29 protein-coding genes are annotated in these 41,547 nt (G+C 55.0%); 15 read left to right on the forward strand and 14 right to left on the reverse strand.

All coding sequences use genetic code 11. The features are described from left to right. The 7 genes from RBR60_RS11880 to RBR60_RS11910 form a co-directional block, all read right to left on the reverse strand. Positions 1-981, reverse strand: a 981-nt coding sequence (locus RBR60_RS11880; protein WP_320357026.1) for a transposase, incomplete at its 3' end; no start/stop codon positions are given. A gap of 3 nt (positions 982-984) precedes the next feature. Beyond that, a complete protein-coding gene (locus tag RBR60_RS11885) occupies positions 985-1,635 on the reverse strand; it encodes an IS607 family transposase (RefSeq protein WP_320357028.1) in 651 nt (216 codons plus the stop codon). Beyond that, positions 1,628-2,452: a chemotaxis protein CheB gene (locus tag RBR60_RS11890; RefSeq protein WP_320357030.1), complete on the reverse strand. Its 825-nt coding sequence runs from the start codon at positions 2,450-2,452 to the stop codon at positions 1,628-1,630. Before RBR60_RS11890 ends, RBR60_RS11885 begins: the two co-directional genes overlap by 8 nt. Positions 2,453-2,481: 29 nt before the next feature. Then, complete coding sequence (locus RBR60_RS11895) at positions 2,482-4,503, reverse strand: methyl-accepting chemotaxis protein (protein WP_320357032.1); 2,022 nt, start codon at positions 4,501-4,503, stop codon at positions 2,482-2,484. Between the two features lie 93 nt (positions 4,504-4,596). Then, positions 4,597-7,476 carry a PAS domain-containing protein gene (locus tag RBR60_RS11900; protein ID WP_320357034.1) on the reverse strand — a complete coding sequence of 960 codons (2,880 nt, stop codon included), beginning with the start codon at positions 7,474-7,476 and terminating at the stop codon, positions 4,597-4,599. Between the two features lie 9 nt (positions 7,477-7,485). After that, positions 7,486-7,860, reverse strand: coding sequence for a response regulator (locus tag RBR60_RS11905; RefSeq protein ID WP_320357036.1), 375 nt, complete (start codon positions 7,858-7,860; stop codon positions 7,486-7,488). Positions 7,861-7,940: 80 nt separating this feature from the next. Continuing rightward, complete coding sequence (locus RBR60_RS11910; RefSeq protein ID WP_320357038.1) at positions 7,941-8,105, reverse strand: helix-turn-helix domain-containing protein; 165 nt, start codon at positions 8,103-8,105, stop codon at positions 7,941-7,943. Positions 8,106-8,270: 165 nt separating this feature from the next. Here RBR60_RS11910 and RBR60_RS11915 point away from each other — a divergent pair, with 165 nt between their 5' ends. From RBR60_RS11915 to RBR60_RS11960, 10 genes are all read left to right on the forward strand, one after another. Further along, positions 8,271-10,682: a PAS domain-containing protein gene (locus RBR60_RS11915; protein ID WP_320357040.1), complete on the forward strand. Its 2,412-nt coding sequence runs from the start codon at positions 8,271-8,273 to the stop codon at positions 10,680-10,682. Between the two features lie 237 nt (positions 10,683-10,919). Continuing rightward, positions 10,920-12,923, forward strand: a complete 2,004-nt coding sequence (locus RBR60_RS11920; protein WP_320357042.1) for a methyl-accepting chemotaxis protein — start codon at positions 10,920-10,922, stop codon at positions 12,921-12,923. Between the two features lie 236 nt (positions 12,924-13,159). Continuing rightward, positions 13,160-15,187, forward strand: a complete 2,028-nt coding sequence (locus RBR60_RS11925) for a methyl-accepting chemotaxis protein (protein WP_320357044.1) — start codon at positions 13,160-13,162, stop codon at positions 15,185-15,187. Positions 15,188-15,318: 131 nt separating this feature from the next. Continuing rightward, a complete protein-coding gene (locus tag RBR60_RS11930; protein WP_320357046.1) occupies positions 15,319-17,325 on the forward strand; it encodes a PAS domain-containing sensor histidine kinase in 2,007 nt (668 codons plus the stop codon). Positions 17,326-17,437: 112 nt separating this feature from the next. Continuing rightward, a complete protein-coding gene (locus RBR60_RS11935; RefSeq protein ID WP_320357048.1) occupies positions 17,438-20,236 on the forward strand; it encodes a transporter substrate-binding domain-containing protein in 2,799 nt (932 codons plus the stop codon). After that, positions 20,233-20,856, forward strand: coding sequence for a response regulator transcription factor (locus RBR60_RS11940; protein WP_320357050.1), 624 nt, complete (start codon positions 20,233-20,235; stop codon positions 20,854-20,856). Before RBR60_RS11935 ends, RBR60_RS11940 begins: the two co-directional genes overlap by 4 nt. 46 nt (positions 20,857-20,902) lie before the next feature. Continuing rightward, on the forward strand, positions 20,903-22,783 hold the full coding sequence (locus tag RBR60_RS11945; RefSeq protein WP_320357052.1) for an aldehyde ferredoxin oxidoreductase family protein: 1,881 nt from the start codon (positions 20,903-20,905) through the stop codon (positions 22,781-22,783). Positions 22,784-22,785: 2 nt separating this feature from the next. Next, on the forward strand, positions 22,786-26,118 hold the full coding sequence (locus RBR60_RS11950) for an ATP-binding protein (RefSeq protein WP_320357054.1): 3,333 nt from the start codon (positions 22,786-22,788) through the stop codon (positions 26,116-26,118). A 14-nt stretch (positions 26,119-26,132) separates the two neighbouring features. Then, positions 26,133-27,263, forward strand: coding sequence for an FIST signal transduction protein (locus RBR60_RS11955; RefSeq protein WP_320357056.1), 1,131 nt, complete (start codon positions 26,133-26,135; stop codon positions 27,261-27,263). Next, complete coding sequence (locus RBR60_RS11960) at positions 27,253-29,361, forward strand: ATP-binding protein (RefSeq protein WP_320357058.1); 2,109 nt, start codon at positions 27,253-27,255, stop codon at positions 29,359-29,361. Before RBR60_RS11955 ends, RBR60_RS11960 begins: the two co-directional genes overlap by 11 nt. Before the next feature lie 95 nt (positions 29,362-29,456). On the opposite strand, the gene RBR60_RS11965 is transcribed toward RBR60_RS11960, so the two are convergent. From RBR60_RS11965 to RBR60_RS11990, 6 genes are all read right to left on the reverse strand, one after another. Then, entirely contained in the window at positions 29,457-30,026 is a 570-nt protein-coding gene (locus RBR60_RS11965) for a class I SAM-dependent methyltransferase (RefSeq protein ID WP_320357060.1), read from the reverse strand. A 195-nt stretch (positions 30,027-30,221) separates the two neighbouring features. Next, positions 30,222-30,857, reverse strand: coding sequence for an HAD family phosphatase (locus RBR60_RS11970; protein WP_320357062.1), 636 nt, complete (start codon positions 30,855-30,857; stop codon positions 30,222-30,224). 17 nt (positions 30,858-30,874) lie between these two features. Continuing rightward, positions 30,875-31,264 (reverse strand): phage holin family protein, encoded by a 390-nt coding sequence (locus RBR60_RS11975; protein ID WP_320357064.1) that lies wholly within the window; start codon positions 31,262-31,264, stop codon positions 30,875-30,877. Between the two features lie 32 nt (positions 31,265-31,296). Beyond that, entirely contained in the window at positions 31,297-31,716 is a 420-nt protein-coding gene (locus RBR60_RS11980; protein WP_320357067.1) for a PilZ domain-containing protein, read from the reverse strand. Next, positions 31,694-32,419 (reverse strand): flagellar motor protein MotB, encoded by a 726-nt coding sequence (locus tag RBR60_RS11985; RefSeq protein WP_320357069.1) that lies wholly within the window; start codon positions 32,417-32,419, stop codon positions 31,694-31,696. Before RBR60_RS11985 ends, RBR60_RS11980 begins: the two co-directional genes overlap by 23 nt. After that, positions 32,416-33,198, reverse strand: a complete 783-nt coding sequence (locus RBR60_RS11990; RefSeq protein ID WP_320357071.1) for a motility protein A — start codon at positions 33,196-33,198, stop codon at positions 32,416-32,418. Before RBR60_RS11990 ends, RBR60_RS11985 begins: the two co-directional genes overlap by 4 nt. Positions 33,199-33,588: 390 nt before the next feature. On the opposite strand from RBR60_RS11990, the gene RBR60_RS11995 reads away from it, so the two are divergent. The 5 genes from RBR60_RS11995 (at position 33,589) to RBR60_RS12015 (ending at position 40,906) form a co-directional block, all read left to right on the forward strand. Next, entirely contained in the window at positions 33,589-35,985 is a 2,397-nt protein-coding gene (locus tag RBR60_RS11995) for a hypothetical protein (protein ID WP_320357073.1), read from the forward strand. Next, positions 35,982-37,019, forward strand: a complete 1,038-nt coding sequence (locus RBR60_RS12000) for a phosphatidylserine decarboxylase (protein ID WP_320357075.1) — start codon at positions 35,982-35,984, stop codon at positions 37,017-37,019. Before RBR60_RS11995 ends, RBR60_RS12000 begins: the two co-directional genes overlap by 4 nt. 25 nt (positions 37,020-37,044) lie before the next feature. After that, a complete protein-coding gene (locus tag RBR60_RS12005) occupies positions 37,045-38,103 on the forward strand; it encodes a prolipoprotein diacylglyceryl transferase family protein (protein WP_320357077.1) in 1,059 nt (352 codons plus the stop codon). Between the two features lie 143 nt (positions 38,104-38,246). Then, on the forward strand, positions 38,247-40,235 hold the full coding sequence (locus RBR60_RS12010) for an RNB domain-containing ribonuclease (RefSeq protein ID WP_320357079.1): 1,989 nt from the start codon (positions 38,247-38,249) through the stop codon (positions 40,233-40,235). A gap of 5 nt (positions 40,236-40,240) precedes the next feature. Next, entirely contained in the window at positions 40,241-40,906 is a 666-nt protein-coding gene (locus tag RBR60_RS12015; protein WP_320357082.1) for a hypothetical protein, read from the forward strand. Between the two features lie 8 nt (positions 40,907-40,914). Here RBR60_RS12015 and RBR60_RS12020 read toward each other — a convergent pair. Beyond that, a partial coding sequence (locus RBR60_RS12020) for a PDC sensor domain-containing protein (protein ID WP_320357084.1) occupies positions 40,915-41,547 on the reverse strand: 633 nt, incomplete at its 5' end.

Consider the following 41,547-nt stretch of genomic DNA (forward strand, 5'->3'; position numbering starts at 1 on the left):
ACCGCAGCCGGAACAGGTTTTGCTGCTGGCAAACCATCGATCCGCAACCTTCACAAGACCGCCCCGCATTTCCGCCTTGTAGGTGATCTGGCGGCGGAACTCGAAAAAACTCATGTCGCTGATGGAACGCGCCAGCTTGTGGTTTTTCATCATGCCCTTCACATTCAGATCCTCCACCCCAAGGGTATCGAACCTGCGGGTGAGGGAAGAGGTAAGCTTGTGCAGGGCATCGTTGCGGATATTGCGGATTCTGGCATGGATACGGCTAAGCTTTCTTCTGGCCTTGTTGCGGTTTGCAGAGCCTTTTTCTTTTTTGCTCAAAGACTTTGAAAAGCGTTGCAGACGTTTCAGAAGGGCGGTGTGAGCCTTGGGGCCTTCAATCTTTTCTCCCGTGGAAAGGCTTGCCAGTGCGGATACGCCAAGATCAACACCCACAGCGCCTTGGTTTTCGGCGGCGGGAAGGTGATCGGGCTTAGAAATATCCACGGTGATGCTGACAAACCACCTGTCCGCCACACGGGAGACGGTGGCGGACATGATTTTTCCGGTGAAGCGGAGTTTTTCCCGCATTCTCACCCAGCCAAGAAGCGGAATGCGGATCTTTTTTCCTTGAACGGTGAACTGATCGTTGGTGATGCTGAAGCGGTCGTTCACGCCCTTTTTGCGGAAAGTCGGATATTGGGTACGACCCGCAAAGAAGTTTTTAAACGCTTCGCCAAGCTGGATAATGGCCATCTGCGGAGCACATTTGGTGACTTCCTTCATCCATGGGAAATCCGTATGCTTGATAGCGTTCAAGTCCCGGCGCAGGGACATCTGGGAGGGTTTGGGAAGGCTTGGGTCTTCTTTCCATGCCGCATACTGTTTGCTCCACTGATCCAAAGCCCAGTTGTAGGCAAAACGGGCCGTACCCGCAGCACGGGCAAAGTAGTTTTCCTGGACATTGTTGGGATCAAGGGCAATCTTATGGGCAATGAGCATGGCTTACTCCACAGCCTTTTTCAGGTTTTCGAGAAGTTTTTTGTTCTTCCGGGATCTGCAGCCATAGAGCCTTGCGGAAAAAACGGTGATGATTTCCAGAACATCCCTGGCAAGATCTTCTTCAAAACTTGTATCCGCATCTTCACCCTGCTGCGCAGGGCTGGCGTCGCTCCGCGAACCCTGGTTGAGAATAACCACCTCCACCTCTTTGGCTTCGCAGATGGCAAAAATCAGTTCTGCGCCAAAGCGGAGCAGACGGTCTTTGTGGGTGAGAACCAAGCGACCCACGCTGCCTTCAAGGATGACCTCGATGAGCTTTTTCAGACCCTTTTTCTGGTAGTTCATGCCGGAGCCAAGGTCGGAAAGAATCTCGAAAGCCCAGCCCTGACGGGCGCAGTACATTTCAAGAACCTGCTTCTGCCTTTCAAGATCCTCCTTTTCGTCATGACTGGACACACGGGCATACGCAAGGGTGCGGCGGGTGTCCGACGGGGCATGAAAAAGTTCAGGCTTCAAGGCCGCAAGATCATAGCGCCGATGCCCGGAACTGGTTCTCTCTGGCGATATGCGGCCTTCAGCTTCCCACCTTCTCAGAGTGGGGATGGATACACCTAAAACTTCTGCGGCTTTGCCGATGGGCACAAGTCTATTCATAGTGATATGAATAGATAAGATTTAATAAGATGTCAAGTGGACAGTTAATAACCCGGTTGATGGAAAGGCGACGCTCTATCCGCCGGAGTACGATGCTGGGTTTGTAGTGAGTAAAATCCACCTTGAACCTGTCCCGCAGCAGGGAAAAAATGCGCGGCAGGGCATCCGCATCATTGGTATCGCCTTCCATGCGCTCGACTTTGGAAACATAGGGATGTTTGACATAGGCCAGGAGACGCTCAGGCATTTCATCGGGCGGAAGAACAAAATCCGCAAGCCCTGTGGAAAGGGCCGCGCGAGGCATGCTGTCAAAACGGGCCGTATCCTCCTTCTGAACCATGACCATGCCGCCGTATTCCTTGATGGTGCGCACCCCGCGCATTCCGTCGCTGCCCGATCCGGACAGAATCACGGCCACGGCCTTTTCTTCCTGATCCTCGGCAAGAGAGCGCAAAAACACATCAATGGGCAGATTGATCAGGCCCTTGATCTGGGCCTGGTCACTCAGAAAAAGCTCACCGTGAAAAATGGTGAGATTCTTCTTCGGAGGAATGAGATAGACCGTGTTCGCCTCCACCCGCATGCCGTCTTCCGCCCGCAGCACATGCATGGCCGTTTTTTTGGAAAGAATTTCCACCATCAGACTTTTGTAATCCGGAGAAAGATGCTGGATGACGATAAAGGCCAGCCCGCTGTCCGGAACCATGCCGGAAAAAAACGCTTCTATGGCTTCAAGCCCCCCTGCGGAAGCACCAATGGCCACATACAGGGCGGGAAGATCGGAAAGTGGTGTTTTTGGATGGGATAGATCCGACATCAAAAGTCTCCTTAAAAAAGGGGGGACTCCTATACAATAAACCGCCCCACCTGCCCGTGAATCACATCTGCAATTCGGGATTGTTCTCCTGTGGTCTGCAAGACCTGGCTGCTCGCATTTCGGATCTGCACCGCAGCCGCACTGACCGAAGCAATTTCCTGGGCGATTTCGCCCGATATGCCGCTCATTTCTCGACTTTGCGTGTTGGCGTCCCCAACGGAAACCGAGGCGCTGGACACATTGGAGGAAACCTCCCGGATGGCAGAAGACTGCTGCTCAATCGCCGCAGCAATGGCACCCACAATCTGATTGACATGGTGGATGGCTTCCACAATCCCGCCCATGTCCGTTTCCGCCTTTTCCGAAGCAGCCTGCATACCTGCAATGCGATCCCGGATATCACTGGTGGCATGGGCCGTCTGCCTGGCCAGTTCTTTGATTTCGTTGGCCACAACGGCAAAACCCTTACCCGCTTCTCCCGCCCTGGCCGCTTCGATGGTGGCGTTCAGCGCAAGGAGATTGGTCTGCTCTGAAATGCCGTTGATAGTTTCCGTTACCTTTCCGATCTCGATGGCGGCAAGTCCCAGTTCCCGCATAATTTGTGCAAAGCCTTCGGCCTCCTGCGCGGCTTTTTCCGTACGCGCATTCGCCATGGTCGTGCTCTCGGAAATTTCTGCAATGGTTGCGCTCATCTCTTCCATGGCGGATGCCACGGAACTGAGATTCAGGCTGGCCCTTTCCATACTCTCCGCCATGGCGTGGGCGGATACATTCATTTCTTCCGCAGCCGCAGCCACACTCTGGGAACGGACGCTTGAATCTTCAGCGCCTATGGCCGTCTGATGGGCAATGGCGGAAAGTTCTGTGGTGGAAGCCCTAAGGCTTTTGGCGCTGTCGGCAATCTCCCGGATCATGCGCTGCATATTTTCCGTAAAACCATTAAAAGCCCTGGCCAGTACGGCCAGTTCATCCTGACCTTGAAACTGCAGCCGCTTGGTGAGATCGCCTTCTCCCTTTGCGATTTCGTCCATGGATTCTGTCACCTTCCGTATTCTGCGGATGATATCCCTTGCCGTCCACAACACAAAAGTACTTGTGATGATAAGAATCAGGACGGAAAAAACCATGCTGCCATAGGTCGTACGTTTCACGTCTCCCATGGCCTCATCCAGATGGGCATTCATCCCGGAAAGGCTCATTTCCATCAATTGGGCGATGTCATCCACCTTGCGGGAAACAGGATCCCAGAAAGCCTCTCCGGTCACTCCAAAATCCCCCGTACGGGCATGCCCCAGCACTCGGTTGAAAATGCGGTCCGTTTCCGCCCAGGCCGGACTACCCTGCATCCTTTTCAGCATGGAAAAGGCCTCGTCTGAAAGGACCAGAGCCGGAGAATCCAACCCTGCATCCGTTGCCGCCTTCAGACGGATGATGGAGGAAAACTCCTCTTCGGAAAGGGGACTTTGCCGGGCAATGAGGCTGCTCACATTGGCCCGGAGCAGGCCTGCATTCTCACGGGATGTTTCCAGAAGAAGCACACTGGTCATCACCTTACCAAATTCCCTGATGGTCTTGGCATTGGCAGCTGCGGACTGAAGATCGATCAGACTTTCAATCAGCTGCGTATATTCCCTGATCTGCTGGGCCTGAAGGGCAGGCGTCTGATTTTCGTAGCGTCTGCGGATCTGCTGAAGACGACTTTGCATGCCCGCCGTCTGATCCAGGGCCATTGCGTTCCCGACCACAACCTGAGCGCGAACCTGCTCCCACACAGGCACAAGCGCATCCGTCTCACGCCTCAAGCTCCGCACATCTTCAAATACGCTGCCTCCTGTCAGAAAAAGCGCGGTGCGTCCCCTTTCCCGCTGCAGATGCCCAATGAGCTCTGAAGTCACTGTCTGCATGCGCACATTTTTTGCCATGGCCTCCATGACACGCATTTCCCGTACCCCGTCCCGGATATCCATTCCCACATTCAAAAGGAGGAAACAGAGGGGAACAAGCCCCACAAGGGTAATCTTTTTTGCAACAGTCAGGCCTTTCAGACCCATCGTTTTTTCTCCTTATCTGAAGGTGTACCAGCCCTGTTAAAAAAACACCCTACCTCCCTTAGCATGCCGCCATTCCAATGGGAAGCCAGTGGCTCATGCATGGGATACTGTATCATAATCTAAGACATCCCGAACACGGGACACAAGCTCGGACACACGCAGGGGTTTTACCAGAAGGTCGGAAAACCCTTCGGCCTTCAATGCCTCCCTATCCAGGGCATCCCCCAGACCCGTACACAGAATTACCGGGATATTCATACGGATTTCCTTGATTTTACGACAGAAAACAACACCCGTCATCTCCGGCATGGTCAGATCCGTCAACACAAGGTGAAAGAAATCAGGATCTTTGCGAAAAAGATCCAGGGCTTCAGCCGCACTGCTGGAGTACAAAACCCGATATCCTTGCTTTTCCAGTATTGCCGCCATCATCTGCGCCAAAACCCTTTCATCATCCACAATCAGGATGCGCTCATTTTTTCCTTTTTTCACTTCTTCTGGGAGCGCCTTTTCAGGCCCAGAAGAGGTCTCCCCGCTTTCCATGGCGGGCAGGCCTATCTCAAAAACCGCACCTTCGCCTGGCCTGCTTTTTACATCAATGCTTCCTCCGTGGGCCTCAACAATGCTGTGTACCAGGGCAAGACCAAGCCCCGTTCCCTTCCCCCTTTCCTTTGTCGTGAAATAAGGATCAAAAATCTTATCAAGAACCTCAGGCGGAATCCCTTCCCCCGTATCCGAAACCCGAAGCATAACCCAGGCTCCATGGCCCCCAGGCCTGCGCCCTTTGCAAGAAGGCTGCCAACGCCCCAGGGTCACTTCCAGCACACCGCCCTTTTTTTCCATACTCTGGAACCCATTGGTCACAAGGTTCATCACAAGCTGGTGCATCTGCGACACGTCCGCCATCACACCCGGACATTGTTCATCCACCACAAAACGAAGCTCAATGGTGCTGGGCAGGGCCGCCCGGAGCAACATCCGGATTTCCTTGAGAAGATGCTGGAGATAGACAAGGCTCTTCTCCCGCGTCGTCTGACGGCTGAAGGCTAAAATCTGCCGGACAAGCTCCCTTCCCCTTCGGGCTGCGGTGAGAATTTCCTCCACGTATTCCTGGAAAAGACTATCCTGGGGCAACTCTTCCCTCAGCATATCCGCATAACCCATGAGAGGAAAAATCAGGTTGTTGAAATCATGGGCAATGCCCCCTGCAAGGGCGCCGATGGCCTCCATCTTCTGCGCCTGGGCCAATCGCGCTTCCTGGATCACAATCTTTGTGATGTCCTGTACATGCTCCAGAATGCTCGTAATCTCTCCTGTTTCATCGCGGATGGGAAAGGCATTCACCCGCAGCCATCGGTCCAGATCCGGGTCATAACGGTCCACGCTCTGACTTTCCCCGCTTTCCAGGGCCTTTTGCACCGCGCAGTCCGCACAGACGCCCTCCCTGCCCAACACCTCAAAGCAACGGCGACCCACAACTTCTTTAAACTCCCGCTTCAACCACTCACACCCCACACGGTTTAAGGCCATCACCCGGTAATCCGGTTTCAGAACCACCAGCATATCGGAAATTCCCTCAAAGATAGCGGCAAAAACATGGGTCTGCTCCTTAAGTTTCTCCTGCATATGCCGGGATTCGGTGATATCCGTGATAAAGCCCTCAATGAAGGATTCTCCATGCCCTGGGGCTACAACACCGATGCCCCGCTCCCAGACCCAGCGCCACTCTCCATTCTTATGACGAATTCTGTAAATATGCTCATAGGCCTGCCCGCTGCAAAACACCCTTTCTGTGACCCTGGCCCAGGATTCCAGATCCTCCGGGTGGATGAGATCGCCATAGGCAAGCGCGCGGTTGTTTACCAGGGCTTCCGGCGCATACCCCGTCAGCCTCAGACACCCCTCACTGGCCGCTGCCAGGGTACGGAACGCCCCCCCATGGGCACGGAAAACCATGCCGGGAAAATACTGAAAAAGATTGTCCAGAATCCGCCGGGTTTCCCGCCATTTTTCCCGTGTCCGCTGACGAAGAACGATATCCCAGGTCATGTCTCCCAGGGCCTGAATGATTTCTGCATCCCGGTCTTCATAGGCAAAGGGTCTGTTGCCCACCCCAAGGACGGCAACCACCCTTTCTCCCGCCATCACCGGAACCACCAGTTCCCGCACAATCTCCGGATGCCCCGGAGGCATCCCCCTGCGCCCTGGGGTCGCATTAAACTCATTGTGAATAACCGCACGCCCTTTCCGGATGCAATCCGTCCATATTCCGGTATCTTCAATGTCACATACTGTGTCATGGCCAGAAACCCGGCACAGGGTTCTTGCATTTTCCGACCAGGCGCAAAGCCGAATCTTATTTCCTTCCACAAAATGGAAAAACGCAAGGCTGCTTTCCGTAAGGTTTTCAGCTTCCTGGAGCACGTCCTGAAAAAGCTCCGGCAATTCCGTGCAAAAGGCCCGGTCACTGATGCGCATCCGAGCCTCTAAAAGCCGTTCCATTCTTTTTTCAGATGTCACATCCCGAGCCACGCACAGAATACCCCGGATATGCCCCTTTTTGTCCTTTACAGGGGTTTTCAGCGTTTCAAACCAAACCCTTCCATGGGGACCTCTGAAACTTCGCTCATACATTCGACTGTTTCCGGATCGGATAACCTCCTCATCCTCCGCACGAAAAGCGCGGGCCCTCTGTGCATCAAAAAAATCCGCATCCGTCTTTCCAACGGGATCCACAGCGGGAATGCCAAGGCGGGTAAAAAAATTCGGCGTGGTATCAAGGTAGCGGGAATGAAGATCTTTTAAGACAAAAATATCAGACGTGACCTGCCAGAGGGCATTAAAAAGTTCTTCTTTTTCCTGAATCCGTCGTCTCTGGTACAAAATGAAGATTACGGATACCCATAAAACAAAGGCTGAAAATCCCCACATAAGAATTGGACTTTTCAGAAAAACAGTACCCGCATCCATCATGGTTTTTCCTTACGATGTCATGGACATGATTTTCTCTGATGCCCCCAAAAGCTCCAGCGCTTTTTCCATCAGCACCCGCATGTCTTCGGATTTGGAAACATAGGCATCCGCTCCGGCGCCAAGAATACGCTCTTTCACCTCCGGAGCGTCAAAGCCGGTCATGGCGATGATCTTCAAAGCGCTCAGGTCTTTTTTTCTTTTTAAAAAACGGCATACCTCAAAGCCATCCATCCCGTCCATGAAAAGATCCAGAATCACAAGATCAGGCATGCATTCCTTCACCTTCACTCCTGCTTCAAATCCATTGGAAGCGCTTTCCACATGGATGCCCAGGCGAAAAAACCGGGTATGCAGAAACCGGATCATACCCTCGTCATCATCCACAAGGAGTACCTTCCGGCAGACCTGAGCCCTTTTTTCCGTCCTGTCTTCCCCGCTCAGGAGGTGGGCCACGGTTTCAGGGGTCAGACGATGATGCCCCCCGGTGTCACAAGGGCTTTCACATGGCCGGACTTCACCCAGTTCCACAAAGTTGTCCGACTCACACCGCAAAGGGTCGCAGCTTCCGGAATGCTGTAAAATTTCTTGGATGCCTGCATGAAAAAATCCACCTTTCTTTCCCGGACCATAAAAAAACAACAGCTCCTTAAAAGGGTGTTCCAAAATGTCCCCACCATAGAAGACTTTACCCCAAACGTCAAATATGTTAAAAGCTTCCATTACTTTTACAAAAGTCTGGTTTTTTTAAAAAAAATAAAGACCAGAGTGTTTTTTATCCAAGAGGCCTTGACGCCATGAGCACATGCCCAACTCCCGGTTCCAGGCTCCATGAAAAAGAGGATTTTCCCTTCCGCTTTCTCGTGGACACCCTTCCCCATCCCATTTCCTTTGTGGGCAGAGATTACAGATATAAAGCCGTCAACCTTGCCTATGCCCGGCTCTTTAACCTTCCTCCCGAATCCATCACAGGCCGCAGCGTGGAAGAGTTATTGGGCAAGGATCTCTTTGAGAGGGAAATCCGTTTCCGCCTGGACCGCTGCCTGGAAGGCGAGGAGGTGAGCTATGAGGTTGAAACCTTCTTTCCCGCCCTTGGACCCCGCTGGATGGAGATGCGCTATTTTCCCCAGAAAAACCTCGAGGGACAGACCACGGGCATTGTATCCCAGGGACTGGACATCACAGACCGCAGGCATGCCCAGAATCTTCTTCGCAAAGAACATCATGAAATTCTTCAGGAAAAGGACAATCTCCAGGCCATTTTTGACGCAGCGCCTGTGGGCATGATGCTTGTGGACAGCCAGGGCCATGTCAGGCGCATCAATCCTGCATTCTCCCAAATCGTTGGATCTTTTCCCCTGTGCCCTGAAAAAAAACACCAGCCCGGCGATATCCTGGCCTGCACCCACGCCGTACAGGGCTGCCGCAACAGAGAAAATTGTTCCCATTGTCGCATCCGCGCCGTACTGGACACGGTGACCGAAACAGAACAAAGGGTTTCTGAGGTGGAAAGCGTGCAGACCCTTTTCATGGACAACATACAAAAACATTTTTTCTTCATTGTGGGAGGCGCACCTCTCATCATTAACGGCGAAAAGAACATTCTCATCACCCTCTCGGACATCACAGCCCGCAAAAAAGCCGAAGAAAAGGCGGGATATCTTGCCGCCATCCTGGAACACAGCGACACCATCGCCGTACTGAAAGACCCTGAACTGGGCTATCTCCACGTCAACCGGGCCTATCTGAACCTCACAGGCCACAAAGAGGCGGGGGATCTCGCAGGAAAAACCGATGAAGCCCTGTTTCACGGCATCGCCACCCCCCAGGAAATCCGCCACTATATGGAAAACGACCGCAAGGCCCTGTTTCTTTCCAGAGGAGAAGTCCTTACAGCGGAAGAAACCCTGCCAGGAAAGGCGGGGGAAGTCCGCACCTTTCTTTCCAAGAAATTTCCCGTATACAACCCCATGAACCATACCTGCCTGGGTGTGGCCACCCTGAGTACGGAAATCACCCAGATGAAGGCCATGGAAAACGCCCTGCGCTATGCCAAAAGTGCGGCGGAATCCGCCAGTGTGGCCAAAAGCGCCTTTCTTGCCAATATGAGCCATGAAATCCGAACACCCATGAACGGCATCCTCGGCATGGCCGAGCTTTTACTTTTCACGGAACTGGACGAAGAACAGCACAGCTACGCCCGTCTGATACGGGAAAGCTGTCATGCCCTTCTCACCATCCTGAACAATATCCTGGATTTTGCCCGGATTGAGGCTGGAAAGCTTCAGGAGGAAGCGGAAAACTTCAAACTTTCCTCTTTCTGGGAGGATCTCATCCCGTTTCTGAAATTACAGGCTGAAAAAAAGGGACTGATCTTTGTTGCGCACAAAGATCCAGGGATTCCCGATTTTCTTCGGATGGACCATCCCAAAATCAGGCAGGTTCTGGAAAATCTTGTGGGCAATGCCATCAAGTTCACGTCAAAGGGCGCGATCTTCCTTTCCCTGGAACGGATCATACACCCGAGATCCCCCAGGGAATGGCTCCGTTTTTCCGTAAAGGATACGGGCATCGGCATTCCCGAAGATAAACAGCATCGGCTGTTTCAGCCCTTCAGCCAGGTGGACGGCTCCATCACCCGACAATACGGAGGCACGGGCCTTGGACTTTCCATCTGCAAGGAACTGGTGGGCCTCATGCAGGGCCATATCGGTTTCAAAAGCCATGGAAACCAGGGAGCCACCTTCTGGTTCACCCTGCCCATGCAGGAGGCGGAGGCTTTCCCGGATACCCTTGTCCCTAAGCCCCTTTTCTCCTATGCCCCCTTGCAGAATCCGAAAAAAAAGCGCATTCTCGTGGCAGAAGACAATCCCACAAATCAGGTGGTCGTCCTTGGCCTTTTAAAAAAATTCGGGTTTGAACCCCAAATGGTCCAGAACGGAGAGGAGGTTCTCCGGGCTCTCAATGAAAACACCTGGGATCTCATCCTCATGGATGTGGAAATGCCTCAGATGGATGGCCTGGAAACCACCCGCCAGATCCGCAAAGCGCCTCTGCCCCTCTGCCACATTCCCATCATCGCCATGACAGCCCATGCCAGCAAAAAAGACGAGGAAGGCTGCCTGGCTGCGGGCATGAACGCCTACCTCCCCAAACCCCTTGACCCCCAGACACTTTCAGAAACACTGGCCGCATGGCTGTGGTCCTGAAAAGTAAAAGGATACGCCCCTTATTAAGATATTCTCCGAAAATCCTCAGCGGCTTTGATACATGGAGAAAAAAAAAATTACCCAAAAAGGCAGGCTCCCTTGCCATAAGATGTGGGCAGATTCAGTCATCGTGAGACAAACATATTGGACTTTCTTTCAAAGATCGCCTACTCTTTTCTGCATACACCCAAAGGAGCACCCTCCCTTATCCCCACAATTTTAAAGGAGTTCAGGCCCATGAATCTCAATGTCCGTTCCATTGGCTTCCGGCTGCTCACCATCAGCCTGCTTTCGGTGCTGCTGCCCCTTCTGGCCGTAGGCTTCATTGCCATGAATCGCTCCAGCAAAGCCCTCACCCAGAATGCCTCGGAAAACACCTTAGGCGTTGCAAGGGATCTTGCCACCCTTGTGGACAATCTCCTTCTGGCCGAAGTGAGGCTTGCGGAAGTCTTTGCCCAGGACGACACCACCCGCGCACTCCTTGAGGCCGTCCATGCCAAAGGCTTTGAGGCCGCAAGACCCGAAGCCCTTGTGGTATTTGAAAACCTTAAAATTCAGTTCCCCAGACTCGGGAACAATTACCAGGGCGTTTTTGTGGCGGACGCCAAGGGCCAGCTCGTCACAGGTATCCTTGAAAACGGCAGCGAATACATCGGACATAACATTGCAGGCAATGATGAATTCAAACGGGCTCTCGCCACAAAGAAAACCGTGATCGGCAATGTCCTGCGCTCCAGGGCCACAGGGGAGCTGGTTTTACCCATCAATGCGCCCTACCTTTCGTCCAGAGGAGAATTTCTCGGCGTCTTTGCCACGGTGATTAAGGCGGAATACCTCACAACCATCATCGCCAACCGCAAGATCGGCCGCACGGGTTATGGCTATATGCTCAATGAAAAGGGCGTGGTCCTGGCCCATCCTGTGACAGACAATGTTCTTAAAACCGACATCAACCAGATTCCGGAAATGCATCACATTGCAAGGGAAATGCTGGCCGGCAAAAGCGGATCTGAGGAGTATGTCTTCCGGGGCGTGCGTAAAATGGCAGGCTTTGCCCCTGTGAAAACCACAGGCTGGCTGGTCTCCGCCACCCAGGATCATGTGGAGTTTCTGGAAAGCTCCAGGGATGTGCGCAACGGCCTCATCCTTGTGATTGTCATCTCCCTTGCCATTGTGGGCCTTGTGGTCTTCTTCATGGTGAAGTCCATTGTCACCCCCATCAATGCGGCAGTGGCGGGCTTAAAAGACATTGCCCAGGGCGAGGGCGACCTCACCATGCGTCTGCGGGTCAATACCCGGGATGAGGTGGGAGAGCTGGCCTCCTGGTTCAACGTGTTTGTGGAAAAGCTCCAGGGTATCATCCGGAATATCGGCTCCGGCGTGCAGACCCTGGCTTCTTCCGCCACTGAGCTTTCTGTGATTTCCGATGAGATGAAAAAGGGCGTGCAGGATGTGTCCCAGCGGTCCTCCACCGTGGCCGCTGCGTCCGAAGAAATGAGCACCAACATGGCCCAGTCTGCGGCTGCGCTGGAACAGTCTTCCAGCAATACCAACCTCCTGGCCACAGCCTCAGAGGAAATGTCCGCCACCATCAGCGAAATCGCCCAGAACGCCGGAAAGGCCAGAACCACCTCCGATGAAGCGGCGCGGAAAGCCTCCAGAATGTCCGATCACATGGCAAGCCTCAAGCGTGCTGCGGATTCCATTGGAAAAGTCATTGAAACCATTACGGACATCTCCGAGCAGGTCAATCTTCTGGCCTTGAACGCCACCATTGAGGCGGCCAGGGCCGGTGAGGCAGGCAAAGGCTTTGCCGTTGTGGCCAATGAGATTAAAGAGCTTGCACGTCAGACCGCAGACGCCACCCAGGATATCCGGGAAAAAATCGGAGACATCCAGAGTACCACTGCCACCACGGTGAAGGAAGTGGGCGAGATCACCACGGTCATCAATGATGTGAGCGATGTGGTGGGCAACATTGCCGCAGCCGTGGAAGAACAATCCACCGCAGCCAGGGAGATCGCCTCCAACGTATCCCAGGTTTCAAGGGGCATTGAGCTTGTCCATGAAAACGCAAGCCAGAATGCAGAGGTGGTGGGAGAAGTCACCAAGGAAATTGCGGGCATCAATCATGCCATGGGAGAAATGCGGGATAACAGCACCCAGGTCAACGAAAGCGCAAGGGAGCTTTCCAAGCTCTCCGAATCTCTGAAAAACATGGTCAATCAGTTTAAAATATAAGGTCTGACCCAGCCTGCTCCGCTCCCCAAAAAGGATCCGGAGCAGGCCAGGCAAGATCTTCGACCTTTTTTCCATCCAAAAAAAATTATGCCTTTTCCGGTCAAGGGGAAAAATCCGGGTAAAAGAAAAGGTCCTTACATCTTTTACATATTGCATTTTTTACCCGGATATGACGAAATCTTCACCAGATTTTTTTTCCACAATCACATGGCGTTCCAACCAAAGGGGGCATCTTTATGAAACAGGCATGGACCATTGGCAAAAAACTCATCACCGCCTTTCTGGGTGTGGCCCTCATCACCCTCCTTGTGGGCCTTGCGGGCTTTTACGGAGCCTATGTGGGGGAAAAGGCGGTGCGGGAAATCAGTGTTGTGCGACTTCCCAGTGTGGACAGTCTGCTTCTCATGAAAAACAACGGGGAACAGATCCGGGGCAGCATACGCAGCCTGCTCACTCCAGGCCTTGCCATGGAAATACGCCAAAGGCAGTATGACAATATCAGCAATGCCCGGGTTGCCTACGGACAGGCTGTCAAAATCTATGAACCTTTGCCCCAAACACCGGAAGAAGCAAGAGTCTGGCAGCAGTTCATGCCCGCCTGGAATGCCTGGGTCCAGGAGAACAACAAAGTTCTTGAACTTTCCAGGGCCCTCGACGCCAATGGCATCGCCAATCCCATGGAATTCTCAAGACTCATTGAACAATTCACCAAAGACCATTACATGGTGGTCAATCAGATCCGCGACCTCCTTGAAAACCCAGATCTCCGTTTTGATGGAGGCGACAGCCACACAGCCTGCAATGCAGGCCGGTTTTTTGCGAGCTTTCAGACCCAGAACCAGCGCCTTCTCACAGCCATCCGGGAGTTTGACGCCCCCCACCGCAGGTTTCACGAAACCGCAGGCCGCATCAAGCAGATGGTCAGTGAAGGACGGCAGGAGACTGCGCGTCAGATTTTCCAGCATGAGATGATTCCCACCATGGAGCATGTTTTCCGCAGCTTCGCAGACATGGAAGCCCTGGCCGACGAATCCATGTCCATGCTGCGCGCCATGCGGGAGCATGCCCTGGGCATCTCCACCCAGAGACAGAGGGAGGCCATGGCCCTTCTGGATCAGGTGATCCAGATCAACCGGGATCTGGCTGCTTCAGAAAGTCAGAACGCCATGCGCCAGGCCGTATTCAGCGAGGTGTTTGTGATGGTTTCTGCCATTATCGGTGTCATCCTCGCCCTTGTCTTTGGTCTTCTCATCACACGCAGCATCAACACCAACCTCAGCCGGGTCATTGCAGGACTCAACGACGGCGCTGACCAGGTGGCTTCCGCATCGGGCCAGGTGTCTTCGGCCAGCGTCTCCCTTGCGGAAGGGGCCAGTGAGCAGGCCGCATCCATCGAAGAAACCTCCTCCTCCCTGGAAGAAATGTCCTCCATGACCAAGCAGAATGCGGACAATGCAGGGGAAGCCAATGCCCTCATGGGGCAGACCCGCCAGGTGGTGGAAACGGCCAACCAATCCATGCAGGAGCTTACCAACTCCATGTCCGAGATTTCAAAGGCCAGTGAAGAAACCTCCAAAATCATTAAAACCATTGATGAAATTGCCTTCCAGACCAATCTCCTCGCCCTCAATGCCGCTGTGGAAGCCGCACGGGCCGGTGAAGCGGGGGCAGGTTTTGCCGTGGTGGCCGATGAGGTGAGAAACCTTGCCATGCGCGCTGCGGAAGCCGCCAAAAACACCGCAGCCCTCATTGAAGGCACGGTGAAAAAAGTGCAGGAGGGCTCCGGCCTCGTCACCCGGACCAATGAGGCCTTTGGCGAAGTGGCTTCCCGCAATGTTCAGGTGGCCCAGCTGGTGGCGGAAATTGCCGCTGCGTCCAAGGAACAGGCCCAGGGCATTGAACAGATCAACAAGGCAACGGCTGAAATGGACAAGGTCATTCAGCAGAATGCCGCCAATGCCGAAGAGTCCGCTTCTGCATCGGAACAGATGAATGCCCAGGCAGAACAGATGAAAGCCATGGTTCAGGAGTTGGTGGCCATGGTGGGAGGTCGCGCCGCACGCAGCCGAAAGCAGCTCCAGCAGTCCCTTTCCTCGCGGGAATACGCCGAAATGGAGCCCCCGAGAATTCAGACCAGACCCCATACTCCCGCCCCTGGCACCAGGGGAAAGGGTCTGCAAAGACCGCCAAGGAAAAACCCTGGAAAGGAAATCAACCCCAGACAGGTCATCCCCATGGATGATGATGACTTCACAAGCTTTTAAATACACCCGCGTATCAGGCAGCCGCCGGGCCTTCAGGGCCCGGCTTTCACAACCCGGCTCCGGACCGTGAAAGGATGGATCTGCATCCTGATCCTCCTTTCCCGGAGCTTATCAACCAGGGAGCTTCTCCCATGACAGAGTCCCATGGCAGCACAAGCCTCAGCGAGCCTGAAATCCGCGCACTGCAGGACGAACTGCACCGCCTTCGGACCCTTCTTGCCCAAAAGGAGGAGAGCCTTACCCGCGTCCGCCAGGATAAGGACCATCTTCACGCCATCGTTGAACGTGCACCGGATATCATCATGCGCCTGGATGCTACGGGCCGTCACCTTTTCATCAACCGCGCCATTGAGGCCGTAGTTCCCATGGCGGCCCAGAACTTCATCGGCAAAACCCACAGAGAGCTGGGCTTTCCCGACGCCGTCTGCCGGTTCTGGAAGAAGCACATCACCGCTGTCTTTGAAACCGGAGACCCCAGGGAAGGGGAAGCGCCCTATGAGAGTATGCACGGCAAACGCGTTTTCAACTGGCGGCTCATCCCGGAATACGGCCCTGGCGGGCAGGTAGAAAGCGTTTTGTGCATGGCAAGGGACATTACGGCCCAACGCAGGGTGGAGGAAGATTATGCCAAACTTTTTGCTTCCATGCCCTATGGCTTTGCCCTGCATGAAATGGTGCTGGATGGCCATGGCAGGGCTGTGGATTACGTTTTCCTGAACGCCAACCCGGCCTTCGAGCGGCTTACGGGCCTCAAAGTCCAGCACATTCGCGGCAGACGCGTCAGAGAGGTCCTGCCCGCAACAGAGCCCGAATGGATCACGCGCTACGCCAGGGTTGCCCTCCATGGAGAACCTCTCCAGTTTGAGTCCTTCAGTCGGGCCCTCGGGAAATTCTTTGAGGTCACCGCCTATTCTCCGGCTCCGGGACAGTTTGTCACCCTTTTTCACGATGTGACCCGAAGAAAACAGGCGGAAGAAGACAGGGAAAAGCTCAAAAACATGCTCTCTCAGGCCGAAAAAATGAATGCCATCGGCCGCCTTGCTGGCGGGGTTGCCCATGATTTCAACAACAAGCTCAGCATCATTACCGGGTATGCGGATTTTGCCCTGGAAATGACAGAGCCGGACAGTGACCTGCACCAGGATCTTCTCGAAATTCTCAACGCCGCACAGAGCGCCGCAGTCCTCACCCGGCAACTGCTCACCTTTGCACGCAAGGAAAAAACCAATCCCAGCCTACTGGATATCAACGCCTCCCTTGAGGGCATGCTCAGCATGCTCAAACGGCTCATTGGTGAAAACATTGAACTTTCCTGGCGTCCCGCCTCCTCCCTCTGGCCTGTGCGCATGGATGCGGGGCAACTGGATCAGATCCTTGCCAATCTGTGCATCAACGCACGGGACGCCATTCAGAACACAGGAATCATTTCCATAGAAACCCAGAACACCTCCCTCGGCCACCTCCATTGTGCAGGAGACCCGGAACTGAAACCCGGCGATTATGTGCAGATCACCGTAAGCGACAATGGCTCCGGCATGACTCCGGACATTCTCATCCATATTTTTGAGCCTTTTTTCACCACCAAAGGGACTGAACAGGGAACAGGCCTGGGCCTTGCCACGGTTTATGGCATCGTGAAACAAAACCATGGACTCATACGGGTGTACAGTGAGCCCAACCTGGGCAGCAGTTTCAAGGTCTACCTGCCCAGGCATGAGGAAGGGTTCACCTGTCCTCCCCCTAAGGATACGGGCTGCGATCCCTGTGGTGGAAAGGAAACCCTCCTTCTGGTGGAAGATGACCCCGGCCTTCTGGCTCTGAACAAGACCATGCTGGAGCGTCTGGGATACCGGGTGTTCACCGCCGCCCTGCCCGGAGAAGCCCTGCTCATGGCGGAAAACTGCGAAGGTGCCATTGATCTTATGATCACAGATGTCATCATGCCGGAAATGAACGGCATGGAGCTGGCGGAGCTTCTCAGCAAGCGGTATCCGGCAATCCGCTGCCTTTTCATGTCGGGCTATACCCAGGCCATGATCGCCCAGCAGGGGTTTTTGGAAAAACCCGAACACTTCATCCATAAACCCTTTTCCCTGAAGGAACTGGCTCTCAAGGTCCGAGACCTTCTTGATTCGTGAAGCCCTTCGGATCCCCCTCACCAGGAAGGAAGGCATGCGCCCTGACCCAAGGTATCAAAAACAAGGCTCCTGCGTCACCGGGCATCCCGCGTGTTCAGAATCTTCCGCGTCCATGCCGGTTTTCTTCCTTTTCTTCCTGATATCCCTCTTTCTCATCCCAAAGCCCCTTCACGCCCAAACGCCTGTACCGGAAGATTCCAGATGGATCCGATCCGCCTCTGAGACCGATTATCCGCCCTACTGCATTCTCAACGAAAAAGGAGAAGCCGACGGCTTTTCCGTGGCCCTGCTCCGTGCGGCCCTCCAGTCCATGGGCTTTGAGGTTTCCTTTGAAACCGGAACATGGATCCATGTGAAACAAAGCCTCATCAACGGTCAGGTTCAGGTTCTGCCCCTGGTCGGCAGGACTCCGGAGCGGGAAGCCCTTTTTGACTTCACCTTTCCCTATCTCAGAATGCACGGAACCCTGGTAGTGCGCAAAGGGGAACAGGACATCCGGACGCTGGAGGACCTTGAGGGAAAAACCGTTTCCGTGATGCGGGGGGACAATGCCGAGGAGTTTCTCAGGAGAAGCCACCCAAAAGTGCATATCCGCGCCACAGCCACCTTTGAAGAGGCCCTGCACGAGGTGGAAGAAGGTCTCAGTGATGCGGTGGTCATCCAGAAACTACTGGCCCTTCAGCTCATGGAACAAATGGGAAGCCCCCGGCTGAAAACCACAGGCCCCCCCTTAAAAGACTTTGTCCAGTCCTTTTGTTTTGCCGTGGCCAAGGGGGATGAAAAACTGCTGGCCCTTCTCAACGAAGGACTTTCCATCGTCATGGCCGATGGCACCTTCCGCACCCTGCACGCCCGGTGGTTCGGTCCCCTGGCCGATCTGGAACGGGGCCGCAGCCACATCATTGTCGGCGGAGACAGCCATTTTCCGCCCTACGAATTTCTCGATGAAAAGGGTCAGCCCACAGGATACAATGTGGAGTTAAGCCAGGCCATTGCAAGAACCATGGGCATTCCCCTGGAAATCCGCCTCATGCCCTGGCACAAAACCCGTGAGGCCCTCCGCCTGGGTGAAATTGACGCTGTGCACAGCATGTTTTATTCCAAGGAAAGGGAAAAGGATTTTCTTTTCACCCCCGCCCATATCCGCATCAGTTATGTCCTGGTTTCAAAGGATAAAACCCTTGCCGAAACCCTTGGCAGCATGGAAGACCTGGAAGGAAAAACCCTGGTGGTGCACAAAGGCGATATCATGCACGACCTTGCCCTGGCCCAGGGGTACAAAGATCGGCTCATCCTTGCTTCTGACCAGGAAGAAGCCTTACGCCTTGTGGCGGAAGGTCCCTTTGAGCATGCCCTTGTGGCGAGAATTCCCGCCCTTTACTGGATTGCAGCCCATGGCTGGGACCATCTCCATGTGAGCCAGCAGCCCCTTCTTTCCCCGGAATACTGCTATGCGGTGAACCCTGGCAGGGAAGCCCTCTTATCCCAACTGGCAGAAGGCCTCTCCATTGTGAAAAGCTCCGGAGAATACCGCGGGATTCAGGCACGCTGGTTTGGTGTCTACGAATCCATGGACGTAAAATCCATGGCTATTTTTCGCTATCTTCTCATTTCAGCCTCGCTTATGGCGCTTCTCATTCTTGCCTTTGTCATCTCTTCTCGCATACTCCGGCAGAAAATCCGGGAAAAAACCTTCGCCCTTTCCCAGGAAATCCAGGAGCGAAGACAAGCCCAGAACAAACTCCTGGAAGCCAAGGAAGAGGCCGAAAGGCTCAACGTTTCCCTGGAAAAAAAACGCCTTGAGGCCGAAACCCTGGCCCAGGAGGCCCAGGCCCAGGCCGCACGGGCAGAGTTGGCCCGCCACGCCAAGGATGAATTCCTTGCCAACATGGGCCATGAACTCCGAACCCCCATGAACGGGCTTATGGGCATGTTCACCCTCCTTCTGGAAACGCCCCTCAATGAAACGCAACTGCGCTATGTGACCCAGGGCCTCGCCCGGAGCCAGTCCCTCCTTGGGCTTCTCAACGCCATTCTTGATTTCTCCCAGGTACAGGAAGGACGCCTGAATTTAAACCGCATGGTTTTCAGCCCCCACGAAATGCTGAAAAAACTCTGTGCAACCCTGGATCCCCTGGCCCGGAACAAAGGGCTGATCCTTAAGACCTGCATTCCTCCGGACATACCCTCCATGGTCTGTGGAGATCCCTCCCGCCTGGAGCAGATTCTCTTCATCCTGCTCGATAATGCCTTCAAGTTCACCCACAAAGGAGAAATCTGCATCCGCGTGGAAATGCTCTCCGAACCCCCCGGTCAGGTTCTGCTGCGTTTTTCCGTGAAAGACACGGGGATCGGCATCCCTTCTGAAAAAAAAGACGCACTCTTCCAGCATTTCAGTCAGGTGGACAGCTCCAGCACGCGGGCCTACGGCGGCGCAGGTCTGGGGCTTGCCCTGGCCCGTACCCTCACGGAACATATGGGAGGATCCATGGGCTTTGAAAGCAGGGAAAATACAGGCTCCGAATTCTGGTTCACAGCATCTTTCCAAAGGCAGGCAGACATGACGGTTCTTGACAAAAAAGCCATGATGACCCGTTTCATGGACGATGAAGCCCTGGCATCCCAGGTGGTGCAGGTCTTTCTCAGTGACATCCCCACACAGATAGCGCTTTTACGCACCTACCTCGATCAGGGAAACACCGACCTGGCCCGTCGCCAGGCCCACACCATCAAAGGCGCTTCTGCCAATGTGGGAGGCGTCGCCCTCGCCAGCCTGGCTGCGGTCATGGAAAAAGAAGGAGATCAGAATAATCTCCCTGGCATGCAAATCCGCATGAAGGAGATGGAGGCCGCCTTTGAAATCCTTCAGAACACACTGAAAACCGCATTCAACATAAAGGATCTTCCATGAATACCCCCCCCCGGCGCATCCTCATCGCCGAAGATGACGCCACCTCCTGCACCCTCCTTGACCTGACCTTGAAAAAATGGGGGTATATCACCCACTGTCAGGCCAACGGAGAGGCAGCATGGGAATTTCTTCAGAAACCCGACCCACCCCAGCTCATGATTCTCGACTGGATGATGCCAAAGCTAAGCGGCATTGAACTTCTCCGCCGTATTCGAAGCATGGAAAATGCGCCACCCTTTTATGTCCTCATGCTTACCACAAGGGACAGCAAGGCAGACATCATTTTAGGTCTCAACACCGGGGCGGACGATTATCTCACCAAACCCTTTGATCCGGGCGAACTCCAGGCGCGGGTGCGGGTAGGTTTCCGGGTTCTGGATCTCCAGGAAAAACTCGCCAGCCAGATCCGTGAGCTGAAAAAAGCTTCCGAACACATCCGCACCCTCCAGGGTATTCTGCCCATCTGCTCTTTCTGCAAGAAAATCCGGGACGACAGAGGGTACTGGGATCAGGTGGAAGCCTATATTTCCCGTCACTCCCAAGCCCAGTTCAGCCATGGCATCTGTCCGGACTGCCTGCAACGCCATTACCCCGATTTCTCCGATACAGAGGAATCCTGAACCCTGCTTCCACCCCATGCGGTAATCCGGTGGCAAAGGAGGAAAAATGAAAAGCCTCTGCATACTTGAAATTGACCTCAGCTCCGGATGTATGGAAACCACAAGTCCTGATCTGACTGAGGATCTCGCCCAGCTCGGCGGCCTGGCCCTTAACGCCCGCATCCTCAGCGAGCGTATCCCCAGAGGAGTCGACCCCCTGGGCCCGGACAATGTGCTCATCTTTTCCCCGGGTCTCCTTGCGGGTTCCGGATTTCCCACGGCCTCCCGTACGGAAGCTTCCGCCCTTTCTCCTCTTACCGGAGGCTTTGGTACGTCCAACTCCGGGCTTTTTTTCGGGGGCGACCTGAAACGTTCAGGCTATGACGCCCTTGTTTTCCGGGGACAAGCCAAAAACCCCGTTTTCCTTGCCATTGAAGGAAAAATGCCAAGGCTTCTGGATGCTTTTCCACTCTGGGGCAGGGACGCCTGGGAAGCCATCGAAGATCTTGAAGGCCTTTACCCCAAGGCTTCCATGGCCCTCATCGGAACGGCCGGAGAAAATCTCGTCCGTTTTGCTTCCATCCAGAATCGACGCCACGACGCCTGGGGACGGACGGGCCTTGGGGCTGTGATGGGTTCCAAAAAACTCAAAGCCATTGTCATTGCCCCCGAAGGAAAGGTGAAGGCCTTTCATGCGGAAAACTTCCGCAGCATCCGCCAACAGGCCACCCAAGCCATACGGGCCTCCCGCTATTACGAACCCTTCAAGGCCACGGGCACCATGGGCGCCATGCCGGTCTATGGAAAGTTTTCCGCCCTGCCCACCAGAAATTTTTCCGGGGAACCCATACCCGAGTGGTCCAGAAACTTCGGCCGTTCCCTGGAAGAACGCTACATCCGGGGCCGCATGGCCTGTGAAAGCTGCTGGATCGCCTGCGGTCACCTGGTATCCATTGAAAAGGGGCCTTACAGGGGAGAAGATCTCAAGGCCTTAGAAATCACCCCCACCATCACCTTCTGCGCTCAGGCGGGGCTTTCCGTGGAAGACAGCTTCAAGGCCACGGAACTCTGCCAACGCCTGGGCATGGATATGGTCAGTGCGGGCAGCACCGCAGCCATGGCTTTTGAGCTCTGGGAAAAAGGGAAAATCCCCTCCCCGCACACAACCTATCCCCTTTGCTGGGGGGACGGCGAGGCCTTCTGCCGCCTGCTCGGGGATATGGCGCACAGGCAGGGAATGGGAAATATTCTCGCCGAAGGCGCTGCCAGGGCTGCGAAAAAACTGGGAGAAGCAGAGGCCGCCATGCACATCCGAGGACTTGAAATTCCCATGATTGACCCCAGGGGACGCTGGTCCAGCTTCACCTTCGGCATGCTCACCAACATCCGGGGAGGTGATCATCTCAGATGCCGCAATCCCTTTGAAAACCTCAAGGAAAATCTCCAGGATGAAGACCTTATCTGGGAAGCTTTCCGTCTGCCGGAAGCAGAATACCAGAAAGCCGACATTGTGCCCGCATCCCTGAAAAAAAAGATCCTGGATTCAGAAAGAAGCCAGGTGCATCTGCCCCTGATGGCCCGATGGTCAGAAGATCTCATCACCCTTTTCAACACCTTTGGCATCTGCATCCGCCCGCCCCTTCTCAATGCCATCGGCCCCACCCTTCTTTCTGAAACCTGCCGGGCCTTCACAGGCAGGGATATTTCGCCGGAAACCCTGATGCAGCAGGCAGCCGGAACATGGGACACCATCCGCCGCTTCAACCTCAACCAAGGGGAAGGGCCGGAAGCCGCTTCTTTTCCCAGAAAATTCTTTCTTCCCGCCCATAGCCTCAAAGGACTTTGTCCCGAAAAACTCACCCTGGTTCTTAAAAGCTATTACAGGGCCAGGGGATGGGATGACCAGGGCCATCCCCCCAAGCGTACACCGGATACCAGGATGGTCTGACCATGCCCCTCCTCTCTTCTCCAGAACCCCACATCCCGAATCCTCCTTTCTTTTCAAGGCTGTGGCTTTTTTTCATCGTCCTGCTGGCCACGGTTCTTCTCATCTTTTTTCACGCAGAACTTACGGAAAAAAAAACCTCCCAGGCCTTTATGGAAGAAGCCCTTCTTCTGGCCGAAGCCCTGAATATCCATCGCATCCAGGCCCTGGAGGGCTCAAGCGAAGACCTTGAAAACCCGGCATGGCTTCGTCTCAGAAACCAGCTGCAAAATCTTATTCCCCTGTATGCCCAGCCCACCTTTCCCTACCTGATCGGCCGCAGACCGGATGGGGAATTTTTCTTTTTTCTGGACTTAAGACCCGAACCTGCAATCCGGCCCCTCTCCCCTGAAACCTTCGCCAAGGTCATGAATGACGGGAAAAACCTCCTCCTCCACAACTCCAAAACCCAGAGTCTCTGCGCTCTGATTCCCATTCGCTCGGAAAGGGAAGGGCCACCCCTTGCTCTCCTTGGCGTTGAAAGGCGACTTAAACAAAACCCTTTTTACGGACTGAAAAGTCTCTCCATCTTTGGCTTTACCTTAAGCCTCCTTCTCTTTGCAGCCGTTTTCCTCCTTCTGCGGAACCAGCGCCTTCCCTTCTATGGGTTCACGGACCGCCATGGCCCCACCTTTCTTGCGGCAGGCGCAGGCATCCTCCTCACCCTTGTGGCCGCCTGGTGGAATCATAACAATGAAGGCCTGCGTCATCACGAGAGTTTCAAACAGATGGCCGATATCCAGGCCCGCAACATCGCAGAGGATTTCTACGTTCTGCGGGATGTGGCCCTGGAAGGCATGGGCCGGTTCTTTGAAGCCTCCGATGAGGTGGATGGGCAGGAATTCTTCCACTACGCAAGTCCCCTTCTGGACATTCCCATGGCCCGATCCTGGGCCTTTGTTCCTGGGGTCCGCGCCAAAGAAAGGGCGCATTTTGAAGAAACCCTGAGCCAGGAGACCCAAAGCCCTTTCCAGATCTGGGAAAAAAACAGCTTGGATGAAAAAATCCCCGCTCCGCCCAGGGATATGCATTACCCTGTCCGGTACGCAGTCTGCCGCTCGGATCAGCCCCATACCATGCTGGGCTTTGACATGGCTTCAGAAGCCAGGGCAAGGCAAGCCATGGAAGAATCCCTTTCCCATCGCATGAGCACAGCCACCCCCCCCCTTTTCATAGGCTCCTGCCCTGAAGAAAAAAGGGCCCTTCTCATCTTCCGCCCCACCTTTTTCAAAGAAAACCTTGAGACCTCACAGGGTTTTGTTCTCAGCATCCTCGGCCTTGAAAACATCCTCCTGGAAGAGGAAAGGCGATATACCTCGGAAACCTCCCTTGCCGTGATCAGCGGGCTTTTCCATCTTGAGGCTGAAAATCCTCCCCTTTTTCTCACCTCCACCCTGGCCGGGCACGAACACGCCAGCCAGAACCGCTGCCTGGACAAAAAGGTTTACGCCCATCAGCATATCCGCCCCATTCTTGTTCTGGGCCAGAGTTTTGCCATTATCAGCCATGAAGGACCGGCCTTTAAAAAGCTTCACCCCCGCAAAGCCGCACAACAGACCCTGGGCTTAGGCATTCTGACCACCTTTTTCTTCACCCTCTGGGTGGCCTTCACCACCCGACGCAAGGAAATTCTGGAGCGAATCGTACACAAACGCACCGCAGACCTTGCGGAAAGTGAAAAACGCTTCCGCACCCTTTTCATGGAATCCCCCATATCCATGCTCATCCATGACAAAGACAGTGGCCGCATCCTGGACGCCAATCCCGCAGGCTACGGCGCCTATGGTTTTTCCAGTCTTGGGGAACTTCAGAATGGGGATTTCTGGCTGGACCCTCCCTATGCCTTTGAAGACGCCCTCGCCCGCATCCGAAAGGCCGCCCTGGAGAAGGTGCCTCCCTTTGAATGGGTCTGCCGCAAGGTGGATGGGACCCTCCTCTGGGCCACGGTTTCCCTCACGCCCATTCATCTTCAGGGTGTCCAGCGCATTCTTGTGACCTGGATTGATATCACAGAACAAAAAGAGGCCCAGAAAAAGCTTTACAATGCCAACGCCCTTCTGGAAAAGGCCATCGCCCAGTCCAGAAAGATGGCGGCCAGGGCCCAGGCCGCCAATATCGCCAAAAGCGAGTTTCTTGCCAACATGAGCCACGAGCTGCGAACCCCCATGAATGCCATTCTGGGAATGACGGATCTTCTCCTCTTCACCTCCCTTGATGAAGAACAGCACGCCTATGCGGGCATCATCCGGGAAAGCGGCGCAGCCCTGCTCCATATCATCAGCGATATCCTGGACTTTGCCAAACTGGAGGCCGGAAGACTGGAGCTTTCCCAAAAGCCCTTCTACCCCAAAGATCTCATTGCCGATCTCATGGACGTTTTTTCCCTGGATGCGCAGAAAAAGAACATCCGCCTCAGTGCTGAGATGGAAGCCCATGTGCCCGAAATACTCATGGGCGACAGGGACAGGCTCCGTCAGATTCTCAGCAATCTCCTTTCCAATGCCATCAAATTCACGGAAAAAGGAAAAACAGGCCTCACGGTCTCCTGCATCCAGGACGGAGAGGAGGAGGTCAGGCTCCGCTTCTGTGTCCTGGACACAGGCATAGGCATCCCTGCGGAAAAACAATCCCTGCTTTTTAAAAAATTCAGCCAGACCGATGCCTCCATTACCCGTCGCTACGGAGGCACGGGCCTGGGCCTTGCCATATGCAAAGAGCTTGTGCGCCTCATGGGCGGAGAAATCGGTATGGAAAGCCAGGAGGGCCAGGGCACTTCCTTCTGGTTCATCCTCCCCTTCCGCAAAGTGCCCCCCGAAACCGCTCTTATGGATACAAAAAAGGGAGAAAGCCCGGAAAAAAAGCCGCCCACCCCTCTCCCCCTTCTCCATGAGCAGGCCACTTTCCCCCAGAAGGCAAGAATCCTCCTGGCAGAGGATAATCTCACCAACCAGGTCGTCACCCTGGGGCTTCTCGGTAAACTCGGCTTTGCCGCAGATGTGGCGGAAAACGGAAGAATTGTGCTGAAAAAGCTCCATGAAACCGCCTATGACCTCATTCTCATGGATGTGCAGATGCCGGACATGGACGGTCTGGAAGCCACCCGCTGCATTCGCCGGGGTGACGCGCCGGATCCCGCCATTCCCATCATCGCCATGACCGCCCATGCCCTGGAAGGCGACAGGAACGCCTGCCTTGAGGCTGGCATGAATGATTACCTGGCCAAACCCGTATCCGCAGATGTCCTTCTGGTCATGCTCAACCGATGGTTGCCGACAAATGATTCTGCGTCCCTTTCTTAAAGGAAAGTATTCCTATGATTCTCAGAGTCTCTGAAGAAGTTTTTCCGGAAACCGCTCAAAAAATGGCCGAGGAACTCGCCTCAGCCCCCCGTGTGAAAGCCCTTCTCATCCTCGGCTGCGATGGCAACGGATGGACCCGGACCCATCTTAACCCCTGGCTCACGGCCTTGAGGCTTCCTGTGTTCGGCGGCATTTTTCCCCAGATTCTGGCAGACGGCAGAAATCTTGAAAAAGGCTGTATTGTGGCAGGCCTTTTCCATGGGGTTCAGCCCCTTGTTGTCACAGGCCTCAGTCGGCCCGGAAACGATTTTGAAGCCATTTTGGAAAATGCGGCCCCAGATCCACAACTTTCCGGTAAAACCCTTTTTGTCTTTGTGGATGGCCTTTCCCGGCGCATCGGCCCCTTCATCCACGCCCTTTTCAACACCTTTGGCCTGCAACCCAACTACATCGGCGGAGGGGCTGGCTCCTTAAGCTTCACCCAGAAACCCTGCATCATCACCCCCCAGGGCCTGGTTGCCGACGCCGCCATCCTCGCCATTTCTGAGGTTCAAAGCGCCATCGGCGTGGCCCATGGCTGGTTTCCCATATCCCCTGCCATCAAAGTGACCGAAGCCCGCCAGAATCGCATCCTTTCGCTGAACTGGGAACCCGCCTTCACCGCATACCGCAGAATCGCAGAAGCCCACTCCGGCATGTCCTTTGATAAAACTCCCTTTTTTGACATTGCCAAGGCCTATCCCCTGGGCATTGCCCGCCTGGATGCGGAAATGGTGGTCCGGGATCCCATATTCACCGAATACGGCGCGCTCATCTGCGTCGGCGACATTCCCGAAGGCAGCTATGTTCATATTCTCCACGGCAACACGCCCTCCCTCATCCAGGGCGCCCGTCTCGCACGGGACACGGCCCTGGCGGCATACTCCGGTGAAAGGGAGGCTTCCGCACTCTTTTTCATGGACTGCATCTCACGGGTGCTTTTCATGGGAGAAGATTTTGAAAAAGAAATCCGGGTCATCACCCACCCCCCCTGCACCTTCGGGGCCTTAAGCCTTGGAGAAATCGCAAACACCGGCGATGCCTTCCTGGAATTTTACAACAAGACCGCTGTGGCGGGATTTCTCGGAGATCCCAATGAATCCTGAAATGTACAGAGATATCCTGCTCGAAATCGCCGTTGCCGCCAGCGGAGAGCTGGACCATGAAAAACTATTTCAGGCCTGCCTGCCTATTTTTCTGCGCAAACTGAACTGCACCCTCGCCGCCGTGATCCGCAAAGAGGATGAGGCCTGGCAGACCGTCCATCTCCTGCCCAGGGCCATGGCCAGAAATCCGGTATACCGACATGTTTCCCGAAGACTCCAGCTCGCCCTTGAAACCCCCGCCTCCCAGCCCTGGCGCTGCCTCGCCCATGAAAATTTCCTTTATTACGCCTTCCCTCTGGAAGACTATGGTTTTCTTCTTCTGGCGAGATCAAGACCCCTTGACACCTTTTTTCTCCATGAAATGATTCCCTTAAGCCGCATTCTGACCAAAGCCTGCCTCTCCTGCCTTGAAACGGAGAAACGCAGGCAGAGTGAGGCCGAACTCCTTGTCCAGAAAGCCCATTTTGAGTCCATCTTCACCAATACCCTGGACGCCATGGCCTACTTTGACGTCCAACACAGAATCCTCATCATCAACTCCCGCTTTACGGAAATGTTCGGCTATACCCAGGAGGAGGTGGCGGGCAGGGACATCAACAGCATTGTGGATCCATTGAGGATTCAGAAGGAATATGGCTCCCCCAGGATTCTCCGGGGAGAAACCCTTGAAATGGAAGCCATTCGCTATGGAAAAGACGGCAGGATCATTGAAGTGCTTCTCAAGGGCGGGCCTGTGTATGTGAACGGAGAAATCCGCGGAGGCTATGTCATTTACTCGGATATTTCCCAACGTAAAAACCATGAACGCCAGCTTCAGGAAAGCAACCTGCTGCTGGAAAAGGCCATTGCCCAGGCCAAAGCCATGGCCGGGCAGGCGGAAATGGCCACGATGGCCAAAAGCACCTTTCTTGCCACCATGAGCCATGAAATCCGCACACCCCTCAACGTCATCATCGGACTGACGGATCTCTGCCTTTCCACATCCCTCTCAGAAAGGCAGCGGGATTATCTGACAAAGGTGGCTCAGGCGGGTCACAGTCTTCTGGGTGTGATCAACGATATTCTGGATTTTTCCAGAATCGAGGCGGGTAAACTCCGGATGGAGAAAATCCCCTTTTCCCTTGAAGAGGTTTTCCGGAAAATATCCGATCTTTTTTCCCACAAGGCCAGGGAAAAGGGGCTCAGGCTCCGCTGGTCCAAAGGAAAAGAGGTCCCGGAGGACCTGGTGGGCGACCCCTTGCGTCTGGCCCAGATACTCACCAATCTTGTGGGCAATGCCATCAAGTTCACAGAAAAGGGGAAGGTGGAAATCCATACCCGCGCCCTGGTCCTGGAAGAAAAGAGCGCTGTACTGGAGTTTCAGGTGAGGGATACGGGCATTGGCATGGCAGAAAAACAGATTCCAGGCCTTTTTCAGCCTTTTTCCCAGGCGGACAGTTCCACCACCCGCAGATTCGGAGGCTCCGGCCTGGGGCTCGCCATTTCCAGAGAACTTGTGGAATTGATGCAAGGAGAGATCCGCATGAAAAGTCAGCCAGGAAAGGGCAGCATCTGCACCTTCACCTGCAGGCTGGCAAGGGGGCTTCCATCGCCGCCTGAACACCGCGTCCGGCCCCTGCCCCCTTCTGCCCTCATCCCCCTGCACGGCAAACGGATTCTCCTTGTGGAAGACCACGCGGTGAACCGACAACTGGGAAGGGAAATCCTGAAGCAGGCAAAAGTCCAGGTGGACATGGCGGAAAACGGAATGGAAGCCCTGAAGAAAATCCAGGAGCAGGCCCCAGGCCATTACCACCTCGTCCTCATGGATGTGCAGATGCCCATCATGGATGGCTATGAAGCCACCCGCAGAATCCGTCGGGATGCTCGCTTTCAGAATCTTCCCATCCTTGCCATGACCGCCAACGCCATGGCCGAAGACAGACAAAGGGCGCTGGCATGCGGCATGGATAACCACATCGCCAAACCCATTGATCCCAGGCAGCTTTTCTCCCTCCTCCTGCACCACCTGGCTGCCTCTTCGGAAGAAGAACCCCCAGGTGCGGTTGCGGAAAGGCTTTCCGGGAAGCACTCAGAAATCATCGATTTTCATGGATAAACCGCCTCAGCGGCATGGCTTTTCTTCCAGTCAGAGGGATAGAGAAAAGGCCTTTTACGCAGGCCCCACCTTTTTCAGAACTGGCCCATGTTTTTTTACACTTTTGCAAAAATCGCGAGGTAAAGCGCCTCTCCCACAGGCCTTATTTCCGTAAGGGAAAATCCAAAGGGCCGCACCAGGGTGCTCAAGGCCTCCGGAGAAAGACGTAAGGCTTCCGGTGGTCCTGGAGGGCCGGGTTTTTTCTCAAATTCCACCACCGCAAGGCGACCCTCCTTTTTCAGGGTGCGGGCCAGGGCCTTCAGCATGCCTTCCACCTTGCCATCGGCCACAAGGTCATGGATCACCGTTGCGGCCAGGCAGAGATCCACACTCTCCTGGGCCAGGGTTGTGCCCTGGGACAAATCCGCCACATGGGCCTGCACATGGCTGAGCCCCGCATCCCCGATCCGCCTTCTCAGCTCAAAGACCCCCTCTTCCCAGAGATCCACGGCATAAATGCGGCTGTGCAATCCCGCCCAGCGGGCCAGGGCGAGAGTGTAGTTGCCCGCTCCGCAGGCGGCGTCCAGAATCACAAGCCCTTCCATGGGCTCCAGCGCCTCCCGCAGGGCCTGGGTATCCACAAGTCCAAAACTGGATTTTCCAGCGGCAATGGGGACATTTTTCATGTTTCCTCCTTATTTTTCCTGAACGGGGCCATCCCTTTCCTGCACCTTTCGGGTGCGGACCAGAACCTGGGGCAATCCAGAAGTTTGGTACGCAAAACAATATAAGCCCTAAAAAAATAAAAACCAGTCCGGGCCAATCTCTTTTTTCAGACAAGGCTCCCGGCCGTAAAAGGGGCTTAAAAAAACGAAGAAAGGTCAGGGCAAGAGGAGGGAAGGCAGAACCCCGATATGCTCCAGCACCCGCTCTGCACCGGAAAAATCGCCCTGGGAATTCAGGGGACCGGGAAGCACCCAGCAGCGCAGGCCTGCGGCCAGGGCCGCACGCAGGCCCCTTTCCGCATCTTCGATGACAAGGCAGGCCTCCCTGGGAAACCCCGAAAGGGCAAGGGCCTTGAGGTAGGGCTCGGGATGGGGTTTTGAAAACCGCACATCTTCACGGCAGACCGTAAAATCAAAAAAATCCGAAAGTCCCGTGCGCGCGTGGATCAGGGAAAAGGGCTTTTTTTCGGAACTTGTCACAACCCCCATGCGAAAGTGTCCACGCAGCCTGGAAAGAACCTCCTTCACACCGGGGATGAGGATGGGTTCGCTTGCCAGGAGGTCGAGATGGTGCTGCATTCTTTTTCTGCGGAAGTCCGCCAGAAACTCCTGGGAGGCCTCCGGGAAAAAGTGGTGAATCCCCGTGGATGTCCGCAGAAAATGCTCGTGATAATCTTCAAAATCCATGGCAATGCCATGCTCGGCCAGCACCCGGCGGTTGGCTTCAAAATAACAGTGTTCCGAATCCACAAGAACGCCGTCATTGTCAAAAAAAAGGGCCTGAATGCGCATACCTTCCCAAGCCCCCATCAGTCCCAGGGTCCGCGCCGCCGCGTATCCACCACCACAATGCGACCGTTCTGAAAACGAAAGCCCGTAAGCGCCACATGGATGAGGGCAATCACCAGAGAGGCCAAAAAGGCCGTCCAGAAACCGGCCACATCAAATCCCTGCACCAGAGAGGCGGTGATCTGAAGCAAAAAAGCATTGATGACAAAGGCAAAAAGCCCCAGGGAGAGGAGGGTCACAGGCAGGGTCAGTAAAAGCAGCACCGGCCGGATGAAGGTATTGAGAATCCCGAGAATGGCTGCGGCGGTGATGGCGGATCCCACACTGGCCACCTGGATTCCGTCGAACAGCGAACCTGTCACCAGAATGGAAACCGTCAGGATCAACCAGCGTACGGCAATGTGTTCCATGTTGTATAATTCCTTATCAGGCATGAAAAATGTCAGTTTTTTTCCCGCAGACGCTGTACACGCAAAAGCCGCTGTCGCCGGGCCTCATGGCGCTGGGCGGCCAGGGTGAAACGATGCAGGGTTTCTTCCTCATCCGCTGTCAGATCCACGAAAGCGCAGTGACATTCCCCATCCCGGGTGCGGCCCAGTACTTCTCCTTTGAGAAAAAGATCCAGGGGCAGCTCCTCGGTTCGGCTTTGAAGGCGCAGCGTGAAAACATCCTCCGCCCCCAGGTGGGGGTGATGGAAACAAAATCCCCCCGCACTGAGGTTCAGGACAGGCCAGGCTTCCGCCTTTTCGCCCACCTGCACAAAAATCGCCACCGCTTCCGGAGTATAACGGAAACTCTTACGCCTTTCCTTCAAGGCCCGATCCAGCCAGGCAAAAATTTTATCCTTTTTTTTCGAGAACAAACTCAACCCTCCTGTTCATGGCCCGATTCTCCGCTGTGGTGTTGGGCCTTAAGGGCAGAAGGGAGCCATACCCTGTGGCCGTCAACCGGAAGGGGGAGACCCCTTTTTCAATGAGATACTTCAGAACCGTTGTGGCACGAAAGGCGGAAAGCTCCCAGTTGGAAGGAAAGCGAAGTGTGGCAATGGGCACATCGTCCGTATGGCCCCGGATATTGATGTTATACTCCGGATAGGCCTTAAAGATATGGACAATCTGGCCCAGAATAGGCTCAGCCTGGGGCATGAGCTGCTCACTTCCGGATTCAAAGAGAATGGTGCCCTGGATCCGCACCACCACCTTGTTGTTTAAGATCTGAACGGTGATGTTATCCCCCACGTTGCGTTCCGCAACAAAGGCATTGATATCCTCCACCATGGCTTCTTCTCTGGAGCGGCGGCCGAAAATCTCTTCAAGGGTCAGCTCCTTGCGATCCAGCTGCGGCACTTCCATGACCTCGATCACGCCTAAGGTGGTCATGTCTTTTCCAAGGCTGATGCGGATGGACTCAAAGGCCTGGCGGAAACGCTCCATGTTGAGGCTTGAAATGGAGTACAAAAGCACAAAAAACACCAGAAGCAGGGTCACCAGATCCGCGTAAGTGACAATCCAGCCCGCCCCTTCCTCATCTTCCAGAAAGTCTTCCTTGGCGCTTTTCTGTTTCATGAATCCACCTGACGTACATTCATGTTTTCAAGGGGAATCCGCTCCCTTAAGGGGATGAAGGAAGACAGGCTCTCGTAGACCATCATGGGATTGCTGCCCTTGAGAACGGAAATAGCACCCTCCAGCATGATCTCAAGCTGCATGACCTCAGAAACGGTTCTTGCCTTCAGCTTGCCCGCAATGGGCAAAAAGAGCATGGAAGAAAGCAGGGAGCCATAGAAGGTGGTGAGCAGGGCCACGGCCATGGCCGGGCCTATGGCCGAAGGATCGGCCAGCTTGGAAAGCATCTGCACAAGGCCGATGAGGGTGCCGAGCATGCCAAAGGCAGGAGCGTAGGCTCCCATTTTCTTAAACACGTCCTGCACAATGAAGTGGCGCATTTTCAAAGAATCTATCTCCGTGCGCAAAGCTGCGCGCACCACCTCCTCTTCCGAGCCATCGGCAATCAGACCGCAGGCTTTTTTAAGAAAACCCGAATCCGTCTCCAGGTTTCCCAACTCCAGAAGCCCTTTTTTACGACCCACATTGCAGATGCGGATCATGGTTTCCACGGCGGTGTTGGGATCTTCCCGGTCTTTGATAAAGGCAAAGGCTGCAGCACGGAAAGCGGCTGCCACTTCCCGGAAGGTAAAGGTGAGCAGGGTTGCCGCCATGGTGCCGCCGAGAACAATCATCATGCCAGGCACATTCACAAAGCTGCGCATGTCGCCACCCAGAAATATGGCGCTGATGATCAGGGAGATACCAGAAACAATGCCGATCAGGGATGCAAAATCCATGGGAAATCCTTACCTTACCTTTGTCCTCTGAATTTCAGGGAGAGCGCCATGGGAGGCAGACCGGGCCTGAAACCGGATGGATGCGGACAGTTTTTATGAATCCGTTGAAAAACATGAAAAAGGGCTTCGTAAGCCCCTTCTGCTTCCGCGTAACCACCCATGAAAGAAAAGAAATCCGAAAAAGGCCAACTGCCCTCTCTGGGTACCACAGCCCCCTTTCTGCGTCAACAAAGAGCGCTTGGCGCTTCCTTAAGACAAAATCCCCGCCAGGGTGTTTTCAGTCCGCCCACATCCAAAATTCACGCAACCTTCATCCAAATCCAACATGAAAAGGAGAAAAAGACCGTGGCGCAGGTCCTGATGTTCCACTCCCAACATGGAGGTTCTCCCTTGCCCCGCCTTCAAGAAAAAACACTTCCTCCCCAAGCCTGCAGCCCTCCCTCCCTTCAAGAGCTGCGGCGTATTCTGGAAATTCCCATGGGAAAGGGCGTCACCCTTGAAAGCCATCTGCCCTTTACCGTCGGCGACACCACCTGCGGCGTTGAAAATGAACTCCAGGCCCTGGTGGAAGGCAATTCTGAGGATGTGGATCTGCCCTGCGCCATCCGGGAATCCACCTATTACAGAAACCTTCTCAAAAGAAGCCTTGCCGGTGACCTGCCCGTTCAGCAGGCCGAAGCCCTCACCACCTTCTTGCACCACAATCCCGAGGGTTTGTGGGAAAACGCCTGGGTTCGCTTTCCTGAAAAGAACCTCTCCGCCTATGCCCTGCACATCTTTAAAATGGATCTGCGCGCAGACAAGAAAAACCCGGCCTCTCCCCTGCGTCAGGATGCCGAGCGCTTTTTTTTCATTAAAAATCAAGAACGCTGGATTCGTGTACCCATCAGTTACCTCTTGCGCCTGGCCCTGGCCGACCTCATCGGCCTTTCGCCCAAGGCCCATCCCCTGCTCCGGGTAAGCGCAGAAAAAATGATGGATCATTTTTTGAGCGACAATACCTCCCCGGAACTTTTCTCCTTTCATCCCGTCCTTCTGGGGTCTGGCAAAGGGGCTGCGGACAGCCTTGTCGGGGAAACCCTCAAACGTTTTCTCCTCTCCCAGCTCCTCCTGGAGCATGCCAATGAAGCCTTCGGACTTGCGGAAAACGGACAAAAAGCCCGCGTCTATTTTGCCTCCCACCCCCCCCTCAGACAAAAAGGTCTCAATGAGATCATCTCCGATGCCTTTTACCGGGAGCTTTTCATGAATCCCTGCCTTTCCGGCTGGGATCAGGGAGAAGAAAAGCACCGCTACATGGGTCTCTGCCATGAGGTACTCTCCCGCAGCCAGCTCAATGCGGTGAAAAAACTCAAAGAATGCGGCATCATCACAAGAAATCTTGTGGTGATGCCCAATACCTCTAACATCAGCCTTGCCAACAATGGCACCCATATTTCCATTGGAAGTCGCAAACTCTCCGCAGGCATGGCGGATGCAGGCAGCGGCCTTGGAAGCCTGCATGAAAAATGGATGGGGGATTTTGTCACCAAAATCACCGAATACTTCCTGCCCCTTCTGGTGGGCCATTATTCTGCCACCCCCTATCGCCTGGATTTTGAAGATTTCCACCCCGAACGGGTTCTGGGTTTTCTTCCCCACGAGCTGGACTACACCCATCTGCGCATGCTCTGGAGACGCTGGAAGAAAAAAGCCGGAAACCAGGTTTTCGGGGCCTCCCTCACGCCCTTTGGCCCTCCTTGGCTGGACCGGAACATCCGCAGGATTTTTCGCCTCAAAGGCGATCTCGTCCCGGATTTCCGGCTCATTGATTACCCTGCGGCCCTGCTCAGCACCCCCAGCAGCCCGGCCTTAGATGGCAGTCCTGACAACCAGAAACGTCTCATCTCGGATCTCAGCCATTCCGGTGTTTTTGACGCCCGCATGGCGGTTTACCTTCCCTATCGCCTGCGCGCCTTCGAAAAGATGGGCTTTTCCGGCTTTGAAGGCCGCCTTTACAGCACCTTCCCCGCCATTGGCCATGACATGGGCGCAGCAGCGCGGCTCCAGACCCTCATCACAGCCCTCGGCTACCACTACCTGCTTTCCGGACGTTATGGCCATAAGGACATACCCGATACGCCCTTTGTGGAAAGCGAGCGACGTCAGGGCCTCTTTGCGGCGGCCATCGGTCTGCCCACTCTCTATTTCCGCTGGCAGACGGAAAGTACCTTTCTCAAAGACCTTTTCCCTGGCATCCGGGATACCCGCATGAGCCGCCGCTATCCCGGCTACCTTCGGGTTCCCCTCCGGGCCTTCATGCTGGCCCTTTCTGAAAAACTCCGCAAAGACGGCGCAGGCCTCATTGACATGCTGGGTGCGGAGGATCTCATGGCAGATCTTAAAATGCGTCTCACCCATCCGGACACGGGAGCCGCAGGCAGACTCCTTTCCCTCATCCGGGAGGAAATCCCCCACCGGAAACCCCGGAATATCCCAGCCCAGCGCTTTAATCAGGCCGCAGAAACCTGCTACCGCACCCGTCTCCGTGAGACCCATATCCGCGAAGCCCTGCATTTTTTCATGGATGATGTCCGGCGCCTTGAAAACTGGTCCCGCTTCCGGGATCCGGCCTCAAGGGACGCCCTGAGATCCATTGTCAAAGACCAGGATGCCGCATCCCTTGTGGAAGGCCTGCACCGAAACCCCTGCCTTGAATCCCTCAGCCGGGAAGAGCGAACGCGTCTCATGCTCCTCATTATTCTTTCCATTCACAACGACAAAAAACACTTTGAGACCTCTCTATGAGCCCATTTTGTCATCAGTACATCGAACGTGCCACAGGAAGCATCAGGAACGAACGCCTTTTTGCCGATCCCCTGGTGCGTTTTCTCTACAACGAGATCCGGGAAAATGCGGGCTGGCTCTTTAAGGCTCTCACCTCTCCCCAGGCAAGTCACATCCTCGGAGTTCTTCAGTACGATCTTTGTTTTTTCTCTCCGCACAGAATAAAGGCGCTGATGCGGGATCTGGACGTCTGCCTGGAAGAATGTCTCAACCCCGAACACTTCCGCACCGCCAGAGCCGTTTTTGAAAGAAAAATCCGCTACTGGTCCTGTCGCCCCCAGCCGCCCGCCTTTCCCTGTGTCCTCGCCCCCTCAGACAGCCGCATGCTGCCCCTCAATCTCTCCACCCACAGTCTTTTTCCCGTAAAGGGGAAATTCTTTGACCTCAAAACCCTTGTGGGAGAAAGCCCCTGGCATGAACGCTTTGCGGGCGGCAGGGCTGCGGTCTTTCGCCTCACTCCGGACAAGTACCACTACAACCATTGCCCTGTGAGCGGGGAAGTTCTTGAAACCTTCATGGTGGAAGGCCGCTGCCATGCCTGCCATCCCGACGCCGTGGTCCGGGAAGTCACCCCCTTTTCCCGGAACCGCAGGCTCGTGACCCTGGTGGATACGGATATTCCCCAGGGCAGTGGGGTGGGGCTTGTGGCCATGGTGGAAGTGGTGGCCCTCATGATCGGCGGCATCCGGGAAGCCTACAGCCACAAAGCCTATGAGAATCCCCAGGCACTCCGTCCGGGAATGCGCATCCAGGCGGGCTGTCCCAAAAGCCTCTTTTATCCCGGAAGCTCCACCGTGGTTCTTCTCTTTGAGCCCCTGCGCATGGATTTTGAAGAAGACCTTGTGGCCAACAGCCTTCGCAGGGATGTGCAGAGCCGCTTTTGTGAAGGCTTTGGCCCTGGACTTGTGGAAACCGACCTCAGGATGGGGGAGGTCATCGGAAGGCCTGTGGCTTTAAAACCCAGCCTTTCTGCGCCAGTTCCCCTTGTTCCCTGAACCCTTTTTTTCCGGAGATTGCCCTATGCATGCAACCCTCTTCATTCTCTGCCTTGCCTGTCTCATGCTCATCCCTGCCATCTGGGGCGTCCGGAATCTGCCTTCGGAAAAATTCCAGATGCTCGCCGCCCTGCCCCTGCGCATGGAAAAAGACGGGGTATGGACGGGGCTTAACCTCACCTGGTATGGTTTTTTCACCGCAACGGCCTACACCTTCGGCACGGCCTTAGGCCTGATCCTTCTGGAAAGTGCGGGAATTCCCCTTTTTCTTTCCGCCTTTGCAGCCTGCATCCTCCTTGGTATCTGCATTCCCGCCTCCCGCTGGATCGCAGGGTGGGTGGAGGGAAAAGCCCATACCTTCACCGTGGGAGGGGCAAGCTTTCTTGGCATCCTTCTCACTCCCTGGGTCCTCCTTCTCACCGATACCCTGGGCCAGCGTTTCGGCCATGCCCCCCTGCCCCTCATCCCGGCATGGGCGGCCCTTGCCATCGCCTACGCCAGCGGCGAGGGTATGGGACGCCTCGCCTGCCTCAGCTTCGGCTGCTGCTATGGAAAACCCTTAAGCGCCCTTTCTCCCTCCCTTGCCCGCTTTTTCAGGCCCATGGCCCTGGTGTTTACCGGAAAAACCAAAAAAATCAGCTACGCCAGCGGCCTTGACGGACAACCCGTCGCGCCGGTGCAGGCCCTCACCCTCTTTCTCTATACCTTTCTCTGCCTGGGAGGCCTTGCCCTTTTCCTTATCGATCAGGCGGCCATGGCTTTGGTCCTCTGCCTTGGCGGCACCCAGATATGGCGGGTGATTTCGGAATTTCTCCGTGCGGACCACAGGGGAGAAAGGCGGTTTTCCGCCTACCAGACCATGGCCCTGCTCACCCTCCCCTACGCCCTGGCCTGTCTTTTCCTTCCCCCCTTTTCCCAGAGTCTTTTCTTTACGCCGGACCTGAAAACCGGCCTTGCCCTCCTTGGCCGGGCGCAGGTTCTGGCCGGGCTTTTCTTCCTCTGGGCTTTCACCTTCTTCTATACCGGCCGAAGCACAGTCACAGGATCCACCATCTGTTTTTTTGTCCATCAGGATCGTGTATGAAGCCTTCCTTTCCCAATGCCCATCCGGCCCTCCCAATTATTTTAGGAAGATAGGCCATCCAGACCCTCAGATGAAAACTTTTCAAGTTTTTTCAGCGCCATGCGCATTGACTTGCAAAGGTGGAACTGCTAATTTGACAGGTTATGGAACCTGGGAAAATTGTCGAATATATCGACCAACAGAAAATTATCACCGCCGTTGTCACAGAAAATAAAAAAGAACGACTCCGGCTTCTCACAGAAACCAACCGCGAGGTCAATCTTTCGGCCAACCGACTCTCCCATATCTCCGAAGCCCAGCTGGACCTCAGCATCCCCCGGGACCATCAGGTGCGTCTCCTGAAGGAAACCGCAGAACGCCGCAAGCAGCTTGCTGCGTCCATGAATCTTTCCGAACTCTGGGAAGTGCTTCAGGAGGAGGAAGACTGGCAGGATCTTGACACCGTCGCCGCCCTCTGCTTTACGGATGAAAATACCGCAGACGCCGCATCTGCGGTCATACGCACCATGTTTGCCGATCGCCTGTATTTCAAATTCGGCTCCAATCGTTTTCTGCCCAACAGTCCTGAGCAGGTGGCCCTGCTCAAGCGTCAGCATGAACGAAACGAACAAAGAAAACAGGCCATTGAAGCGGGAGCAGCCTGGCTGAAAAAGATGCTGGATAACCCCAGGCCCGAACTGCCCGCCGACTTGCATCATGTGGTCCACATACTCAGACACTATCTCGTCTTTGAAGAGGAAACACCGGGAATTGAAAACATCCGCCAGATCTTTGCTGCGGCGGGCGGCGATCCGGGAGATAAACTCTTTGATCTTTTTGTGCGTCTGGGCATCTGTGGACCCCATGAGAATCTTCTGCTCGAAAAGTTCGGCATTGCAACGGAATTTGACCGCAAAACCCTTGAAGCCGTAGCCGAACTCAAGGCCAGTCCCCGGAGCTTCACTCAGGACGCCAGGCGCAGGGATCTCACCCACTGTCGTCTCATGACCATTGACGGTCCTTCCACGCTGGATTTTGACGACGCCATCAGCATTGAACCCGCCGGAGACTTTCATATTGTGGGCGTTCACATCATCGATGTGGCGCACTTTGTCACTCCGGAAAGCCCCCTGGATCTCTGCGCCCTGGACCGGGGAAGCTCCATCTACCTGCCCGACGCCCGTTTCTCCATGCTGCCGCCCGCCATGTCCGAGGATCTGTGCAGCCTCAGAGGCGGTGAACTGCGGCCCGCCATCAGCGTTCTCATGCGGGTGGCGGATTACGCCCGCGTGCTTGATTATGAGATCACACCCAGCATCATCCGGGTGGCGGAACAGCTCACCTATTCCGACGCCAACCGCATGCTCGAGGAAGATACGGACCTTGCAAACCTAGATCGCATTGCAAGGAATTTCCGCTCCCAGCGCCTCATGGCGGGTGCTGTGCAGATTTCCCTGCCGGAAGTGAACATCCGGGTGGATGAGGACAGCGGAGAGATTCTCATCTCCAAGATCGACAGAGAAAGTTCCAGCCGCATGCTGGTGGCGGAAATGATGATCATGGCCAATGCCATGATGGCGGATTTTCTCAAGAAAAATCAGATGCCCGCAGTCTTCCGGTCCCAGGCCGAACCCAAAAATCGCCTCTACAAGGGGGATGAGGGCTCGCTCTTCCAGAACCTCATGCAGCGCAGACACTTAAACCGCGTGGTGCTGACTCCCCAGCCCGAACCCCATTCCGGCATTGGCTTTCCCTGTTATGTGACCGCCACCTCACCCATCCGGAAATACTGGGATCTGGCCACCCAGCGTCAGATCCGGGCCATTCTCGGCATGGAAACTCCGGCCAGCCGAGAAGACATCCAGGCCCTCTTTGCACGTCTGGAGCAGCCCATGGCCGCCGTGGGGCGGGTGCAGTTTTTCAGAAAGCGCTACTGGCTTTTCAAATACCTTGAAGGCCGCATCGGACAAAGGGAAAGGGCCATGGTTCTGGAGGAAAGGCGCAACCAGTACCAGGTACTGCTCCTTGATTACATGCTCGAATGGATGCTGCCCGTCTCTTCCGGTATCCAGCTCAGGCCTGAAACCGAAATCGAGGTGGTGATCCAGCAGGTCAATGCAAGGCGGGATCAGCTTTCCCTCTACCTCGGCTGATGCCCATGGAAAACGAAGCCACCGTACCCAGAAAAAACTGGCAGCACCAGGCCACTGCCTTTCTGGCCCGCTGCCGGGCGCAGATGTGGGGCAAGCACAAGGAAGAACCCCTCGCCTGGCTTTACAGGGCGGGGTTTTCCGTTTCCTTTGCTCAGGATCATTTTTTAGGCTGGAATTTCAGGCCCATGCAGCGCAACGCCGCTCTCTGGCTCGGGGAAGATCGCGCGGGTGAAAAATATGCCCTCCCCCAGGGTCTGCTTCTGCCCTGGATCCAGGAATCACAGATGCTCCGCCTTTCCATCCTCGGGATGGAAGGAGACACCTTCATACTGGAAGGCAGCAGCCTCCGTCCCCTTGTGACCGAAAAAGGCCCCTGTCTCCTTGTATGCGCCAGTGACGGCGACGCCTTCCGCCTTCTCCAGGAAACAAAACCGGGCACTGCGGTCATGGCGGCTCCGGACTTTTCCCTGCTCCGCCCTTCGGATTTTGAGGGTTTTGGCAGAATCCGCCTCGTCACCCCTTTCACCGATGATGTCAGACGCCTCCTCGATGAACTGCGGTCCCAGGGCCGCATGGCCCAGGCCTTCCCTTTGCCGGAAAGAGGCCTTGTCAGCGGTCTGCTTTCAGGAGAGCTTTCTTTTTCCCGCATCCCCGCCATGGCGCTTTTCTGACCCGCCCTTCACCCCTGGGCCTTAAGAAGATCCCCAAGGCAGAGGTCCGCAGCCAGCACCCCGCAGAAAATCCCTTCTTTGTTCCGCACAGGCACGGAAACCGTACAACAGAAGGCATCCGTTGCCCTGGACCTGTAAATCTCCGACACAAAGGCTTCTCCCCGCGCCCGTACAGCCCCAAACCAGGGGCGATCCGACCAGTCCGAACCCAGACCATCGGAAGCATAGACCGCCTCCATACCCGGACGAAACTGATTGGCCACCGTCTGTACGCCCTGGGAGTCGGTCATATAGGCCAGCTCCACATACCCCGCACCGGAAACAAAATCCCGGAGCAACCCTTCCCGCACCGCCCTCTTGTCCGACAAAATTTCCGTTGAAGCGGCCAGTGCGCCCACCGCTTCCCTGGCTCTCCGGTGGCAGCTCAGATGAAAAGCGCCCGTGGCCACAAGCTGGGTTTCGGTCAGGGCCCGGATACGTTCCGCACAATCGAGAATCTTCACATTCTCGGCATTGCGCTTTTCAATGCCCGCTCCCAGGCTGAGAACCGATTCCCGCATATCTCCGATCACCTGGGCCTGGGCTTCGGCGGTTTCCCTCACAATGTCCATATCCTTCACAAAGGCCCCGTGCTGCGCACC

The organism is Desulfobotulus sp., assembly GCF_034006065.1.
Classification (GTDB): domain Bacteria; phylum Desulfobacterota; class Desulfobacteria; order Desulfobacterales; family ASO4-4; genus Desulfobotulus.

Excerpts from the sequence above, each read along its gene's own strand:
- RBR60_RS11950 (WP_320357054.1), top strand. The coding sequence starts at position 22,786 with ATGCCCCTCCTCTCTTCTCCAGAACCCCACATCCCGAATCCTCCTTTC.
- RBR60_RS11920 (WP_320357042.1), top strand. The coding sequence starts at position 10,920 with ATGAATCTCAATGTCCGTTCCATTGGCTTCCGGCTGCTCACCATCAGC.
- RBR60_RS12010 (WP_320357079.1), top strand. The coding sequence starts at position 38,247 with ATGGAACCTGGGAAAATTGTCGAATATATCGACCAACAGAAAATTATC.
- RBR60_RS11970 (WP_320357062.1), bottom strand. The coding sequence starts at position 30,857 with ATGCGCATTCAGGCCCTTTTTTTTGACAATGACGGCGTTCTTGTGGAT.
- RBR60_RS11925 (WP_320357044.1), top strand. The coding sequence starts at position 13,160 with ATGAAACAGGCATGGACCATTGGCAAAAAACTCATCACCGCCTTTCTG.
- RBR60_RS11915 (WP_320357040.1), top strand. The coding sequence starts at position 8,271 with ATGAGCACATGCCCAACTCCCGGTTCCAGGCTCCATGAAAAAGAGGAT.
- RBR60_RS11985 (WP_320357069.1), bottom strand. The coding sequence starts at position 32,419 with ATGAAACAGAAAAGCGCCAAGGAAGACTTTCTGGAAGATGAGGAAGGG.
- RBR60_RS11900 (WP_320357034.1), bottom strand. The coding sequence starts at position 7,476 with ATGATGGATGCGGGTACTGTTTTTCTGAAAAGTCCAATTCTTATGTGG.
- RBR60_RS11945 (WP_320357052.1), top strand. The coding sequence starts at position 20,903 with ATGAAAAGCCTCTGCATACTTGAAATTGACCTCAGCTCCGGATGTATG.
- RBR60_RS11960 (WP_320357058.1), top strand. The coding sequence starts at position 27,253 with ATGAATCCTGAAATGTACAGAGATATCCTGCTCGAAATCGCCGTTGCC.
- RBR60_RS11975 (WP_320357064.1), bottom strand. The coding sequence starts at position 31,264 with ATGGAACACATTGCCGTACGCTGGTTGATCCTGACGGTTTCCATTCTG.
- RBR60_RS12005 (WP_320357077.1), top strand. The coding sequence starts at position 37,045 with ATGCATGCAACCCTCTTCATTCTCTGCCTTGCCTGTCTCATGCTCATC.
- RBR60_RS11890 (WP_320357030.1), bottom strand. The coding sequence starts at position 2,452 with ATGTCGGATCTATCCCATCCAAAAACACCACTTTCCGATCTTCCCGCC.
- RBR60_RS11935 (WP_320357048.1), top strand. The coding sequence starts at position 17,438 with ATGCCGGTTTTCTTCCTTTTCTTCCTGATATCCCTCTTTCTCATCCCA.
- RBR60_RS11885 (WP_320357028.1), bottom strand. The coding sequence starts at position 1,635 with ATGAATAGACTTGTGCCCATCGGCAAAGCCGCAGAAGTTTTAGGTGTA.
- RBR60_RS11990 (WP_320357071.1), bottom strand. The coding sequence starts at position 33,198 with ATGGATTTTGCATCCCTGATCGGCATTGTTTCTGGTATCTCCCTGATC.
- RBR60_RS11910 (WP_320357038.1), bottom strand. The coding sequence starts at position 8,105 with ATGGTCCGGGAAAGAAAGGTGGATTTTTTCATGCAGGCATCCAAGAAA.
- RBR60_RS11895 (WP_320357032.1), bottom strand. The coding sequence starts at position 4,503 with ATGGGTCTGAAAGGCCTGACTGTTGCAAAAAAGATTACCCTTGTGGGG.
- RBR60_RS11940 (WP_320357050.1), top strand. The coding sequence starts at position 20,233 with ATGAATACCCCCCCCCGGCGCATCCTCATCGCCGAAGATGACGCCACC.
- RBR60_RS11955 (WP_320357056.1), top strand. The coding sequence starts at position 26,133 with ATGATTCTCAGAGTCTCTGAAGAAGTTTTTCCGGAAACCGCTCAAAAA.
- RBR60_RS11930 (WP_320357046.1), top strand. The coding sequence starts at position 15,319 with ATGACAGAGTCCCATGGCAGCACAAGCCTCAGCGAGCCTGAAATCCGC.
- RBR60_RS12000 (WP_320357075.1), top strand. The coding sequence starts at position 35,982 with ATGAGCCCATTTTGTCATCAGTACATCGAACGTGCCACAGGAAGCATC.
- RBR60_RS11965 (WP_320357060.1), bottom strand. The coding sequence starts at position 30,026 with ATGAAAAATGTCCCCATTGCCGCTGGAAAATCCAGTTTTGGACTTGTG.
- RBR60_RS12015 (WP_320357082.1), top strand. The coding sequence starts at position 40,241 with ATGGAAAACGAAGCCACCGTACCCAGAAAAAACTGGCAGCACCAGGCC.